This window comes from Pseudoduganella sp. HUAS MS19 (assembly GCF_053615455.1).
Map to the genome: position 1 here is coordinate 559,113 of NZ_CM132133.1, position 56,226 is coordinate 615,338.

General features: G+C 67.1%; 49 protein-coding genes and 1 pseudogene (2 of these 50 running past the window's edge). 34 read left to right on the plus strand and 16 right to left on the minus strand.

What is annotated here, in order from left to right; genetic code table 11:
- The 4 genes in view from ACWBU6_RS02640 to ACWBU6_RS02655 are tightly spaced (at most 4 nt apart) and all read right to left on the minus strand, a layout consistent with a single transcriptional unit that may run on beyond the window.
- Window positions 1-712, minus strand: the 5' portion of a protein-coding gene (locus ACWBU6_RS02640; protein ID WP_452647328.1) for a glycosyltransferase. 575 nt of this gene lie to the left of the window's left edge; 712 of the gene's 1,287 nt are visible here — the first part of the coding sequence; it begins with the start codon at window positions 710-712; the stop codon falls past the left edge of the window.
- Entirely contained in the window at window positions 706-1,587 is an 882-nt protein-coding gene (locus ACWBU6_RS02645) for a hydrolase 1, exosortase A system-associated (protein ID WP_452647329.1), read from the minus strand. Before ACWBU6_RS02645 ends, ACWBU6_RS02640 begins: the two co-directional genes overlap by 7 nt.
- The gene (locus ACWBU6_RS02650) at window positions 1,580-2,422 is read right to left on the minus strand and encodes a hydrolase 2, exosortase A system-associated (RefSeq protein WP_452647330.1); all 843 of its coding nucleotides are present in this window, start codon (window positions 2,420-2,422) and stop codon (window positions 1,580-1,582) included. Before ACWBU6_RS02650 ends, ACWBU6_RS02645 begins: the two co-directional genes overlap by 8 nt.
- 4 nt (window positions 2,423-2,426) lie before the next feature.
- Window positions 2,427-2,675, minus strand: coding sequence for an acyl carrier protein (locus ACWBU6_RS02655; protein ID WP_452647331.1), 249 nt, complete (start codon window positions 2,673-2,675; stop codon window positions 2,427-2,429).
- 205 nt (window positions 2,676-2,880) lie between these two features.
- On the opposite strand from ACWBU6_RS02655, the pseudogene ACWBU6_RS02660 reads away from it, so the two are divergent.
- From ACWBU6_RS02660 to pepA, 12 genes and pseudogenes are all read left to right on the plus strand, one after another.
- Window positions 2,881-3,429, plus strand: a pseudogene (locus ACWBU6_RS02660) (DegT/DnrJ/EryC1/StrS family aminotransferase); the annotation flags it as partial.
- 569 nt (window positions 3,430-3,998) lie between these two features.
- The gene (locus ACWBU6_RS02665) at window positions 3,999-6,152 is read left to right on the plus strand and encodes a GNAT family N-acetyltransferase (protein ID WP_452647332.1); all 2,154 of its coding nucleotides are present in this window, start codon (window positions 3,999-4,001) and stop codon (window positions 6,150-6,152) included.
- Window positions 6,153-6,200: 48 nt separating this feature from the next.
- Window positions 6,201-7,784 carry an acyl-CoA ligase (AMP-forming), exosortase A system-associated gene (locus ACWBU6_RS02670; protein WP_452647333.1) on the plus strand — a complete coding sequence of 528 codons (1,584 nt, stop codon included), beginning with the start codon at window positions 6,201-6,203 and terminating at the stop codon, window positions 7,782-7,784.
- The gene (locus tag ACWBU6_RS02675; protein WP_452647334.1) at window positions 7,781-9,025 is read left to right on the plus strand and encodes a pyridoxal-dependent decarboxylase, exosortase A system-associated; all 1,245 of its coding nucleotides are present in this window, start codon (window positions 7,781-7,783) and stop codon (window positions 9,023-9,025) included. Before ACWBU6_RS02670 ends, ACWBU6_RS02675 begins: the two co-directional genes overlap by 4 nt.
- A gap of 15 nt (window positions 9,026-9,040) precedes the next feature.
- On the plus strand, window positions 9,041-10,876 hold the full coding sequence (locus tag ACWBU6_RS02680; protein WP_452647335.1) for an asparagine synthetase B family protein: 1,836 nt from the start codon (window positions 9,041-9,043) through the stop codon (window positions 10,874-10,876).
- A 23-nt stretch (window positions 10,877-10,899) separates the two neighbouring features.
- On the plus strand, window positions 10,900-13,656 hold the full coding sequence (gene prsT / locus ACWBU6_RS02685; protein WP_452647336.1) for an XrtA/PEP-CTERM system TPR-repeat protein PrsT: 2,757 nt from the start codon (window positions 10,900-10,902) through the stop codon (window positions 13,654-13,656).
- A 338-nt stretch (window positions 13,657-13,994) separates the two neighbouring features.
- Window positions 13,995-14,756, plus strand: a complete 762-nt coding sequence (locus ACWBU6_RS02690) for an N-acyl amino acid synthase FeeM domain-containing protein (protein WP_452647337.1) — start codon at window positions 13,995-13,997, stop codon at window positions 14,754-14,756.
- Between the two features lie 74 nt (window positions 14,757-14,830).
- Window positions 14,831-17,620: an XrtA/PEP-CTERM system TPR-repeat protein PrsT gene (gene prsT / locus ACWBU6_RS02695; protein ID WP_452647338.1), complete on the plus strand. Its 2,790-nt coding sequence runs from the start codon at window positions 14,831-14,833 to the stop codon at window positions 17,618-17,620.
- Window positions 17,621-17,625: 5 nt separating this feature from the next.
- The gene (locus ACWBU6_RS02700) at window positions 17,626-18,498 is read left to right on the plus strand and encodes a ThiF family adenylyltransferase (RefSeq protein WP_452647339.1); all 873 of its coding nucleotides are present in this window, start codon (window positions 17,626-17,628) and stop codon (window positions 18,496-18,498) included.
- Entirely contained in the window at window positions 18,495-19,550 is a 1,056-nt protein-coding gene (locus ACWBU6_RS02705) for a molybdopterin biosynthesis protein MoeY (protein WP_452647340.1), read from the plus strand. The genes ACWBU6_RS02700 and ACWBU6_RS02705 overlap by 4 nt, the downstream gene beginning before the upstream one ends.
- A 14-nt stretch (window positions 19,551-19,564) precedes the next feature.
- The gene (locus ACWBU6_RS02710) at window positions 19,565-20,773 is read left to right on the plus strand and encodes a glycosyltransferase (protein ID WP_452647341.1); all 1,209 of its coding nucleotides are present in this window, start codon (window positions 19,565-19,567) and stop codon (window positions 20,771-20,773) included.
- A gap of 160 nt (window positions 20,774-20,933) precedes the next feature.
- On the plus strand, window positions 20,934-21,827 hold the full coding sequence (gene pepA, locus ACWBU6_RS02715; RefSeq protein ID WP_452647342.1) for a flocculation-associated PEP-CTERM protein PepA: 894 nt from the start codon (window positions 20,934-20,936) through the stop codon (window positions 21,825-21,827).
- A 50-nt stretch (window positions 21,828-21,877) separates the two neighbouring features.
- On the opposite strand, the gene ACWBU6_RS02720 is transcribed toward pepA, so the two are convergent.
- The 9 genes from ACWBU6_RS02720 to ACWBU6_RS02760 all read right to left on the minus strand — a co-directional run bounded on the left by ACWBU6_RS02720 (window position 21,878) and on the right by ACWBU6_RS02760 (window position 29,768).
- Window positions 21,878-22,675 carry an SDR family NAD(P)-dependent oxidoreductase gene (locus ACWBU6_RS02720; RefSeq protein WP_452647343.1) on the minus strand — a complete coding sequence of 266 codons (798 nt, stop codon included), beginning with the start codon at window positions 22,673-22,675 and terminating at the stop codon, window positions 21,878-21,880.
- Entirely contained in the window at window positions 22,662-24,287 is a 1,626-nt protein-coding gene (locus ACWBU6_RS02725) for a GMC oxidoreductase (RefSeq protein WP_452647344.1), read from the minus strand. Before ACWBU6_RS02725 ends, ACWBU6_RS02720 begins: the two co-directional genes overlap by 14 nt.
- A gap of 12 nt (window positions 24,288-24,299) precedes the next feature.
- Window positions 24,300-25,148, minus strand: coding sequence for a lytic transglycosylase domain-containing protein (locus ACWBU6_RS02730; protein WP_452647345.1), 849 nt, complete (start codon window positions 25,146-25,148; stop codon window positions 24,300-24,302).
- 62 nt (window positions 25,149-25,210) lie between these two features.
- Window positions 25,211-26,308: a nucleotidyltransferase domain-containing protein gene (locus tag ACWBU6_RS02735; protein WP_452647346.1), complete on the minus strand. Its 1,098-nt coding sequence runs from the start codon at window positions 26,306-26,308 to the stop codon at window positions 25,211-25,213.
- Window positions 26,298-27,212, minus strand: a complete 915-nt coding sequence (locus ACWBU6_RS02740; RefSeq protein WP_452647347.1) for an HprK-related kinase A — start codon at window positions 27,210-27,212, stop codon at window positions 26,298-26,300. The genes ACWBU6_RS02735 and ACWBU6_RS02740 overlap by 11 nt, the downstream gene beginning before the upstream one ends.
- Window positions 27,206-27,439: an HPr-rel-A system PqqD family peptide chaperone gene (locus ACWBU6_RS02745; protein WP_452647348.1), complete on the minus strand. Its 234-nt coding sequence runs from the start codon at window positions 27,437-27,439 to the stop codon at window positions 27,206-27,208. The genes ACWBU6_RS02740 and ACWBU6_RS02745 overlap by 7 nt, the downstream gene beginning before the upstream one ends.
- Window positions 27,439-28,089: a hypothetical protein gene (locus ACWBU6_RS02750; protein WP_452647349.1), complete on the minus strand. Its 651-nt coding sequence runs from the start codon at window positions 28,087-28,089 to the stop codon at window positions 27,439-27,441. The genes ACWBU6_RS02745 and ACWBU6_RS02750 overlap by 1 nt, the downstream gene beginning before the upstream one ends.
- Window positions 28,090-28,308: 219 nt before the next feature.
- Window positions 28,309-28,932: an XrtA/PEP-CTERM system exopolysaccharide export protein gene (locus ACWBU6_RS02755; RefSeq protein ID WP_452649517.1), complete on the minus strand. Its 624-nt coding sequence runs from the start codon at window positions 28,930-28,932 to the stop codon at window positions 28,309-28,311.
- 62 nt (window positions 28,933-28,994) lie between these two features.
- Complete coding sequence (locus ACWBU6_RS02760) at window positions 28,995-29,768, minus strand: S1 family peptidase (protein WP_452647350.1); 774 nt, start codon at window positions 29,766-29,768, stop codon at window positions 28,995-28,997.
- A gap of 189 nt (window positions 29,769-29,957) precedes the next feature.
- Between ACWBU6_RS02760 and ACWBU6_RS02765 the strand changes: the two genes are divergently transcribed.
- Genes ACWBU6_RS02765 through ACWBU6_RS02840 form a run of 16 tightly spaced genes read left to right on the plus strand, consistent with a single transcriptional unit; the run spans window position 29,958 to window position 50,114 of the window.
- A complete protein-coding gene (locus ACWBU6_RS02765) occupies window positions 29,958-31,484 on the plus strand; it encodes an XrtA system polysaccharide chain length determinant (protein WP_452647351.1) in 1,527 nt (508 codons plus the stop codon).
- A 27-nt stretch (window positions 31,485-31,511) separates the two neighbouring features.
- Window positions 31,512-32,468: an XrtA-associated tyrosine autokinase gene (locus ACWBU6_RS02770; protein WP_452647352.1), complete on the plus strand. Its 957-nt coding sequence runs from the start codon at window positions 31,512-31,514 to the stop codon at window positions 32,466-32,468.
- On the plus strand, window positions 32,461-34,017 hold the full coding sequence (locus ACWBU6_RS02775) for a TIGR03016 family PEP-CTERM system-associated outer membrane protein (RefSeq protein WP_452647353.1): 1,557 nt from the start codon (window positions 32,461-32,463) through the stop codon (window positions 34,015-34,017). Before ACWBU6_RS02770 ends, ACWBU6_RS02775 begins: the two co-directional genes overlap by 8 nt.
- Before the next feature lie 15 nt (window positions 34,018-34,032).
- Complete coding sequence (locus ACWBU6_RS02780; RefSeq protein WP_452647354.1) at window positions 34,033-35,067, plus strand: XrtA/PEP-CTERM system-associated ATPase; 1,035 nt, start codon at window positions 34,033-34,035, stop codon at window positions 35,065-35,067.
- Entirely contained in the window at window positions 35,064-36,194 is a 1,131-nt protein-coding gene (gene wecB / locus ACWBU6_RS02785) for a non-hydrolyzing UDP-N-acetylglucosamine 2-epimerase (RefSeq protein WP_452647355.1), read from the plus strand. Before ACWBU6_RS02780 ends, wecB begins: the two co-directional genes overlap by 4 nt.
- A 2-nt stretch (window positions 36,195-36,196) precedes the next feature.
- Window positions 36,197-37,042, plus strand: coding sequence for an XrtA system polysaccharide deacetylase (locus tag ACWBU6_RS02790; RefSeq protein ID WP_452647356.1), 846 nt, complete (start codon window positions 36,197-36,199; stop codon window positions 37,040-37,042).
- The gene (locus tag ACWBU6_RS02795) at window positions 37,039-38,262 is read left to right on the plus strand and encodes a FemAB family XrtA/PEP-CTERM system-associated protein (protein WP_452647357.1); all 1,224 of its coding nucleotides are present in this window, start codon (window positions 37,039-37,041) and stop codon (window positions 38,260-38,262) included. The genes ACWBU6_RS02790 and ACWBU6_RS02795 overlap by 4 nt, the downstream gene beginning before the upstream one ends.
- 3 nt (window positions 38,263-38,265) lie before the next feature.
- Window positions 38,266-39,510 carry a TIGR03087 family PEP-CTERM/XrtA system glycosyltransferase gene (locus tag ACWBU6_RS02800; protein ID WP_452647358.1) on the plus strand — a complete coding sequence of 415 codons (1,245 nt, stop codon included), beginning with the start codon at window positions 38,266-38,268 and terminating at the stop codon, window positions 39,508-39,510.
- The gene (xrtA, locus tag ACWBU6_RS02805; RefSeq protein WP_452647359.1) at window positions 39,507-41,060 is read left to right on the plus strand and encodes an exosortase A; all 1,554 of its coding nucleotides are present in this window, start codon (window positions 39,507-39,509) and stop codon (window positions 41,058-41,060) included. The genes ACWBU6_RS02800 and xrtA overlap by 4 nt, the downstream gene beginning before the upstream one ends.
- An 8-nt stretch (window positions 41,061-41,068) precedes the next feature.
- On the plus strand, window positions 41,069-42,238 hold the full coding sequence (locus ACWBU6_RS02810; protein WP_452647360.1) for a TIGR03088 family PEP-CTERM/XrtA system glycosyltransferase: 1,170 nt from the start codon (window positions 41,069-41,071) through the stop codon (window positions 42,236-42,238).
- Window positions 42,226-44,121 (plus strand): XrtA/PEP-CTERM system amidotransferase, encoded by a 1,896-nt coding sequence (locus ACWBU6_RS02815; protein WP_452647361.1) that lies wholly within the window; start codon window positions 42,226-42,228, stop codon window positions 44,119-44,121. Before ACWBU6_RS02810 ends, ACWBU6_RS02815 begins: the two co-directional genes overlap by 13 nt.
- A 2-nt stretch (window positions 44,122-44,123) precedes the next feature.
- On the plus strand, window positions 44,124-45,338 hold the full coding sequence (locus tag ACWBU6_RS02820) for a TIGR04063 family PEP-CTERM/XrtA system glycosyltransferase (RefSeq protein WP_452649518.1): 1,215 nt from the start codon (window positions 44,124-44,126) through the stop codon (window positions 45,336-45,338).
- Window positions 45,335-46,480, plus strand: coding sequence for a glycosyltransferase family 4 protein (locus ACWBU6_RS02825; protein WP_452647362.1), 1,146 nt, complete (start codon window positions 45,335-45,337; stop codon window positions 46,478-46,480). The genes ACWBU6_RS02820 and ACWBU6_RS02825 overlap by 4 nt, the downstream gene beginning before the upstream one ends.
- Window positions 46,477-47,847, plus strand: coding sequence for a phenylacetate--CoA ligase family protein (locus ACWBU6_RS02830; RefSeq protein ID WP_452647363.1), 1,371 nt, complete (start codon window positions 46,477-46,479; stop codon window positions 47,845-47,847). Before ACWBU6_RS02825 ends, ACWBU6_RS02830 begins: the two co-directional genes overlap by 4 nt.
- A gap of 13 nt (window positions 47,848-47,860) precedes the next feature.
- Entirely contained in the window at window positions 47,861-49,153 is a 1,293-nt protein-coding gene (locus ACWBU6_RS02835; RefSeq protein ID WP_452647364.1) for a putative O-glycosylation ligase, exosortase A system-associated, read from the plus strand.
- Window positions 49,143-50,114 (plus strand): polysaccharide deacetylase family protein, encoded by a 972-nt coding sequence (locus ACWBU6_RS02840; RefSeq protein ID WP_452647365.1) that lies wholly within the window; start codon window positions 49,143-49,145, stop codon window positions 50,112-50,114. The genes ACWBU6_RS02835 and ACWBU6_RS02840 overlap by 11 nt, the downstream gene beginning before the upstream one ends.
- On the opposite strand, the gene ACWBU6_RS02845 is transcribed toward ACWBU6_RS02840, so the two are convergent.
- Entirely contained in the window at window positions 50,111-50,428 is a 318-nt protein-coding gene (locus ACWBU6_RS02845) for a hypothetical protein (RefSeq protein ID WP_452647366.1), read from the minus strand. The two genes, ACWBU6_RS02840 and ACWBU6_RS02845, sit on opposite strands and share 4 nt — an antisense overlap.
- Window positions 50,429-50,490: 62 nt before the next feature.
- On the opposite strand from ACWBU6_RS02845, the gene ACWBU6_RS02850 reads away from it, so the two are divergent.
- Both ACWBU6_RS02850 and ACWBU6_RS02855 read left to right on the plus strand, forming a co-directional pair.
- The gene (locus ACWBU6_RS02850) at window positions 50,491-50,748 is read left to right on the plus strand and encodes a MoaD/ThiS family protein (RefSeq protein WP_452647367.1); all 258 of its coding nucleotides are present in this window, start codon (window positions 50,491-50,493) and stop codon (window positions 50,746-50,748) included.
- Window position 50,749: 1 nt separating this feature from the next.
- On the plus strand, window positions 50,750-51,838 hold the full coding sequence (locus ACWBU6_RS02855) for a WD40/YVTN/BNR-like repeat-containing protein (RefSeq protein WP_452647368.1): 1,089 nt from the start codon (window positions 50,750-50,752) through the stop codon (window positions 51,836-51,838).
- Here the strand turns inward: ACWBU6_RS02855 and ACWBU6_RS02860 are convergent.
- Window positions 51,831-52,442, minus strand: a complete 612-nt coding sequence (locus tag ACWBU6_RS02860) for a TetR/AcrR family transcriptional regulator (RefSeq protein WP_452647369.1) — start codon at window positions 52,440-52,442, stop codon at window positions 51,831-51,833. The two genes, ACWBU6_RS02855 and ACWBU6_RS02860, sit on opposite strands and share 8 nt — an antisense overlap.
- A 125-nt stretch (window positions 52,443-52,567) precedes the next feature.
- Between ACWBU6_RS02860 and ACWBU6_RS02865 the strand changes: the two genes are divergently transcribed.
- From ACWBU6_RS02865 to ACWBU6_RS02880, 4 genes are all read left to right on the plus strand, one after another.
- Entirely contained in the window at window positions 52,568-53,617 is a 1,050-nt protein-coding gene (locus ACWBU6_RS02865) for an MBL fold metallo-hydrolase (protein ID WP_452649519.1), read from the plus strand.
- Window positions 53,618-53,749: 132 nt separating this feature from the next.
- Window positions 53,750-54,859: a TonB family protein gene (locus ACWBU6_RS02870; protein WP_452647370.1), complete on the plus strand. Its 1,110-nt coding sequence runs from the start codon at window positions 53,750-53,752 to the stop codon at window positions 54,857-54,859.
- A gap of 82 nt (window positions 54,860-54,941) precedes the next feature.
- A complete protein-coding gene (locus tag ACWBU6_RS02875; RefSeq protein ID WP_452647371.1) occupies window positions 54,942-55,796 on the plus strand; it encodes a TonB family protein in 855 nt (284 codons plus the stop codon).
- A gap of 6 nt (window positions 55,797-55,802) precedes the next feature.
- The gene (locus tag ACWBU6_RS02880) at window positions 55,803-55,958 is read left to right on the plus strand and encodes a hypothetical protein (RefSeq protein WP_452647372.1); all 156 of its coding nucleotides are present in this window, start codon (window positions 55,803-55,805) and stop codon (window positions 55,956-55,958) included.
- Here ACWBU6_RS02880 and ACWBU6_RS02885 read toward each other — a convergent pair whose 3' ends face one another.
- Window positions 55,959-56,226, minus strand: partial view of a hypothetical protein gene (locus tag ACWBU6_RS02885; RefSeq protein WP_452647373.1) — the 3' portion only. The gene runs 53 nt beyond the window's last position; the window shows 268 of its 321 coding nt (coding positions 54-321); its start codon lies off the right edge, out of view; the stop codon is at window positions 55,959-55,961.

Consider the following 56,226-nt stretch of genomic DNA (forward strand, 5'->3'; position numbering starts at 1 on the left):
GGTAGATGATGCCGCTGTGCACCAGTGTAAACGGGCGCGCGGCCGGCACCGGCGCCGCCAGCGCGCCGGCGCTGCGGAAGTTTTCCTCGTCATAGCCGTTTTCCAGCACCGTAAAGCGCTGGCGCGGCAGGTGCGGGTAGCGCGTGGTATAGGTGACGATGGCGCTGGGCGTGGTGCACACCACCAGGGCCGCATTGTGCACCGCCTTGCGCTCGATCCAGCGCTGGATCGCGCGCACTTTCGGGTCGCGCGGATAAAACTCGTCGGTCATAGGGTCGCGGAAGTCGACCACCCAGGGCAAGCCGCTCAGCTTGTGCAGCAGGTAGCCGATCAGGGTCGCGCTGGCAATCGGGTAAGTGCTCCAGATCACTTGCGGGCGGTACTTGCGCACCAGCGACAGGCCGGCCGGCACCGCGCCCAGGCACCAGCTGACAAAGCGGTCGGGCCAGGCGGTGAATCCGAAATAGCGGCCGCGCCACGCCAGGTGGCGTCCGGCATCGAGGGCAAAGGCGCGCCTGACCACGGCTTGCGGCGCGATTTCCGCCATCTGGTCCGGGCCCTGGTTGGCATAGGCGCGCGGGTGGGCCGACAGCACCAGCGGTTGCCAGCCCAGCGCCGGCAGGTATTGCGCGAACTTCAGCGCGCGCTGGATGCCGCTGCTGCCGCGCAGCGGCGGGAAGTGGAAGGCCACCATCAGGACGCGCTTCACCATGCCGCCACCCATGCGCCGGTCCAGTCGGCAACCTGGTCGCGCCAGGCGCGGCGCGAGAAGGTATGGTCGGCGCCGTCCAGCGTATGCTGCTGGACGGACGGTTTGGCCAGCAGGCGTTGCCAGCCTGGCGAAGCCTTGCACATGTCGAGGAACTCCTGCGCCGTCAGGTCGGCGCTGCTGAAGATGAACAGGACCCGGCCGCGGAACGCTTGCATGCCGTCCAGCAGGCGGGCATGCAGGTCGGGCGTCAGCGGCGGCGCGCTGCCGTCGCGCGGCAAGGCCGGCGCCGCCGGGGCGATGGCAGGGGCGGGCTGGCGCCGTGCCGCGCCCACCAGGCCGAGCAGGGAGCGCAGCGATGCGCCCAGCGCGAACTGGCCGCGCGCCAGCTTGCGCCACAGGGCCGGGTCGCGCAGGCGCGCCCAGTAGTAATGCTTGAGCGTGCTGCGCGCCAGGCCGGCCGCGCTGCGCGCCCAGGGGTTGAGCAGCACCAGGCCGGTCACGCGCGGGTCGCGCTGGCCATAGAACAGGGCGGCGGCGGCGGCATCGCACAAGCCCCACAGCACCACTTCCTGCAGGCCGGGCACGGCGGCCTGGAACGCGTCGATGGCGCTGCGGATGTCGGCGGCCACGTCTTCAAAGGTGCGGGCGGCGCCGCTGCTGTCGCCCAGGCCGCGGTAATCGAAGCGCAGCGCCGGGATGCCGCGCGCCGCCAGCTGGCGCGCCAGCAGGGCAAACTGGCGGTGGCTGCCGGCACGGTATTGCGGGCCGCCGACAATCACCAGCACGCCGCGCCGCGCCGCCGTGGCGGCCGGACTGAGGATGCCGACCAGGGTCTCGCCCTCGCAGGCGAAAGCCAGCGCGCGCTCGTCAAGCATGGCAAGCCTCCTGCAGCATGGCGCAGGTGGCGGCCAGCAGGGCCGGCGCTTCGGCGATTTCCTGGGTCGCCCAGAAGGGCGGCCCGGCCACGGACTGGGCGCGGCCATCGACGCCGGCCGCCTGCCAGCCTTGCAGCACGCGCTGCGCCACCGGCGACAGCGGGCGGCCTGCGGCCGGCGCCACTTCCAGCCAGTTGACGGGGCAGGGCGGCGCCAGGCGGGCCGCGTCGAGCTGGTCGAGCGCCCCGGCCATGGCCGGGGCCACGGTGTAGCCGGCCACTTCCAGCGCAGTGCCGCCGGCCAGCGTGGCGCGCAGCGCGTCGGTGCCGCCCTCGCCGTTGCCCTCGCCCAGCATCTGCGCCGCCACGCGCAGGCGCAGGAACTGGGTCAGGTGGCTGGTGCCCTGCAGCACCGGCTGCCACAGCAGCAGTTGCGACGGCGCGCGGCCGGCGGGGCGGGCTGCATAGTCGAGCGCCAGCAGCGCGCCCAGGCGCAAGCCCCACAGACCGGGCGCCTGCGGCAGCTGCGCGCCCACGGCCGCCTGCAGCCAGTCCAGGCCGAGCGCGACGTCGGCGCGCCAGCTGTCCCAGCTGGCGTCGGCAAAGTCGCCGGCGCTGTCGCCGCAGCCATGCAGATCGAGCTGCAGCACGGCCCAGCCCGCGGCGGCCAGGGCGCGCGCCTGCAGCGCGGCCATGCGGCGCGCCTTGTTCATTTCCTCGGCCCACGGATGCAGGTAGAGCCAGGCGCCGCGGCACGGCGCCGCCGGCGCATGGTACAGCGCAAAGCGCGCTGCCGCGCCATGCGCCAGGAACAAGGCTTGGGGCGCCGTGGCCATGGCCTTACGCGGTCAGCTTGTGCTGCACGAAGGCGGCCAGGCTGCCCAGGGTGGCAAAGGTGGTGGCGCTGATCTCGTCGTCGTCGATGCTGAAGCCGAACTGCTCTTCCAGCGCGCCGATCAGTTGCACGACTGCCATGGAATCGAGTTCCGGCAGGCTGCCCAGCAGGGCCGAGTGTTGCTCCAGCGCCTGGCCGGCAGGGCCCAGTGCCAGGACGTCGATCAGGATGGCTTTTACTTCTTCCAAATACATGTGATGCTCCAGGATTGCGGTCAGTGCGCAGTATACCTGCCCCCGGGAGCGCCGCTGTGCCATTCCGGGCAAAAAATAAATTATTGCCGATTTCGCATGTTTATTGTTGTTTTTGGAATAAAATAACACGCCAATACTATTCTTTGCTGAGGAAGAAGGCCGAGTGGTAAGCTTAGCTGATTCAACTAGCCCGGTGGGCACCCCGATGCTGGAGTTCTTGCGTTTCGATCCGTCTGCCTGCCATTTCCCGCCGCCGGCCGTGCCGGTGCTGCCCGGCTTGCGCCTGGGCGACTTGCGCCTGCTGGCCGGTCCGGCCTGGCCTGCGCATGGCCAGCACTTCGTGCGCGGGCGCTACGCGCTGGCGGCCGCCTATGCGGCGGCCGGGGTCGGCGCGCGCGGCGCCTTGCTGGCGCCGGCCTACCATTGCCGCACCATGCTCGACCCGGCGCTGGCGCTGGGCGGCGCCGTGCGCTTTTATCCCCTGGCGGGCGACCTCAGTCCTGCGCTGGACGCGCTGGCGGCGCGCCTGGCCGAAGGGGGCGTGGCGGCGCTGCTGCTGACCCATTATTTCGGCCTGCCGCAGGCCCCCGCCACGGTGGCGGCGGTGCACGCGCTGTGCCGCCGCCACGGCGTGGCCCTGGTCGAAGACTGCGCCCACGCCTGGCCCGTGGCGCTGCAGCGCGCCCCGCTCTGCCAGCCGGGCAGCGGCCACTATGTGGTGGCCAGCCCTTCGAAATTCTTTGGCTGCGCCGACGGCGGCCTGCTGTGGGGCGCGGCGCCGCAAGCGCTGGCGCCGCGCGGCTGGCTGCAGGAGGCGCGCGGCTGGCGCGATGCCTGGCGGCGCGGGCGCCCGGCGCGCGTCCCGGCGCCGCCTGCCGCCCAGGCGCCCTGCGGCGTCGACGTGCGCAGCAGCGAAGGCGCGCCTTCGCGCCAGTACCAGGCGGCCCTGGCCGCCAGCAGCGGCCTGGCCGGCTCGCGCTGGATCATGCGGCATAGCCGGCCCGAACGGCTGGCCCACCGGCGCCGCCAGCACTACGCCACCTGGGCGGCCCAGGTGGCCGGCCTGGCGCAGGCGCAGCCGCTGTGGCCCGGCCTGCCGGACGGCTGCGCGCCCTATATGTTCCCGCTGCTGCTGGCCGACGACAGCCGGTTCGCGGCCCTGAAACATGCCGGCCTGCCGATCTGGCGCTGGGATGAACTGGCCAGCAGCGACTGCGCGGTGGCCCGGCGTTATCGCCTGTGCCTGCTGCACCTGCCGTGCCACCAGGGCCTGGAAGCGGACCAGCTCGAGTGGATGGGGCGCCAGCTGCGGCGGGTGCTCGCATGAAGCGCTGGCAAGCGGCGCCGCTGCGCGGCGGCCTGGGCAGCCATGCCGCGCGCTGGGATGCACTGAACCAGCGCGTGGGCGGCAACCATCCCTTGCTTGACAGCGGCTTTGTCGATGCCCTGCTGCAGCATTTCGGCCGCGGCGACGAACAACTGTTCTGGCTCGAGCAGCAAGGCCAGGTGCAAGGCATGTGCATCTTGCGCCCGCACAGCCGCATGCGCTGGGCCAGTTTCCTGCCGCCGCAGCTGCAGCTGGGCCCGACCCTGGTGGCCGAGCGCGGCCAGCTCGACGGGCTGTGCCGCAGCTTGCCGGCCGGCGCCGTGCAGCTCGACCTGCTGTGCAACGACCCGCTGGTGGGCGGCGTGAACGCCGTCAGCCGGCCCTTCCAGCTGCACAGCAACCACGCCCTGACCATGCAGGTGACCTTGCAGGGCAGCTTCGACGCTTACTGGTCGTCGCGCTCGCGCGGCCTGCAATCGAATATGCGGCGCTACCAGAAGCGGGTGGTGAGCGACGGCCTGGCGCCGCGCTACACCGAGGTCAGCGCGCCGGCCGCCGTGCTGGAGGCGGTGGCGCGCTATGCCGCGCTGGAAGGGGCCAGCTGGAAAGGGCGCGAAGGCACGGCCATCAGCCACGGCGGCCAGCTGCCTTTCTACCAGAGCGTGCTGGCCGGGGCGGCGCAGCAAGGGCGCGGCCTGGTGTACGAATTGTGGTTCGGCGAGCGCCTGGTCGCTTCGCGCCTGGTGCTGGCGCGCGGCGCCATGCTGGTCATGATGAAGACCGCTTACGATGCCGAATTTGCGCGCTATGCGCCGGGCCGGCTGCTGCTGCACGAGCTGCTGCGGCGCGCCTTCACCCAGTTTGCCGGCCAGGTGATCGAGTTCTACACCGATGCCGACCAGAACCTGCTGGAATGGGGCACCGCCCAGCGCTGGATCCAGCACGACACCCTGTACCGCTACAGCGCGGTGGAAGCGCTGGCCAAGCTGCGCCAGGTGATGGGCGGCCAGCAGCGCCAGCGCCAGGCCCTGGCCAACGGCCGCTACACGGTCGACGCCATCGGCAGCGTCGAAGCCTTGCCGGACGATGTGCGCGCCTGCATCGAGCAAGCCGGGCAGGGCAGCAGCGACGCCGGTTGCGACTGGTACCGCAACCTGATCGAAACCGTCATGGACTGCGACGACGTGGTGCGTTTCTACGTGCTGCGGCGCGATGGCCAGGTGCAGGCCGTGCTGCCGCTGCATGCGGTGCAGCACAGCGGTGGCTGGCAGCTGCACGCGCTGAGCAATTTCTACACCTCCCTGTACCAGCCGGCCTTCCACCCCTGCCTGAAGGCGGCCGACCTGCTGGTGCTGCTGGCTGCCGTGCAGCGCGACTTCCCAGGCGCCAGCCACCTGACCATGAGCCCGATGGACCCCGCCAGCCATGCCTACCAGGTGCTGCTCGATGCGCTGCGCAGGCTGGGCTGGCTGCCGTTCGAGTATTTCTCCTTCGGCAACTGGTTCCTGACCACCGACAGCAACTGGCCGGCCTACCTGGCGGCCCGGCCCGGCGCCGTGCGCAGCACCCTGAAGCGCATGGGCCGCAAATTCGCGCAGGCCGGCGGCAGGCTGGAAATCGTCACCGGCGGCGCCCAGCTGCCGGACGCCATCGCCGCCTACGAGGCGGTGTACGCCCATAGCTGGAAAGTGCCGGAACCGTATCCGGCCTTCCTGCCCGGCCTGATGCGCCTGTGCGCGGCCCAGGGCAGCCTGCGCCTGGGCCTGGCCTGGCTCGACGGCAAGGCTGTCGCCGCCCAGTTCTGGATTGTGCGTAATGGCAAGGCCATGATCTACAAGCTGGCCTATGATGAGTCAGCCAAGCCGTATGCGCCGGGCACCCTGCTGAGCGCGCACCTGATGCAGCATGTGATGGACGTCGAGCGGGTGCAGGAAGTCGATTACCTGCAGGGCGACGATCCTTACAAGCAACTCTGGATGAGCGAGCGGCGCGAACGCTGGGGTATTGTTGCGTACCAGCCACGCACCCTGGCCGGCCTGGCCGGTGCCTTGCATGAAACCATCGGCCGCGCCACGCGCCGCCTGCGCCAGCGCGAACGCGCGCCGGCGCCGGGGCAGGCCGGCTGGCGGCGCGCGTTGCCGGAGCAATGAGTTGCACATACAATTGTCATTTGATCCAGATTTCAGGAGGGCCGCCGCATGAGCGACCTGGTACACGAGTTCATTTTCGACAGCGCAACACGCAGCCCCCAGGCTGAGGCGCTGGTGTATGGCGCGCGCCGCCTCGACTACGCCGCCCTGGCCGGCCTGGTGCGCAGCACGCGCGACGCCTTGCTGGCGCAAGGGCTGGGCCTGGGCGAGCGGGTGGCGGTCTACATGGAAAAGAATGTCGAGAACGTGGCTGCCATGTTTGGCGCCGCGGCTGCCGGCGGCGCCTTCGTGCCCGTCAACCCGCTGCTGAAACCGGAGCAGGTGGCCTATATCCTGGCCGACTGCAATGTGCGCGTGCTGGTGACGTCGGTCGACCGCCTGCGCCTGCTGGGCGATGCGCTGGCCCATTGCCGCGACCTCAAGCTGGTGCTCGCGGTCGGCGCCGGCGCCCCGGCCGCGTTGCCGGGGGTGGACGTGCTGGGTTGGGACGCCGCCCTGGCCGGCAGCCAGGCTGCCCCGGCGCCGCACCGGGTGATCGACGGCGACTTGGCTGCCATCCTGTACACCTCGGGCAGCACCGGCAAGCCGAAGGGCGTGGTGCTGTCGCACCGCAACCTGGTGGCCGGCGCCAGGAGCGTCGCCAGCTACCTGGAGAACACCGCGGCCGACCGCCTGCTGGCAGTGTTGCCGCTGAGCTTTGACTATGGCCTGAGCCAGCTCACCACCGCCTTCCACGCCGGCGCCACGGCCGTGCTGATCAACCACCTGCTGCCGCGCGACGTGCTGAACGCCGTGGTGGCGGAAAAGATTACCGGCCTGGCTGCCGTGCCGCCGCTGTGGATCCAGCTGGCGCCGCTGCCCTGGCCGGCCGACTGCAGCTTGCGCTACCTGACCAATTCGGGCGGCGCCATGCAGCGCCCGACGCTCGCGGCGCTGCGCGCCGCGCTGCCCAAGGCGCGGCCCTTCCTGATGTACGGCCTGACCGAAGCCTTCCGCTCGACCTACCTGCCGCCGGAAGAACTGGAGCGCCGGCCCGATTCGATGGGCAAGGCGATCCCGAATGCGGAAGTGGCCGTGCTGCGTCCGGACGGTTCCGAATGCGCGCCGGGCGAGCCGGGCGAGCTGGTGCACCGCGGCGCCCTGGTTTCGCTCGGCTACTGGAACGACCCGGCCAAGACGGCCGAACGCTTCAAGCCGATCGCGCCGCGCCATTACGGCTTGCCGCTCACCGAGCTGGCGGTATGGTCGGGCGACACGGTGCGCAAGGACGAGGACGGTTTCCTCTACTTCATCAGCCGCAACGATGAAATGATCAAGACTTCCGGCTACCGCGTCTCGCCCACCGAAGTCGAGGAAGTGGTGTATGCGCGCGAGCAGGTGGCCGAAGCGGCCGCGCTGGGCGTGCGGCACCCGGCGCTGGGCCAGGCCATCGTGGTGGTGGCCTGGCCGCGCGAAGGCGTGGCGCTGACCGCTGCCGACCTGCTGGCCGCGCTCAAGCCGCACCTGCCGGCCTATATGCTGCCGCAGAAGGTGGTGATTGCCGAGGCCAGCCTGCCGCGCAACCCGAACGGCAAGATCGACCGCAAGCTGCTGTCGGCCCAGTACGAGAACGTCTTTGGAGAAGGCGCATGAGCATGGAGGCACCGCGCCGTCCGCAGCACGCGCCGCTGCTGCAGTTTGCCGTCGAAGACGACTGCCTGCTGATTGGCGGCATCCCGCTGCCGCGCCTGGCCGCCCGCGTCGGCCAGACCCCGTTCTATGCCTACTCGCGCGCCGCCATGACGCAGCGCGTGGCCGAACTGCGTACCGCGCTGCCGGCCGACGTGCACCTGCACTACGCCATGAAGGCCAACCCGATGCCGGCCGTGGTGCAGCATATGGCCACCCTGGTGGACGGCATCGACGTCGCTTCCGGCGGCGAACTGCGGGTAGCGCTCGATACCGTGATGGACCCGGCCAGGATCAGTTTTGCCGGCCCCGGCAAGGGCGAGGCCGAGCTGTCCTGCGCGATTGCCGCCGGCATCGTGCTGAACCTGGAGTCGGAAGGCGAGCTGGAGCGTGCTGCCGCTGCCGGCCGGCGCCTGGGCCTCGTGCCGAAAGTGAATGTGCGGGTCAACCCGGACTTCGAGCTGAAGTCGTCCGGCATGAAGATGGGCGGCGGCCCCAAGCAGTTCGGCGTCGATGCCGAGCGGGTGCCGGCCATGCTGGCGCGGATCGGCGAACTGGGCCTGGATTTTCATGGCTTCCACATCTTCAGCGGCTCGCAGAACCTGAAGGCTGCCGCGCTGCAGGAAGCCCACGAAAAGACCTTCGCGCTGGCGCTGCGCCTGGCCGAAGCGGCGCCGCGCGCGCCGCGCATCCTGAATATCGGCGGCGGCTTCGGCATTCCCTATTTCCCGGGCGAAGCGCGGCTGGACCTGGCCGCGGTCGGGGCCAACCTGGCGCGCATCCTGGATGAAGTGCGGCCGCGCCTGCAGGGCGCCGACGTGGTGATCGAACTGGGCCGCTACCTGGTGGGCGAGGCCGGCGCCTATGTGTGCCGCGTGGTGGAGCGCAAGGAATCGCGCGGCCAGGTGTTCCTGGTGACCGATGGCGGCCTGCACCACCACCTGTCGGCCTCCGGCAATTTCGGCCAGGTGATCCGCAAGAATTATCCGGTGCTGGTCGGCACCAGGGTGGCCGGCGGCCCGCGCGAGCTGGCCTCGGTGGTCGGCCCGCTGTGCACCCCGCTCGACCTGCTGGCCGACCAGATGGAACTGGGCCGGGCGCAGGCCGGCGACCTGGTGGTGGTCTTGCAATCGGGCGCCTATGGCGCCACGGCCAGTCCGGCGGCTTTCCTCAGCCACCCGGCCGCGGTCGAAGTCTTCGTGTAAGCGGAAGGGAAGCGTATGAGCGGGATCTGTGGATGGATTGGGCTGGCCGCCGCGCCGGAATTGCTGGAGCAGATGGCAGCGCCGCTGTCGCGCTTCGACCAGGGCGTGCTGCAGGCCCGCTCCGGCCAGCGCAGCGGCGTGGCGGTGGCGGCGCAGGCCGGCAGCGCCGACGTCTGCCAGCGCGATGGCTTGCTGGTCGCCCTGTGGGGCCAGCCGCGCCTGGTCGACCCGGCGCTGGCAGCGCAGGCTGCCAGCCAGGGCGTGGCCGCCACCGTAGCCACGCTGTGGCCGCAAGGCGCGCAGCGCACCTGCGCGCAGCTTCATGGCTGCTTCACCCTGGCCATCCTCGATGAGCGCAGCGGCGAAGCCCTGCTGGCCACCGACCGCATGGGCATCCAGCCGCTGCACTGGCAGTTGGCCGGCGAAACCCTGGTGTTTGCCAGTTCGGCCGATGCCCTGGTGCGCCATCCGCGCACGCCCGGCGTGCTGGACCACCAGGGCCTGTACAACTACGTCTACTTCCATATGGTGCCGTCGCCCGGCACCGTGTACCAGGGCCAGCAGCGCCTGCTGCCCGGGCGCTACCTGCACTACCGCCAAGGCCGCGTCGAAGAGCACAGCTACTGGCGCATGCAGTTCGAGGAAGACGGCAAGCGCTCGTTCGGCGAGCTGAAGGAACAATTCCTGTCGGTGCTGCGCCGCAGCGTCCAGGAAGCGGCGGGCGGGCGCAAGGTCGGCGCTTTTTTGTCCGGCGGCACCGACAGTTCCACCATCGCCGGCATGCTGACCGAGGTCGGCGGCGTGGCGGCCGACACCTATTCGATCGGCTTCGAAGCCCAGGGCTACGATGAAATGGAATACGCGCGCATCGCCTCGCGCCATTTCGGCACCCGCCACCACGAATACTATGTGACGCCGGACGACGTGGCCAATGCCATCCCGCAAGTGGCGGCCGTGTTCGACCAGCCCTTCGGCAATGCCTCGGCGGTGCCGGCCTTCTATTGCGCGCGCATGGCCAAAGCCGACGGCGTCGAGCGCATGTTCGGCGGCGACGGCGGCGACGAGCTGTTCGGCGGCAACGAGCGCTACGCCAAGCAGCATGTGTTCGAGCTGTACGAGCGGGTGCCGCGCCTGGTGCGCAAGGCCCTGCTGGAACCGGCCGTGTTCAATTTCCCCGGCGGCGAGCGGGTTCGCCTGCTGCGCAAGGCGCGCAGCTATATCGAGCAAGCCTCGCTCGGCATGCCGGCGCGGCTGGAAACCTACAACCTGCTGGGCCGCTACGGCCCGCAGCAAGTGTTCACCGACGACTTCCTGGCGGCGGCCGACATCGGCAACCCGATCGCCACGCTGGAGCGCAACTACGGCCGCAGCGAAGCGCGTTCCCTGATCAACCGCATGCTGGCGCTGGACCTGCAAGTCACCCTGGCCGACAACGACTTGCCGAAAGTGATGAAAGCCTGCGAACTGGCCGGGGTGGAAGTGGCCTTCCCCTTCCTGCACGACGCGGTGGTGGCGTTTTCGGCCGGCCTGACCCCGCAGCAGAAGCTGAATGGCACCCAGCTGCGCTGGTTCTTCAAGGAAGCATTGCGCGGCTTCTTGCCCGATGCCATCATCACCAAACAGAAGCACGGGTTCGGCTTGCCGTTCGGCGTCTGGCTGCAGCAGCACCAGGCCTTGCAGCAGCTGGCGGCGGACAGCCTGAGCGACCTCAAGGCACGCAAGGTGGTGCGCGGCGAATTCATCGAGCAACTGGTCGGTACCCATCTGAAAGAACATGCCGGCTACCACGGCACCATGGTCTGGGTGCTGATGATGCTGGAGCAGTGGTTCCGCGCCCACCGCAACGTATGACAACGACATCAGCAAAGGACAACATGGCACATCGCGTAACCCGGCTGGCCGTCGCCGCCACCCTGGCCGCCAGCGCATTGCTGGCCGGCTGCAAATCGGATACTCCGGAAAGCCTGCTGGCCGATGCCAAGCAGCTGCAGCAAAAGGGCGACCGCAAGGGCGCCCAGATCCAGCTCAAGAACGCGCTGGCCAAGGACCCCAACAACGGCGAGGCGCGCTACCAGCTGGGCAAGCTGTCGCTGCAGATGGGCGACCCGGTTTCGGCGGAAAAGGAAGCGCGCCGCGCCCTCGAACTGAAATACCAGCCGCAACAGAGCGAACTATTGCTGGCCGAGGCACTGCTGCGCCTGGGCGACTTGCAGAAGATGCTCGACGAAACCGAAAAATTCCAGCACAGCCCGGCCCTGCTGGCCTTGCGCGGCGAGGCCCTGATCGGCCTGCGCAAGCTGGACGAGGCGAAACAGCAATTCCAGTCGGCCCTGGCGGCCGAGCCCAACAGCGCCGACGCGCTGACCGGCATGGCGCGCCTGGCGGCCATCGGCAACGACCTGGAGGGCGCGCGCGCGCTGACCGAGCAGGCGATCGCCAAGGATGGCGGCAATATCAATGCGCTGACCTTCAAGGGCGAGTTGCTGCGCGCCCAGGCCAAGCCGGAAGAGGCGCGGGCGGCCTTTGCCGAGGTGCTCAAGCTGGACCCGACCAACAGCAGCGCCAACCTGGAGCAGGCTTACCTGGACATCGTGGCCGGCAAACTCGATTCGGCCCAGGCCGCCATCAACGCGGCCAAGAAGACGGCGCCGCGCAGCCTGACCACGCTGTACACCCAAGCCTTGCTCGACTACTCGCGCGGCAATTACACGGCGGCGCGCGACAATCTGCAAGCGATCGCCAAGGGCGCGCCCAACCACCCGCCCAGCGTATTGCTGTCGGGCGCGGTGGATTTCCAGCTCGGCTCGCTGAAGCAGGCCGAAGCCAAGCTGCGCACCTACCTCGGCGTGCAGGCGGACAATGCGTTTGCCCGCAAAATGCTGGCGGCCACGCTGTTGCGCAGCAATAACCCGGCCGAGGCGCTGAAGGCGCTGGAACCGGCCCTGCAGGACAAGGTCAGCGACAGCAGCCTGCTGGAACTGGCGGCCCAGGGCAATATGATGCTGCGCCAGCCGGTCAAGGCGGCCGCCCTGCTCGAGCAAGCCATCGCGCTGAACCCGAAACGCACCGGCAGCTACATCGCCCTGGGCGGCGCCCGCCTGATGCTGGGCGAGCGCGACAAAGGCTTGGCCATGCTGAACAAGGCGCTGGAACTGGAACCGGACTCGCTGCCGGCCGCCACGGCGCTGGCGCGCAGCCAGCTTGCCCTGGGCCAATACGAGCAGGCGCTGGCCGTGCTGGCCAAGCAGGAAGCCAAGCATGGCAAGGAGCCCGAGCTGCACGTGCTGCGCGGCCATGTGCTGCTGGCCCGGCAGGACAAGGCTGGCGCCCGCGCCGCCTTCAGCAAGGCGGTGGAGCTGGCGCCGGCCAGCTATGGCACGGTGGCCAACCTGGCCCAGCTCGAAATGATGGAGCAAAAGCCCGAGGCGGCGCGCCAGCATATGCTGAAACTGCTGGAAAAGGATCAGGACAATATCGCTGCCATGACGGCGCTGGCACAGATGGCCGAGCGGGCCAGGAAGCGCGACGAAGCGGCGCAGTGGCTGGAAAAGGCCGCCAATGCCGACCCCGCAGCCCTGGCGCCGGCTGTGCGCCTGGGCGGCTACTACCTGCAGACGCGCCAGCCGGCCAAGGCAGTCGCGCAATTGCGCAAGGTGCAGGTGGCGCATCCTGCGGCGCCGGTGGTGCTGGAGCTCCTGGGCCGGGCCCAGCAGATGTCCGGCGACCTGGCGGGCGCCTATGAAACCTATAGCAAGCTGGCCGGGGCGGCACCCAAGGCGGCGGAAGCCCAGCTCTACCTGGCCAGCGTGCAAGTGCAAAAGAAAGATTTGCCGGCGGCCCAGGCCAGCGTGAAAAAGGCGCTGGGGCTGGACCCGGCTTCGGTGCAGGCCCATCTGATGGAGGCCGACCTGGCTGTGATGCAGGGCAAGCCGGACGAGGCGCTGGCGGTCGCGCGCAAGCTGCAAAAATCCCAGGCCAAGCTGCCGGCCGGCTTCCTGCTTGAGGGCGACTTGCAGATGCAGGCCGGCAAGCCGGTGCAAGCCGTGGCGCCTTACCAGCAAGCCTTCACGCTGGCGGCGCGGCCGGAGCTGATGCTCAAGCTGGCCGGCGCGCTGCGCGCTGCCAACCGTGCCGCCGAGGCCGATGCCCAGGTGGCCGCCTGGCGCAAGGCCCATCCGGACGAACCCATGGGCCTGATGTATGCAGCCGAACAGAATATTGCGGCCAAACAGTACAAGGCTGCCATCGGCCAGCTGGAAACCGTGCTGGCCAAGCTGCCGGACAATGCGCTGGCGCTCAACAACCTGGCCTGGTCTTACCAGCAGGTCAAGGACAAGCGCGCCCTCGCTACCGCCGAGAAAGCCCAGCAGTTGGCCGGCGACAACCCGACCATCATGGATACCCTGGGCTGGATCCTGGCCGAACAGAACCAGCTCGAGCGCGCCTTGCCGATCCTGCAGAAGGCCAGCGAGCTGGCGCCCAAGGCGGCCGACATCCGCGGCCACTATGCGGCCGCGCTGTGGAAGAAGGGCGACAAGGCCGGCGCCCGCAAGCAATTGCAGGCAGCCATGAGCGACGCGCGCTTCGCCCAGACCGACGAAGCACGTAACTTGCAAAAGCAATTTGAATAAGTAGCAACTTCTGCGCAGTCCAGCCCGCATGCGCGCCGCCGCCTGCGGGCTTCCTCCCTCTACGTCTATTGTGCAGTTGAAAACAATAGAGTCTTTTTCACAACATTTACTTCATGGGTATTGTGTGGCGGGCGCTGCCATGCCAACATGTAGAAAGTTAGTAATTTTTACATAACTCACTTGCAACCCGCTACATTTTCGTTCTGGCATCAATCGTGCGCGCCCCCGCAAGTGTAATCAACTATATTTTGCCGTTGAGCCCGGCGTCCGCGCCGCTCGCCGGGCTCATTGGCAATGGCTGGCCGTAAGGCTTGCGGGTGCCAAAGGAGGATAGAGCCATGAATGGAACCGCTGACCCAGTGCTGGAAGCCGAGCCGGTCCGGCAGGCTCGAGCCGACTCCCATGCGCGCGCCACGCTCGAGGACTTGCTTCCGGAAAATATGGAAGACCTGGTCACCGACGAAAAATCTTTTGGTATTCGCATGATCGATACGGTCGAAGGCCGCAGCAAGGCCAGCCTGCTAATCAACAAAATGTACTCCTGGCGCGGCTATGCCGGGACCCATAAGCTGAGCGACGATCCGAACCGGATCACGCTGACGGCCAGCGACAAGGGCGAGGTGGTGGGCACGCTGACCCTGGGGCTGGATTCGCCGATCGGCATCATGGCCGATGAAATTTTCAAGGAAGAGGTCGATTCGGTGCGCATGATCCCGGGCGCCCGCGTCTGCGAAATCACCAAGCTGGCCTTCGACAATGGCGGCAGCAAGTCGCAGATGGCGTCGCTGTTCCACCTGTCGGTGATTTATGCGCGCGACCTGCACCACTGCACCCATATCTTCATCGAAATCAACCCGCGCCACCGCCGCTTTTACGAAGCCATGCTTGGCTTCAAACGGATGGGCGAACTGAAGACCAACCCGCGCGTCGACGCCCCGGCCTACCTGCTGGTGGTGGAGCTGGCCTACGTCAGCGAACAGATTGAAAAATTTGGCGGCCAGGGCGCGGAGGTGGCCATGTCGGCGCGCTCGTTCTATCCGCTGTTCTACTCGCCGCGCGAAGAACGGGGTATTGTCCAGCGCCTGAAGAACATCCAATAGTCTATTGAGATTTGATAGTCGATTGACAATTATTGTGGTATTGTCAATATCCTGACCACCAAGCAGGGGTTTCCATGCCACGTCGCGAGAACCGGGGGGCGCAGCGCGCCCTCGCCATCTTCGGCAGCCTGATGCTGGCTGCCGGCCTGTCCGGCTGCCTCAAGTCCGAAAGCAGCGCCACGCTGATGGCGCAAGCCCGGCAGTACCTGCAGCAGGGCGATAGCAAGGCGGCCCTGATCCAGCTCAAGAATGCAGCCGACCAGAGCCCGCAGGATGGCGAAATCCGCCTGCTGCTGGCGCGGGTCTACAACGATAACAATGAGCCGGCCCTGGCCGAAAAGGAAGTGCGCAAGGCGCTCAGCCTGCAGATCGAACGGGCCCGCGCCATGCCGCAGCTGGTGCGCGCGCTGCTGGCGCAGGACAAGGCGCAGCAGGCGCTGGAGGAAAGCGAGGCCGATGCCGCCCAGGCCGGCCCGGCCCTGCTGGCGGCACGCGGCGATGCCTGGCTGGCCCTGGGCGACACGGCCAAGGCCAGGGACGCTTATGCGCAAGCGCTGGCCGGCGAACCGGGCCAGGCCAACGCCCTGCTGGGCCAGGCGCGCCTGGCGCAGCAGGCTGGCGATAGCGCTGCCGCCCTGGCGCTGGCCGCACAAGCCTTGCAGGCCCACCCGCAAGACCTCAACGTGCTGCGCTACCAGGCCGCGCTGCTGCGCCGCCTGGGCAAGAACGAGGCGGCGCTGGCGGCCCTGGGCCAGGCGCTGGGCGTGCAGCCCGACCACCTGGCCGCCCGGGTCGAGCGCACCGACCTTGCAATCGCCCTCAAGCAATTCGATGCGGCCAAGGCCGACATCGGCGAATTGAACAAGCTGCGGCCGGACACCCTGCATGCGCTCTACCTGCAAGCCTTGCTCGACCATCACCAGGGCAAGCTGACTGAAGCGCAAGGCAACCTGCTCAAGCTGCTGAAGGCGGCGCCCGGCCATATGCCGACCGTGCTGCTGGCCGGGGCCAACGAACTCAAGCTGGGCAATGCCACGGCGGCGCAAGGCTACCTCAACGCCTACCTGGAGAAATTCCCGGACGACCTGTTCGCGCGCAAGCTGCTGGCGCAGTCGCTGCTGGGCACCAACCAGGCGGCCGAAGCAGCGGCGGCGCTGGCGCCGCTGTTGCGCAGCGGCGCCAAGGATCCGCAATTGCTGGTGCTGGCCGGCGAATCGAACTTGCGCAAGAAAGATTACGGGTCGGCCCAGCAGTACTTCGAACAGGCGGCGCAGGCGCTGCCCAATGAAGCCACCTTGCAACTGTCGATCGGCCTGTCCCTGCTGGGCCAGCAGCAGTATGCCCGGGCCGTCGAGCAGCTGCAGCGGGCTACCGAGCTCGACCCCAAATCGGCGCAGGCGGCGCTCTACCTGATCCACACGGAAATCAGCCTGCGCCGCTACGACCAGGCGCTGGCAGCGGTCAAGGCTTACCAGGCCAGCCAGCAGGACAGCGCGGTGGTGCGCAACCTGGAAGGCGGCATTTACCTGGCGCAGAAAAACGCGCCGGCCGCCCGTGCCGCCTTCGAACAAGCGCTGGCGCTGCAGCCGAACCACCTGGCCGCCAACATGAACCTGGCCCAGCTCGACCTGCAGGACAAGCAGCCGGGCGCCGCCCGCAAGCGCTTCGAGACCGTGCTGCAGCACGACAAGCACAACGTCGGCGCCATGACGGCCCTGGCCGATCTCGCGCTCCAGCAAGGCCGGCAGCAGGAAGCCATCGGCTGGCTGGAGCAGGCGGTGGCGGAAAAACCCAAGGCCAGCGAGCTTGGCGTGCGCCTGGCCCATGCCTACCTGCAGGCCCGGCAGCATGCCAAGGCCACCACGCTGGCGCGCAAGCTGCAGCTGGCAGATCCGGCCAGCCCCTACCTGGCTGAATTGCTGGGCCAGGTGCAACTGGCCAACAGCGATGCCAGCGGCGCCCTGGAAAGCTTCGGCAAGATGGTGCAGCTGGAGCCCCGATCGGCGCGTGCCTGGTTCGGCATGGCGACCGCCCACCTGATGCTGAAAAACGCCACGGCCGCCAGCAGCGACCTGAAGAAGGTGCTGGCGCTCGAGCCGAAGCACCGCCCGGCGCGCCTGGCGCTGGCCGAAATCGCGCAGCAGCAAAACCGTCCGGCCGAGGTGCTGGCCATCGCGCGCCAGATGCAAAAGGAAGACGGGCAGCAGCCGGCCGGCTACGTGCTCGAGGGCGACCTGCTGGCGCGCCAGCAGAAATACCGCGAAGCGGCAGCCCTGTATGAAAAGGCCTACGGCTATGAGCAGGACGGCCGCATCCTGCTGGCCCTGCACCGCACCCTGCTGGCGGCCGGCCTGCCGCGCGACGCCGACCAGCGCCTGGCGCAGCACCGCAAGGAGCAGCCGGGCGACCTGGCCGCTGCCATGTATGCCGCCGAGCTGGCCCTGTCGCGCCAGCAGTACGGCGCCGCCGCGGCCGACCTGGAACTGGTGCTGAAGGCGGCGCCCGACAGCCCGGTGGCCCTGAACAACCTGGCCTGGGCTTACAGCCAGCTGAAAGACCCGCGCGCCTTGACCACGGCCGAAAAGGCGCTGCAGGCGGCGCCGGACAGCCCGGCCGTGCTCGATACCACCGGCTGGCTGCTGGTGGGCAAGGGCGACGCCGGGCGCGCGCTGCCGCTGCTCAAGCGTGCCAGTGCGCTGCAGCCGGCCAATGCCACCCTGCGCTACCACCTGGCCGTCGCGCTCAGCCAGTCGGGCGACAAGAAGTCGGCCCGGCTGGAACTGGAAAAGCTGGTGGCGGCTGGCACCCCGTTCCCGCACCTGGACGATGCGATCGCCCTGCTCAAGGGCCTGAAGGGCAGCTGAGCGCGATGAGCGACCCCTTCATCTACCAGCAAGCGTTCGCCCGCAATATCGGCTGGGTCACCGAAGCCGAACAGGCCAGCCTGCGCGGCAAGCGGGTGGCCATTGCCGGTGCCGGCGGGGTGGGCGGGGTGCACCTGATGACCCTGGTGCGCCTGGGGATCGGTTCCTTCCACATTGCCGACTTCGACAAATTCGACCTGCCCAACTTCAACCGCCAGGTGGGCGCCATGCAGTCGACGCGCGGCTTGCCCAAAATTGAAGTGATGGCGCGCATGGCGCGCGACGTCAATCCCGAACTCGAGATCAGGACCTTCCCCGATGGCATCAACGCCGGCAACCTCGAGGCCTTTTTCGACGGCGTCGACATCTACATCGACAGCCTCGACTTCTTCGCTTTCGACATCCGCCAGCAGACCTTTGCCCTGTGCGCCGCGCGCGGCATCCCGGCCACCACGGTGGCGCCGCTGGGCATGGGAGCGGCGCTGCTGAACTTCCTGCCGGGGCGCATGACGTTTGAAGAATATTTCGGCTGGGGCGACCTGCCGGAAGGCGAGAAGGCGATCCGCTTCGTGGTCGGGCTGGCGCCGGCCGGCCTGCACCGGCCCTACCTGGTGCTGCCGTCGGCCGTCAACTTCGCCGAACGGCGCGGCCCTTCCACCATCATGGCCTGCCAGCTGTGCGCCGGCATTGCCGCCACCGAAGCGCTGAAGATCCTGCTCGGGCGCGGCAGCGTGCGTGCGGCGCCGCACGGCATGCAGTTCGACGCCTACCGCAACAAGCTGGTGCGCACCTGGCGTCCCGGCGGCAACAACAACCCGATCCAGCGCCTGGCGATCCTGATCGGCCAGCGCGCCTTTGCGAAAATGGCCCAACCATGAACACCATCGAACAGATCCTCGACCTGGCGCGCTGGGCGCCCAGCGGCGACAACACCCAGGTGTGGCGCTTCGAAATCCTGGCGCCGGACCAGGTGGCCGTGCATTGCTACGACACGCGCGACCATGTGGTGTACGACCTGGACGGCCATCCCAGCCAGGTGGCCGTCGGCGCCATGCTGGAAACCATGGCCATTGCCGCCAGCGCCCACGGCCTGCGCGCCGACGCCGTGCGCCGCAGCGGCAGCCCGGACACCCATCCCGTGTTCGACGTGCGCTTCACGCCGGATGCGGCCATTGCGCCCAGCGCGCTGCTGCCGGTGATCACCACGCGCAGCGTGCAGCGCCGCCCGCTGAGCACGCGGCCGCTGACGGCGCAGGAAAAGCAGGCGCTGGAAGCGGCGGTCGGCCCGGCGCACCGGGTGCAGTGGATCGAAGGCTTCGCCGGGCGCTGGGCGGCGGCGCGGCTGATGTTCAGGAACGCCAAGCTGCGCCTGACCATGCCGGAAGCGTATGAAGTACATCGCAGCATCATCGACTGGGGCAAGACGCATAGCCCGGACAAGGTGCCGGACCAGGCCCTCGGCGTCGACAACGGCACCCTGGCGCTGATGAAGTGGGCCATGGCCAGCTGGCAGCGGGTCAATACCATGAATACCCTGATGGGCACCTGGGCGCCGCGCCTGCAGATGGACCTGCTGCCCGGCATGGCTTGCGCCGCCCACTTCGTGATCCGCGCCCAGCGCGCGCCGGCCGGCATCGACGACTACGTGGCCGCCGGCCGCGCCACCCAGCGCTTCTGGCTGACGCTGACGGCCCTTGGCCTGCACATGCAGCCGGAAATGACGCCGCTGATTTTCGGCCGCTATGTGCGCAACGCGGTGCGCTTCAGCCGCCTCGCGCCGTTGCAGGAGGCGGCGCGCAAGCTGTATGCCCAGCTCACCGCGCTGATCGGCGCCGCGCCGGAGACGGCTGTGTTCATGGGCCGCCTGGGCGCCGGCAAGGCGCCCACGGCACGCTCGCTGCGCAAGCCTCTGGCCGAACTGATGAAGTAGGCCGGCTTCCCAAGATGGCCCGCAAGAAAATCCTGTTCGTCGCCGAAGCCGTGACCCTGGCCCACGTCGGCCGCCCGCTGGCGTTGTCCGCCGCCCTCGACCGCGCGCAATACGAGGTGCACTTTGCCTGCGCCGAGCGCTACGAATTCTGCTTCGAAGGCGCGGACCTGGTGCGCTGGCCGATCCACAGCATCGCCAACCAGCAATTCCTGCAAGCGCTGGCGGACGGCAAGCCGGTGTACGACGCGGCCACGCTGGCCGCCTACGTGGAGCAGGACCTGCAGCTGCTGCGCCAGGTGCAGCCCGACGTCGTGGTGGGCGACTTCCGCCTGTCGCTGTCGGTCAGCGCGCGCCTGGCCGGCGTGCCCTATGTCTCGCTGATCAATGCCTACTGGAGTCCGTTTGTCAGCCAGCAGTACATCGTGCCCAGCCTGCCGCTCACGCGTTGCCTGCCCATCGCCCTGGCCAACGTGCTGTTCAACCTGGCGCGTCCGCTGGCGTTTGCCCTGCACACCATCCCCCTCAACCAGGTGCGGCGCCGGCATGGCCTGCCTGCCCTGGGCTGGGACCTGAACCGGGTGTACACCGATGCCGACTACACCTTGTATGCCGACGTGCCCGACCTGTTCCCGCCGCATGACCTGCCGTCCAACCATGCCTTCATCGGCCCCGTGCTGTGGTCGCCGCCGCTGCCGGTGCCGCCCTGGTGGGACCAGCTGCCGGCCGATCGCCCGCTGGTGTACGTGACCGTGGGCAGCTCGGGCCACGGCGCCTTGCTGCCGGCCGTGCTGCGCGCGCTGGCCGGCCTGCCGCTGACGGTGCTGGCCGCCACCGTCGGCATGGTCAAGCTCGATGCCGTGCCGGACAATGCCCGCGTGGCCGACTTCCTGCCTGGCGAGGAAGCGGCGCGCCGCGCCGCCCTGGTGATCTGCAATGGTGGCAGCCCGACCAGCCACCAGGCATTAGCGGCCGGGGTGCCGGTGGTCGGCATTGCCGGCAACCTTGACCAGTTCCTCAATATGGCGGGCATCGTCACGGCCGGCGCCGGCGCGCTGCTGCGTGCCGACCGCTTCGATGAGCAAGCCTTGCGGCAGGCGGTGCAAGACTTGCTGGGGACGCCGACCGCGACGGCGGCGGCGCGCCGCGTGCAGTCCATATTCAACAGCTATCAAGCGTCAGAATCTTTTAGCAAGTTACTGTCGAAAATCCTTACAACGCCATAAGTTAATATCAATATGGTACTAACGGAAAGGTTGCAAAGTATTGATTTCTAAGGAAATGGAAAGGTTGGCACAACTATTGCTCATAGGAGTGTGTGCCCGCTGCAAGGCCGGATAGCAGCAAAAGGTCCAGACAGCCCTTTTTAACCCAGGAGTCATAACAATGAAGATTTTCCGCAAACTGCTCCCGCTCGCTACGGCAGCCACCATGCTGTTCGCTGCCGGTGTTGCACAGGCAGACGTGATCACCCCATTCACCATCAAGGATGGCACCAATGTCCTGGCGACCAACGTCAATTCGCTGGACTGGGCCGAAACCGGCAGCGGCCTGGCCAAAGGCATCGGCCCGTTCGGTGCGCCGCTGGCGGTCGGCTCGACCTTCGAGTTCCTGTACCAGGCCACCCTGGTGGGCAAGGCCGGCGGCACCAACAGCCCATCCCTGGGCGGCCGCTTGGACGGCGAAGCGAACGGCTCGGCTGACGGCATGTTCGAGATCACCATCGCCGCCCGCATGACCGAAGTGGTGTCCAGCGTGGTGCCGGGCCCAGGCGGCACGGCCACTGCCAACTTCAACCTGGCACCGGGCCAGAACCAGGTGGCGATCTACTTCGATACCAACCAGAACGCCAACACCGCGACTGGCGAAGGCTTCGACGACGGCATCATGATCGCCCTGCTGACCATCGATTCCAACTCGTCCGTGTTCCAGCTCTTGGCACCGAACAATGGCCAGGGTTCGGCGCGCCTGCACGCCGGCATGCTGGCGCCGGGAGACTTCATCAATCCCGACTACCTGGAAGGCGTCTCCAGCCTGCTGTTCGGCATCGACTTCCAGTCGAGCCTGAACTACCCGGCTGACACCTCGACCACCACCGGCTTCCACCGCAATGGTTCGAGCAACAACGGCGACCCCTTCGCTACCGATGAAGTGACTGGCCGCGACATCCTGTTCAAGGTTGACGGCTCCAACCGCTTCACCCGCGTGCCGGAACCAGGCACCATGCTGCTGATGGGCGTTGGCCTGCTGGGCCTGGCGCGCCTGCGCCGCCGCGCCTAAGCCGCGGCCTTGAAGGAATGGGGACGTCCCCTCAGGGGACGTCCCTTTTTTTATGACTGCGGCGGCTTGAACATCTTGGCCACTTCCCGGATCACCATGCTGTGCGGGAACAGGCCGGCGAAGAAGCGCTGCTTGTAAGTGCCCTTGATCGAGGCCACCACCGGGTCGCCCTTGGCCAGGCCGGCCAGCGAAGCCTTGACCACGTCGGCCGTGCTGCCGCGCGTGGCCAGGGCGCTGGCATAGGCGCCGGCCTTGGCGTCGAATTCGGTGTCGGTCGGGCCCGGCACCAGGGTTTGCACCAGGATGCCGCGCTCCTTCCACTCCCCATGCAGGGCTTGGCTGAAGCTTTGCACAAAGGCTTTCGAGGCCGCATAGACCGCCATATAGGGCACCGGCTGGTAGCTGGCTTGCGACGAGACATTGATCACCGCACTGCTCGGATGCGCGGCCAGGTCGGGCAGGAAGTGGTAGCACATTTCCACCATGGCGCTGTTGTTGACCTCGATCATGTCGCGGTAGTCCTTGAGCTCCCAGTGCTCGAGGCGGTTCCAGCGGCCCATGCCGGCGATATTGCACAGCAGGCGGATGCGGATGCCCACCGCGTCGAGCCGTTCCTTGACATGGGCCACCGCGCCTGGCTTGGCGAGGTCGACGCGCACCACCTCGGCCTGACCGCCCTGTTCCTGCACTACCCGTTGCGCCAATTCCTGCAGGCGTTCTGCGCGGCGCCCGACCAACACCACATGGACGCCATTGCGCGCCAGTTGGCGCGCGAATTCGGCGCCGATGCCGCCCGAGGCGCCGGTCACCAGCGCCCAGTGGCCGCGCAAGTCTTCAAGCTTGATCATCGTAGATTCCTTTTCCCGTCAGGTGGCGCGCCACGCGCAAGGCATTGGCCGCGATGGTCAGGCTGGGATTGGTCCCGCCGCTGGACGGGAAGAAGGAGCCGTCCACCACGTACAGGTTGGACAGGCCGTGGGCGCGATTGTTGGCATCGAGCACGCTGCTGCGCGGGTCGCTGCCGAAGCGGCAGGTGCCGCAGACGTGGGCGATGCGCTGGTTGTTGTCGGCCTGTTTCACCAGGTCGAAGGCGTAGGGCTTAAGCGCATCCTGCATCAGGCGGCGCATGGCCGCGATGCGCGCCGCATCGTGCGGGCGTACCCGGTAGTCGAGCGCCAGGCGCGCATCGGCGCTGGCCGGCGTGACGCGGTTGTCGGCATACGGCAAGTCTTCCAGCGTGCTGGCCAGCACCAGGCGCTCGTGCACGAACTGCCTGAGGATGGGTTTCATGACCGGTTGCGCCAGCTTGAACAAGGGCGCCAGCCAGGGCAGGGCGCCTTGCCGGATATCGTCTGCCATCGAAGCGGCCAGCACCGGCACCGGCGGCAGGCGGCCGAACGATTGCACCGAGCCCAGCTTCATGCCGTCGCGCTGGTAGAAATCGTTGAAGCCGAATTCCTTTTGCCGGTTGTCGAAACCGGCCGGCGTCTGCGGCTTGATCAGGTACAGGTCGATGTGGTGGCGCATCAGGTTGCGCCCCACCAGGCCGGAATCGTTGGCCAGGCCGTGCGGCCAGTGCGCGGAAGCCGATTGCAGCAGCAGGCGCGGCGTTTCCAGCGCGCCGGCGGCCAGGAAGACCTGCTTGCCGCGCAAGATCAGGCGCTGGCCGCGCTGCTCGCACACCACGCCGGTGACCGCCTGGCGCGTGGCTTCCAGCTGCACCACTTCGCATTCATCCATCAGCGTTGCGCCATGCCGCGCCAGGGCCGGTTGCAGGCAGACGCGGCTGGCGTCGTTCTTGCACTGGCGGTCGCACAGGTAGCCCTGGCAGGCGCCGCAGCCTTCGACAAATTCACAGGCCAGCGGCAAGCGGTAAGGATGCAATGCGCGCCGGCGGAAGAACTCAAACAGTTCGCCGGAAGCGGGCGTCAGCGGCGGCGGCGCGCGGAAATGCGCAGCCCAGCCGCCAGTGCGGTCGGCGCGCAGCGGGTCCGGCGTGCCGCGCACGCGGAACAGTTGTTCCGCTTCTTCGTAATGCGGCAGCAGCTGGTCGTAGCCGATCGGCCAGGCTTGCGGCAAGTCGGCATCGGCCGCCTGCGGATGTTGCGCGCGCGGCGCGAAATCCGCAGGGAAAAAACGTTCCAGCACCATGCCGTACAGCGCGCTCGAGCCGCCGGTGCCGCAGCCGATGAAGGGCACGAAATGCTGGGTGCGCGGGCCGGCGTTGGTGCGGATGGTGTCGCTGTAGCGGCCGGCGCGCTGCAAGGTGGCGCGGTGCTGCGGGCCCGGCGCTGCCGCGCTGGCGAAATGCGTTTCGGCGTAGCTGTTGGTCAGCGCGCCGGGCTGCAAATGGGACTTGCCTCTTTCCAGGAACAGCACGCGCTGCCCGGCCTTCGCCAGGGCGTAGCCAAGTGGCGCGCCGCCCATGCCGGTGCCGATGATGATCGCGTCCCATTCCATCGGGCAAGCATATCATCGGCGTGCGCGAATTGCCATCGGCTGCGCGCAGCGGCCCGGCGCCGCTGCCGCATAGGGATGGCTGGATTTGCCGTACAGCTTGCCGATCCGCCGCACATAGGCGCGCGTTTCATCGTAGGGCGGCACGCCGCCATGCTGGTCGACCGCCTGTTCGCCGGCGTTGTAGGCCGCGGTCGCCAGCCTGACGTCGCCGCTATAGCGCGCCAGCAGCCAGCGCAGGTAAGCCAGGCCGCCGCGCAGGTTCTGCTCCGGATTGAAAGCATCGAGCACGCAAAAGCGCGACGCCGTGGCGGGAATCAGCTGCATCAGCCCGCGCGCATCGCGGGGCGAGACGGCGGTGCGCCGGAAACCGGACTCGACTGCAATGACGGCCAGCGCCAGGGCTGGCTCGATGTCATATTCGGGCGCCAGCCGGTCGACCAGGGCCAGTAACTGCGGCGTGGCAGCGTGGTAGTCGGGGACGGGAAATGCGAGGTCGAGTTCGAGCGCGGGATCGGGCGCCATGCAGGCCGGCAGGGCGCTGGCCGGTGCGGCGGGCAGCAGCGCCTGCATGCGCGCGCCGGCCGGGTGGCCTTGTTCGGCTGCCAGCGTGAACAGGCGCCATGCCACGCCATCGTCGCGCGGCACGCCGCGCCCATTGGCATACATCCAGCCCAGGGCGTATTGCGCATCGGGCGCGCCGAGCCGGGCGGCGCGGCAGTACAGCGCGGCTGCCTGGCCGGGGTCGCGCGCCACGCCTTCGCCGTGCTCCAGGCGCTGGGCTTGTTCAAACAGGGTGGCGGCATTCTGCGCGCAGGCTGCGTGGGCCAGCAGGCTGGCCGCCACGATGGCAAGGAGTCGCATGCATGCTCCGTGCAAACGGATACCCGGCAATTGTAGCGGGACAGTGCTGGCAGGTGCTGCCGTTATGCGGCCGCGCCCGGCGAGTTTTTGGGGGTCAAAAATGCCTTGTGGAACAGGTGGCGCGCCAGGCGCAGCGGCGGCATGCGCAGCCAGTTGCCGCGCACATACAGCAGGAAGTCGGCCAGGGCGGCGCCGGCGCCGCGGCAGCTTGGATGGTGCGGCAGCAGTGCGCGCGTAAACAGCGCATCCATCACGGCCAGCAGCGCCGGCGGCGGGCCGTCGGGCGCCAGGGCGGCCAGCGTGGCCGGCGGCACCCGGGTGCCAAGCAGCATGGCGCTGTAGCGCAGGCCGTAGAACAGGAAGCGCTGCAACTGGTGCTGGCGCGCGCGCGCCGGCAGCGCTTCCCAGAAGCCTGCTTCGTGCTCGCTGAAATGGGTGAGCAGGCAGTGCAGGTCCCACAGGTCGCGCAAGCCCTTGTCGAATTGGCCGTCCGCAAACAGGTGGGTGGCGCTGTGCAGCACCATGTCGAGCGGCGCCAGGACAGCGGCGCCCGGCGCGCCGGCCAGCGGCCGCGCGGCGGCGCGCAGCAGCTGCGCGTCGGGGCGCTGGGCCGCCGTGCGCGGCAGGATGGTGTGGTGCACGTCGATGGCAGTCTGGCGCAGCACATGCATCATGGGCGGCAGCTCGTGCATCCATTCGCGGTAATAGCGCTGGTCATAGTGGTCGTGGTGGGTGCCGACCCAGCCGTGGCGCATCAGGGCCGCTTCCACTTGCGGCAGGCTTTCTTCCGGCACCAGGATGTCGATGTCGGAAAACAGGCGGCCGGCGGCAGGCGGCAGGCCGGCAGCGGCATAGGCGCCGCCTTTCAGCAGCAGCAGCGGCAGGCCGAGGCCGGCCAGCGCCTTGCCGATCAGGCGGATTTCCCAGTAAGTGGCCTGGCGGTGGCGGCGCGCCATCACCGCCGCCCACGACAGCTGCTCGCGCGCTTGCGGCAAGGCTTGCGCCAGCACGCCGTGCTGCGCCAGCCAGTCGTGCAGGGTGGCGCTGAGGTTGGCATGGGCCGCCTGGCGCAGCAGCAAGTCCCAGCCGGCCGGCGTCAGCGCGGCAAGCCCCTGCGGCGCGCGCAGGGCGCGCAGCAGCAACGGCACGTCAGCTTTCATGGAGGCGGGCAAAGGTGTCCAGGGCTTCATCCAGCGCACTATAGCGGAAGCGGAAGCCGGCTGCCTGTTCGATCAGGCGGCCCAGGGCAGCAAAGCCGGCCGCGCCCAGCACGCTGTAGTTGAAGCTGTTGCCCGCCAGTTCCATGAAGGTGGCGGCGCGCGCCAGCGGTTCCAGCGTGGTGGCCGCGCCGGCGCTATAGTGCGGGAACACGATCCAGGCCGGCTGCGCGCAGTCGGCCGCGCGCGCCACCGCAGCGCCCGGCGCCCGCATATGGGCCACCGTGCCCTTGCTGGTGTCGTGCACCGGCGTGCTCAGCACCGCATCGGGCACATAGGCGCGGATGATGCCGATCGAGGCGTTTTTCAGGCTGATGGGGCGCGGGTTGGGCACCAGCAGGCCGCTATCGAGTTCCAGCAGGGTCAGTTCGTCGGACAGCAGGCGCCAGCCGCCCTTGCCGCACAAGGCGGCGGTCAAGGTGCTCTTGCCCGAACCGGGCGGGGCCGGCAGGATCACGGCGCGGCCATGGCGCTCCAGCACGGCCGCATGCACGATCAGGTAGCGGTGGGCGCGGCTTGACACGCACCAGTTCAAGCCCCATTCGAACATGGGGAAGGCATGCTGCAGGGGCATCGGCTGGAACATCTCGTAGCCGTCGCAATGCAGGCGCACCTGCGGGCGCAGCCAGCGGCGCACCGAGCGCGGGCGCCGCAGCTGCAGGTGGAAGTCGGCAAAATCGCTGTCCTGCAGCAGCGGATAGTCGCCGTACAGCTGGCCGATGCCGGCCGCCACGCTGGGCATGTCGGCCTGCAGCCGCACGCTGAAGCGGCCGGTGCGCAGGCGCAGGCCGTCGCCGGCCAGGCGCGCCTGCAGCGCGCCAGGCGCCAGCGAGGCCACCGTCAGCATGGTTCCACCAGGTAGAGTTTGCGCAAACCGGCCAAGGCCAGCTGGAGCTCGCGGTCGGCCCAGTCGTCGGGCCCGAGGGCGCCATCGCGCAAGGCTTGCAGCAGGTCGAGGGTGGCCTGGTCCAGCAGGTGGGTGGCGCCCGACACTTCGTTGTACAGTACGACCTGGCCGTCCCAGCTACGGTGCAGCAGGGACTGGCCCGGCACCAGTTGCCACTGCACCGGCATCAACCCATCGTACCGGACAGGTAGTCGACCACTTGCTTGGCATCCCACTTCACGCCGGCAGTCGGGCTGAAGGAACCGGTATCGCGCAGTTCATTCCAGATATTCTGCAGCATCGGCACCGTCTGGAAGCCGGACAGGCCGGCCAGCACGTTCAGGTAGCAGGCCACCAGGTGGGCCCCCAGCTTGTGCGTGTCGAAGTCGGGCCCGTTGCCCATGATGTAGTCCAGCGTGCACTTGTCCGCACCGTAGGTGTTGCTCATTTCCAGCGTGCAGCTGAACACGCTGCGGAACTTATCGGTCGGCAGGGCGCCTGCCGGCCACACCTTGTCCGGCAGCGGTGCCGGCGTAGGGTTCTTGCCGCCGCCCTTGCCATTACCATTGCCGCTGCCGTTGCTGCCGCCGCCTTCCGCCGGCTCGGTGTTTTTCCACGCGCCCGGCGACTTGCCGGCGCAGGCGCCCGGATCGTTGGGGCGTGCGCTGACCAGCCCGGACTGGAAGCCCGAAGGGCCGGCGCAGACCACCGCTGCCATGCCTGGCTGGCTGTGCAGGGTCAGCAGAACGCCGGAGGCGGCGGCACCGGCGCGGGTAAAGCGGCGGCGCGCAGCGCCTTTGGCGCTCAGTTGCTGGTCTGGCTGTTGTTCGTTGGCCACGTCGTCGTCCTTGCGAATTGAGAAAGGCAGCTCGGCTGCCCGCTTTCCTTAGTTTTAAAGCAAGTACCGTTCCAGATACGAGTTTCACTATGGAACAGCTGGAAAATCAGGCGCTTAGCTGCGCCAGGGGCGCCGCTAGGGCGCCCCGGACGCCTATGATATCTTGAACTGTAAGAATTCTCGACACCTACAGGAAACTATCGAATTGGTACTTCCAGTTTAGAAGAAGCTTTCCGGAATCACCAGGATATCGCCCGGGCGCATCGGCACATTGGCCGAAATATCGCCGTCCTTGATCAGGTCGTTTAGGCGCACGGTGAATTGCTGCTGCTTGCCTTCGACGGTGCGGATGATGCTGGCCTTGTTGCCGGCAGCGAACTCGGTGACGCCGCCCACGGCGATCATCACATCCAGGATCGACATGTCGCGGCGGTAGGGCAGCGATTGCGGCTTGGCGGCCTGGCCGATGACACGGATCTGTTCGCCATAGGTGCCGACGAAGCCGGTCACGATGACGGTGACCACCGGCTGCTGGATGAACTTGGCCAGCGCTTTCTCGATATCGCGCGCCAGTTCGGTCGAGGTCTTGCCGCTGGCCGGCAAGTCTTCCACCAGCGGCGTGGTGATCTTGCCGTCCGGACGCACCGGCACCACTTGCGACACTTCCGGATTGCGCCAGACAATGATGCTCAGGTTGTCGCCCGGGCCGATCAGGTAATCGGTTTGCGGCACGGCGCCGGCGTCGGCCGGCGCCGTGCTGTGGGACGTGGCGCAGCCGCCCAGGCCCAGTGCGCCGAACACGACGGCGCTCGCGGCGAGCACGCGGGCCAGCTTGGTTTGCATATTCACATTATTCTCCTTGTTTGCATTTTAGCATTGCCTGTTATACCACGAGTCTTGCCATTTTACCTCGGCGCGCCGCCCTGTTGCAGCAGCTCATGCACGTGGCGCACCGGGATGGCGTAGCTGATGCCGCTGGGGGCGGTGATCGCGCTTTCCTTCATGCCCTTGACCAGGGTCATATTGATGACGGCCACCACGGCGCCGGTTTCGGGATCATACACGGGGCTGCCGCTATTGCTGGGGTAGGCTGTACCGTCGAGCTGGTAAATCGTGAACGGCGCGCCACGCTGCAGCTGCAGCACGGCGCGCGGATTGAGGCCGCGCGAAGTCGGGGTCGGCAGGATGGCCGGGGTTTGCGCCGCCAGCAGGGCGCGGTGGGTGACCGGGTTCAGGCCCAGCAGGATGCCGAGCGGGTAGCCGGTAAATGCCAGGTCGCTGCCTTCGTCCAGCATGTCGCTGCTGCCCAGGGCCAGCGCCGGCAGCGGCGCGCCCTTCAGGCGCAGGTGCACCAGGTCGTGTGCGCGGTCGATGCCCAGCACGCTCGCTTCGCGGAACTGCAGCTGGTCGCCCTTGCCGGTGACGATGCCCAGGGTTTCCATCTTTTCCGAGTCGAGCGCGGTCACCGCATGGGCATTCGTGATCACCGACAGCCCATCGCCCACCACAAAGCCGGTGGCATGGAATACGATGGCGGGACTGCGGCTGCGGTTGAACGTGCCAATCCCGACCACGCTGGGCTTGACCGCGGCAATGGTGCGCGGCAGCGGCGCGGCCGCGGCCGGCGCGCCGGCCCAGCCCAGGCAGGCCGCCAGGAATAGTGAAATCAGCTTGAGCATGCCGCCTCCAGAGTGGTGAATTGCCTAGTGGAAATGTTAAATTCTTTTCGTCAGCAGAGCGCAACAGGCATAAATTAATAGTAACAGGCAGCGCGTTCTGCTGTATGATAGAGATTAGATGTTATTTAGGCAATATTAGATGTGGGCATTGCGACAGTTTGCCTGCCTAACAAGGGATGAGTGATCGAGATGGCAGAGATTTTGGCATTGCTGTTGACCTTTCTGAAGGCAATCGGGAAATACCGCTGGTATGCAGTCGCCATCGCCTGGCTGGTGGCGCTGGTCGGCTGGGCCGTGGTGTACCGCCTGCCCAATGATTACCAGGCCTCGGCCCGGGTCTACGTCGATACCCAGAGCATCCTGAAGCCGCTGATGTCGGGCATGACCACCACGCCCAACGTCGAGCAGCAAGTGATGTTCATGCGCCGTACCCTGATCAGCCGCCCCAACGTCGAGCGCGTGCTGCGCATGGTGGACCTGGACATCAAGGCCAAGGACAGCAAGCAGCAGGAACGCCAGGTCGATGAGCTGATGAGCGCGATCAAGGTGATCGGTACCGAGCGCGACGACATTTACACCATTTCCTATAACAATGAGAATCCCAAGCTGGGCAAGGAAGTGGTGCAAGCCCTGCTGACCATCTTCGTCGAGGGCTCCTTCGGCGGCAAGAAGCAGGATTCGGAAAAGGCGGTGCAGTTCATCGACGACCAGATCAAGATGTACGAGGAGCGCCTGGCGGCCGGCGAGAATGCGCTGAAGGAATTCAAGATCCGCCACATGGGCCTGCTGCCGCGCCAGGGCACCGATTACTCGAGCAACCTGGGCGACCTGGCGGAAAAGCTGAACCAGGCGCGCCTGGAATTGCTGGAAGCCGAACAGGCGCGCAATGCCATCAAGCGCCAGATTGCCGGCGAAGACATGGCGCCGGCCGCCGATGCCACCAATATCGCCAACCCGGAAATCGACGGCCGCATCGCGACCCTGGAAAAGCAGCTCGACAGCCTGCGCATGCAGTACACCGAAGAGCACCCGGACATCATTTCGGCCAAGCGCCTGATTGCCAACCTGCAGCAGCGCAAGAAGGACGAGGCGAAGAAGGCGGCCAGGAACGGCGACCCGGGGATGGGCTACAGCCCGATGCTGCAGCAGATGAACGTGGCGCTGTCGGCCGAGGAAGCGCGCGTGGCGTCGCTCAAGGCGCGCGTCGGCGAATACGCGTCGCGCATGGAGCGCATGCGCTCGCAGAGCACGGCGGCGCCGGAAGTGGAAGCGCAGCTGGCACAGCTCAACCGCGACTATTCGATCAACAAGGAGAACTATGAAAAGCTGGTGCAGCGCCGCGAAGCGGCCAAGCTGTCCGGCGACCTCAGCTCGGCGACCGACATGATGAGCTTCCGCGTGATCGACCCGCCGATCGTGCCGCAGACCCCGGTCGGCCCCAACCGCGCCCGCTTTTATTCGCTGGTGTTTGTCGCGGCCCTGCTGGCCGGCCTGGGCGGCGCTTTCCTGATGAGCCAAGTGCGTCCTACCTTCCTCAGCCAGCACAGCCTGCGCGAAGTGACCGGCGTGCCGATCCTCGGCACCATTGGCATGAACTGGACCGAGCAGCAGCGCTCGTCGCGCCGGCGCCGGCTGTATGCCTTCGGCCTGGCCGTGGCTTCGCTGCTGACCGCTTTCGGCGGTGTCATGACCGTTACCTTGCTGCGCGCCGCTTGAGCTGCGCAACACCCAGGGAGTCTTCACGTGAGCATTATTGAAAAAGCCGCCAACCGCCTCGGGCAAGCGCGTCCCGCCGACGCCGCCGCCGAGGCCACCATCCCTGCGCCACCGGCCGCGGCTCCGGTAGCTGAAGCAGTGCACGCGGCCCCGGCCGCTGCTGCGCCGGCTGCTGTCCCGCCGCCGGCCGCCCCCGTGGCCGCGCCCGTGGTGCCGACCCTGGCCACCCTGCAGCCGCAAGGCGAGCACGGCCGCCGCACCACCCATACCGTGGAACTGGACCTGATGCGCATGCACGAGTCCGGCCTGGTGACGGCCGCCGGCGGCCGCACCTCGCTGGTGGAAGACTTCCGCATCATCAAGCGCCCGCTGATCAAGCGCGCCTTTGCCGCCCGCAAGCCGGGCGAGAACCCGGGCAACCTGATCATGATCACCAGCTCGCTGCCCGGCGAAGGCAAGACTTTCTGCGCCATCAACCTGGCCATGAGCATTGCCATGGAACTGGACCACACCGTGCTGCTGGTCGACGCCGACGTGGCGCGCCCGTCGGTGCTGCGCACCCTGGGCTTGCCGGCCCAGCGCGGCCTGATGGATATCCTGCTGGACGATAGCGTCGACATGGCCGATGTCATGCTGCGCACCAATGTCAACACCTTGTCGATCTTGCCGGCCGGCACCAGCTCGCCGCGCGCGACCGAGCTGCTGGCCTCGCACATGATGAAAAACCTGGTGAACGAGATCGCGAACCGCTACCCGGACCGTATCGTGATCTTCGATTCGCCGCCGCTGCTGCTGACTTCCGAATCGCATGTGCTGGCCTCCAACATGGGCCAGATCGTGATGGTGGTGGAGTCGGAACGCACCACCCAGCACGCGGTCAAGGAGTCGTTGCGCCAGCTGGAAGGCTTGAGCAACGTCAACCTGATCTACAACAAGTCGCGTGAATTCCCGGGCACCGAAACCTATGACTATCACTATGGCTAAGCGCAGCCGCCTGGCCCTGCTGCCGCTGGCAGCGGGCCTGGCGGCAGCCTTCCCGGTGCACGCCGCATGGGATTTCACGCCCACCGCTGCCGCGCGCGCCACCTATTCCGACAATGTCACGCTGCAGGCCGGCGACCGCGCCCACAGCGGCTTCGTGCTGCAGCTCACGCCCGGCTTCCACTTGCTCAACCGTTCACAGCGCTTCGACTTCAGTATCGATTACGCGCTGAACCTGTACGAATACTCGGGCGGGCGGCGCAGCGGCGCCCAGCGCCACAGCCAGGACTTGAACAGCCGGCTCAAGGCGCGCCTGGTCGAGGATCTGCTGTACCTGGATGCGCAGGCCGGCATCCGCCAGCAAGCCACCTCGGCTTTCGGTCCCTTGCAGGCCGACAACGACTACGCGCGCAGCAACCGCAATGAAGTGCGCAGCTACCGCGTCAGCCCCTATCTGGTGCACCGTTTTGGCGCCTTTGCCAATGGCGAGCTGCGCTACGCCCACGATGCGGTGAGCACCGATCACACCGGCATGCGCAACAGCGAGGGCAATACCATCAGCGGCCGCCTGAGCAGCGGGCCGACCTTCCGCCGCTTCGGCTGGGATGCCAGCCTGATGCGCGCGGTCATCGACGAGGAACTGCCGGTCGCCGGCGGCGGCCACCGGGAGCAGACCACCAGTTCCAAGGCGGCCAACCTCAACTTGCGCTATGCCGCCTCGCCGCAGCTCAATCTCGGCCTGTTTGGCGGCTACGACGACTACGATTACAGCGGCCTGGGCGGCGCCCAGTCCGGCGCCGCCTACGGCGCCAATGTGCAGTGGACCCCGACGGCGCGCACCTCGCTGCAGGCATCGGCCGGGCACCGCTTCTATGGCCCCAGCTACAGCCTGGCGCTGCAGCACCGCAGCCGCGGCACCGTCTGGAATATCGTCTACAGCGATGCGGTGAGCAGCACCCGCAGCCAGTTCCTGCTGCCGCAGGCGATCAGCACGGCCGCCATGCTGGACAACTTGTTCCGCGCCCAGATTCCCGACCCGCTGATGCGCGCCGCCGCCGTCCAGGCCTATATCCAGGCGGCCGGCCTGCCGCCGTCGCTGGCGACCAGCGTCAACTTCCTCAGCAACCGCTATTCGCTGCAGAAGCAGTTGAACGCGTCGGTGGCCTGGCAGCTGGCGCGCACCACCAGCACCTTCAGCGTGTTCAAGAACCGGCGCGAAATGCTGTCCAGCCAGCAGGTCGACAGCGCCCTGCTGGGCAGCTCGCTGCTGTCGCTGAACGACAATACCGAGCAGGTGGGCGCCATGGCCAGCCTCAGCTACCGGCCCGGGGCGCAGACCGTGGCCTCCCTGATTGCCAACGCCATGAATGTCAAATCGCTGAGCGATGCGCGCAGCAGCAACCACCGCGACCTGCGGTTCAACCTGTCGCGCCATTACAGCTCGCGCACCACCGGCGCCGTGGAATTGCGCCGCGTGCGCGGCTCCTCCGGCGTGGGCGGCGCGCGGTACACGGAAAACGCCGTCTCCGCCACGCTGTCAACCAAATTTTAAGCAGCAAGGTTCGCCATGTATGAAAGCTATTACGGGCTAAGCGACAAGCCCTTCCGCCTGCGGCCCGACCCGCATTTCTTCTTCGGTAGCAAAGGCCACAAGCGGGCCATGGCTTACCTGGAGTACGGCCTGTCGCAGGGCGAGGGATTCATCGTGATCACCGGTGAAGTCGGCGCCGGCAAGACCACCCTGGTGCGCAACCTGTTCAACCACATCGAGTCGGACAAGATCGTCACCTGCCACCTGGTCAACACCCACCTCGATTCCAACGATGTGCTGCGCGGCGTGGTGGGCGGTTTCGGCCTGCCGTGCGAGGACACGGCCAGCAAGACCACCCTGCTGGGCCGCCTGGAACTGTTCCTGCGCCAGTGTGAGCAGGATGGCAAGCGCGCGCTGCTGGTGGTTGACGAAGCGCAGAACCTGACGCCGAAAGTGGTGGAAGAATTGCGCATGCTGTCCAATTTCCAGACCGATGAAAAATCGCTGCTGCAGACTTTCCTGCTGGGCCAGCCGGAATTCCGCGCCACCCTGCACAGCCCCGGCATGTCGCAGTTGCGCCAGCGCGTCATTGCGACCTATCACCTGGGGCCGATGGATGGCAGCGAAAGCAATGCCTATATCGAGCACCGCATGCGCACCGTCGGCTGGAGCGGCAACCCGCACCTGACGCCGGCCGCCTACGCTGCCGTGTTCCAGTACACCGGCGGCATCCCGCGCAAGACCAACCACTTGATGGACCGCTTGCTGCTGATGGGCTTCCTGGAAGAGATGCAGGAGTTCACCGAGGCCGACGTCGAGACGGTGGTGCGCGACATCCAGCAAGAGTTCCAAGCCCCGCCGGCCGTTGCGGCAAGCGATGACGCTGCCGCCAGCAATGGTGCCGCTGCGCACCAGCTGGAAGCGGGAATACTGATCGGCAGCCAGTACCCGGCCGTGCTGGACGAGCGCATGATGCGCGTCGAAAAATCGCTGGCCTCAGTGCTGTCGATCCTGAAGAAGATCGTGCGCTCGCCATCGTCTTACAACATCCACCAGGACAGCAACGAATGAGTGCCTTCCGTATCCTGTGCGTCGTCGGCGCCCGGCCGAATTTCATGAAGATGGCGCCCATCATGGCAGCCTTCGCCCAACTCAAGCCGCAAGTCGAAGCGCTGCTGGTGCACACCGGCCAGCACTATGACGTGGCCATGAACCAGCAGTATTTCGATGCGCTGGGCATTCCCAGCCCGGACATCAACCTGGAGGTCGGGTCCGGCAGCCACGCCCAGCAGACAGCCGAAGTGATGAAGCGCTTCGAGCCGGCCATGGACGAAGTGCAGCCGGCTGCCGTGCTGGTGGTGGGCGACGTCAACTCCACCATCGCCTGCGCCCTGGTGGCGGCCAAGAAGGGCGTGCCGGTGATCCACGTGGAAGCGGGCCTGCGCAGCTTCGACCGCGCCATGCCGGAAGAAATCAACCGCGTGCTGACCGACCAGTTGTCCGACCTGCTGTTCACCACCGAGGAAAGCGGCGCCGACAACCTGGCGAAAGAGGGCATCGGCGGCGGGCGCGTGCACTTCGTCGGCAATGTAATGATCGATACCCTGCGCGCCAACCTGGCGCGCGCCATCCCGGCGCCGCAGATTGCCGCCGATGCCGGACGCGCGGACTTCAAGGCCGTCAAGGGCGAGTACGCCGTGCTGACCCTGCACCGCCCGTCGAACGTGGACGACAAGGCGGTGCTGCAAGGCTTGCTGGAAACCGCCGCGACGATTTCCGAACGCACGCCGGTGATCTTCCCGGTGCATCCGCGCACCCGTGCCACCATCGAGAAGTTCGGCCTGAGCCACCTGCTGGACCGCCCGCAAGTGCTGCTGCTGCCGCCCATGGGCTACCTCGAGATGCTGGGCCTGATGCAGGACGCGCGCGTGGTGCTGACCGATTCCGGCGGCATCCAGGAAGAGACGACCGCGCTGGGCACGCCGTGCATCACGCTGCGCCACAACACCGAGCGCCCGATCACGGTCGACGAGGGCACCAACACCATCGCCGGCAACGACCCGGCGCACATCCTGGCTGCGTACGAGGCGCAACTGGCCGGCGCCGGCAAGGCCGGCCGCATCCCGCACTTTTGGGACGGCCGCGCCGCCGAGCGCATTGCCGCCATCGTGCTGGACTGGCTGAAGGCGCGGGGCTGACCATGGGCGCGGCCGTACGCAATGCGATGACCATCGACGTGGAAGACTACTTCCAGGTGTCGGCGTTCGCGCCGCATATCAGCCGCGACAGCTGGCCGCAGCGCGAGTGCCGGGTCGAAGCCAACATCGACCGCGTGCTGGGCATCCTGGACGACGGCGGCGCCAAGGGCACCTTCTTCACGCTGGGCTGGATTGCCGAACGCTATCCGGACATGGTGCGCCGCATCGTGGCCGGCGGCCACGAGCTGGCCAGCCACGGCTATGGCCACCTGCGCGCTTCGGACCAGTCGCGCGCGCAGTTCATGGACGATATCGCCAGCAGCAAGAAGATCCTGGAAGACATTGGCGGCCAGCCGGTGCTGGGTTACCGCGCCCCGAGCTTCTCGATCGGCCCGGGCAACCTGTGGGCGCTGGACGCATTGCAGGAGGCCGGCTACCGCTACAGCTCCTCGATTTATCCGATCGCGCACGACCATTACGGCATGCCGGACGCGCCGCGCTTCGCCTTCCGCCCGAACGGCGAGCAAGGCTTGCTGGAGGTGCCGATTACCACGGTGCGCATCGGCCAGCGCAACCTGCCGGCCGGCGGCGGCGGCTATTTCCGCCTGCTGCCCTATGCCCTGTCGCGCGGCATGATGCGCCGCGTGAACCGGCAGGACGGCCAGCCTGCCATCTTCTATTGCCATCCATGGGAGCTCGACCCCGGCCAGCCGCGCCCGGCTGGCCTGGGCCTGAAGACGCGCTTCCGCCATTACGTCAACCTGCACCGCATGGAGTCGCGCATCAGGGCCCTGACGCGCGATTTCGCGTGGGATCGCATGGACCGCATTTTCCTGGGGCAGCAATGACCTCGATCATCGAAGCAGCGGCCGAGCGCCGCGCGGCAAGAGCCAAGGCGGAAGCGGAAGCGGCGACAGCGCTGGCGGTCGCTGCCGGAAAACCGGTCAATCCGGGCCACACCCCAGGGCCGGACCCGGTCGGAGACGGGGGCGTTGCGGGGTCGGCCCCCGGGGCCGGCCCCGGTTTGCCGGCGCTAGTGCAGTTGCTTGGCAGCGGCGCCGACGAACGCGCGCGCTGGGACGCCTTTGTCCAGTCCTGTCCCGAAGCGACCTTCTTCCACCGCGCCGGCTGGCAAACCGTCGTCGAGCAATGCTACGGCAAGCAGACCTGGTTCTTCTATGTGGAGGAGGGCGGCGTGATCACCGGCGTGCTGCCGCTGGCGCGCATGAAAAGCCGCATGTTCGGCCACTACCTGGCGTCGCTGCCGTTCTGCGTCTACGGCGGCGTGGCTGCCACCACCGATACCGCGCGCAGCCTGCTGGACAAGGCCGCCGAGGAACTGGCCGCCGCGCTTGGCGTGGGCCACCTCGAGTACCGCAACTACGCACCGGCCCATCCCGCCGATGCGAAATGGCAGGGCAAGGACCTGTACTACACCTTCCGCAAGGCGATCAGCGGCAACGACGAAGAGAACATGAACGCCATCCCGCGCAAGCAGCGCGCGATGGTGCGCAAGGGCATCAAGCTCAACCTGCAGGGCGAGGTGGACGACAACGTCGAGCGCATGTTCGCCGCCTATGCCCACAGCGTGCACCGCCTCGGCACCCCGGTATTCCCGAAGAAGTACTTCGCCCTGCTCAAGGAAACCTTCCGGGACGATTGTGAAGTGCGCGTCATCACGCAGGACGGCAAGCTGGTGGCCGGCGTCCTGAGCTTCTTCTTCCGCGACGAAGTGCTGCCGTATTACGGCGGCGGCATGGACCTCGCGCGCGAGGTGGGCGGCAACGACTTCATGTACTGGAACCTGATGCAGGCCGCGGCCGCCAGGGGCTGCCGCATGTTCGACTTCGGCCGCAGCAAGAAGGGCACCGGCGCCTTCGACTTCAAGAAGAACTGGGGCTTCACGGCGCAGCCGCTGCCTTACGAATACCAGCTGTTCGCGGCCGGCGCGCTGCCGGACGTGAACCCGCTGAACCCGAAATACCAGCTCTTCATCAAGCTGTGGAAGGCGATGCCGCTGCCGCTGGCCAATGCGCTCGGTCCTTTCATCGTCAAACACCTGGGGTAAATCGTGGAAGACCTGCTGCTGCTGGTGCATCGCATGCCCTATCCGCCGAACAAGGGCGACAAGATCCGCTCCTGGCATCTGCTCAGGCATCTGGCGCAACGCTATCGCGTGCACCTGGCCACCTTCGTCGACGATCCCGACGACTGGCAGCATGTGCCGGTGCTGCAGGAGATCTGCGCCTCATCGCATTTCCTGCCGCTGGCGCCGCGCGCGGCGCGGGTGCGCAGCCTGGGCGCTCTGCTGCGCAACCGCTCGCTCTCCTATGACTACTACCGCGATGCCGGCATGCGGCGCTGGGTAGACAACACCATGCGCCAGCACGGCATCGGCCGCATCGTGGTGTTTTCGTCGCCCATGGCGCAATATGCGGAAGCCTGGCCGCAGGCGCGCCGCATTGTCGACTTTTGCGACGTCGACTCCGACAAGTGGCGCCAGTACGCCGAGCGCAAGCCCTGGCCTGCCAGTGCACTGTTCGGCTACGAAGCGAATCGCCTGCTGCGTTATGAGCGCGAAATTGCCGCAGCATCCCACGCGTCGCTATTCGTTTCGGCGCCGGAAGCGGAGCTGTTCCGCAAACTGGCGCCGGAAAGCGCAGCGCGCACCGGCTGGATCAGCAACGGTGTCGACACTGCCTATTTTGCCCCGGGCGGCTTCGCCGATCCCTATGCGGCCGGCGACCGGGCGCTGGTGTTCTGCGGTGCCATGGATTACTGGCCGAACGTCGATGCCGTGCAGTGGTTCGCGTCGGAAGTGCTGCCGCCGCTGCGTGCACGCAACCCGGCAGTGCGCTTCGTGATTGTCGGCGCCCGCCCGTCGGCTGAAGTACAGGCGCTGGCGTCGCAGCCGGGCGTCACGGTGACGGGCACCGTGCCCGATGTACGGCCGTATGTGGCGCATGCCGCGCTGTCGGTGGCGCCGCTGCGCGTGGCGCGCGGCATCCAGAACAAGGTTCTGGAAGCGATGGCGATGGCCAGGGCCGTGCTGGTCACGCCCCAGGCCCTGGAAGGAATCGAAGCAGGCATCGGGCGCGAGCTGTTGCTGGCAGAGGGCGCGCAGCAATGGCTGGCTGCTGCCTGCGATGCGCTGGCCGGCCCGCCAGCCGCGCTGGAAACGATAGGCGCGGCAGCGCGCGCGCGCGTGGTGGCGGACTACAGCTGGGACGCCCGGCTGGCCCCGCTGGACCGCATGATCGAAACCCCTGCTGCGCAGGATGCTGGCGCAGCCCAAGCCCTATGGACCCCGGCATGAACACCCTACCTTCCACCGGACCGGCGGCGGCGCCCGGCGCGGCCAAACCGCAAGGCCTGCTGGCCGGCGCGCGCAATGCGCTGCTGGTGGCGCTGGTCATGCTGCTGCCGCTGCTGGTGTTCCACGAGACGGCATTGAGCGTGGCCGAAATCTGGGAGCGCTCGGAAACCTTTGCGCATGGCTTCCTGATCCTGCCGATCAGCCTGTGGCTGGTATGGCGCGAGCGCGCAGCGCTGCAGCAGCTGCCGCTGCAGCCGTGCTGGCCGGCCTTGCTGCTGCTGGCCGCTTGCGGCGCGGCCTGGCTGCTGGCCGACCTGGCCGAAGTGGGCATCGTGCGCCAGTATGCGCTGGCAGCCATGCTGCCGCTGACGGTGCTGGCGGTGCTGGGCCGGCGCATTGCCGGCGCGCTGCTGTTCCCGCTGGCCTTCATCCTGTTCGCGGTGCCGGTGGGCGAAAGCCTGGTGCCGCCGCTGATCGACCTGACCGCCAACTTCACCGTCGATGCGCTGCGCCTGACCGGCATTCCGGTCCTGCGCGACGGCAACAACTTCTCCATCCCCAGCGGCAACTGGTCGGTGGTGGATGCCTGCAGCGGCCTGCGTTACCTGATCTCTTCGGTCACCCTCGGCTGCCTGTTCGCCTACCTGAGCTACCGTACGGCGTGGCGCCGCGCCGCCTTTGTGCTGGCATCGATCCTGGTGCCGATTGCGGCCAACGGCGTGCGCGCCTACCTGATCGTGATGATGGGCCACCTGAGCGGCATGACCGTGGCGGTCGGCGTCGACCACCTGATCTACGGCTGGCTGTTCTTCGGCATCGTGATGCTGCTGCTGTTCTGGATCGGCAGCTTCTGGCGCGAAGACGGCCAGGCCGCTGCCAGCGCCCAGCCGGCCGGCCAGCCGGCGGCCGCCCTTGCCGTGCGGCCGCTGCTGGGCGGGGCCGCCGCCGTGCTGGCCGTGCTGCTGGCCTGGCCGGCGCTGGCCTCGCGCGCCGGGCAGAGCGCGCCGGTCGCGCCGGCAGTCACGCTGGCGCTGGCCTCGCCGACGCCGGCCGCGGCGGAATTCACCGCCTGGCAGCCCGATTACGCGCCCGCCAGCGGCACGCTGCGCCAGTTCTTCAGCGGCACGCCGCCGGTCGGCCTGACGCTGCTGTTCTACCGCGATGCCCCGGGCAGCGCCAAGCTGGTCAGCTCGACCAACCGCATCGGCCAGCAAAAGGCCGCCTACCGTGAAAACAGTGCCGACCTGCGCGACGAGAGTTTCGGCGGCCGCCACATGGCCGTGCGCGAAGCCATGCTCGGCCACGAAGGGCGGCGCCTGCTGGTGTGGCAGTGGTACTGGGTCAACGGCAGCATGACCAGCAGTAACTATGTCGGCAAACTATTACAGATCAAGGGGAAACTCCTGTCCGGCAACGGCGATGGCGCTGCCGTGATGGTGTTTGCCGCCTACGACGACGACCCGGCCGTGGCGCGTGCCGCCATGCGTGCCTTCCTGGATCGCAACCTCGCGCCGCTGGACCAGGCCCTGGCCGGCGCGCGCCGGCCGTGAGCTCTGCCATGCATGACATACCCCTCATCGTCCACCTGACGTATGCGCTCGATTTCGGCGGCATGGAAAACCTCATGGTCGAACGCATCAACCGCATGCCGGCCGAGCGCTACCGCCACGCCATCGTCTGCCTGACGCGCGTCAACCCGGACTTCGTCAAACGCATCAGCAAGCCGGGCGTTGCCATCCACACGCTGGGCAAGCAGCCCGGCCTGTCGCCCGCCACCCATGGCGTACTGTGGCGCCTGTTGCGCGCGCTGCAGCCGGCCGTGCTGCACACGTATAACTTCTCGGCCATCGAATACGCGCCCACGGCGCTGCTGGCCGGGGTGCCGGTGCGCGTCAACGGCGCCCACGGCCGCGACCACACCGATCCGGACGGCACCAACCGCAAGCACAATTTCCTGCGCCGCCTGATGCTGCCGTTCTACGATGTGTGCTATGCCAATTCGGCGGCCATGGAGCAGTGGAACCGCGACGTGATCGGTGTGCCGCCCGCCAAGAGCCGCATGCTGGCCAACGGCATCGACGCCGAGCGCTTCCGCATGCGCGGCGAAGGCGAGGCGCGCCCCTTCTTCAACGATGGCGAGATCGTGATCGGCGCAGTCGGCCGCGTGCAGGACGTCAAAGACCACGCCACCCTGATGGATGCCTTCCTGCTGCTGCGCGAATTGCTGCCGCAGCAGCGCGAGCGCCTGCGCCTGGCGGTTGTCGGCGATGGCCCGCTGCTGCAAAAATTGCGCGAGAAGGCCGCCGCCGCCGGCATAAGCGGCGCCGTATGGCTGCCCGGCGCACGCAACGACGTGCCGGACATCCTGCGCAGTTTCGATGTGTTCGTGATGTCCTCCATCGCCGAGGGCACGCCCGGCTCGGCGCTGGAAGCGATGGCCAGCGGCCTGCCGGTAGTGGGCACGCGCGTCGGCGGCATCCCGGAAGTCATCGAAAACGGCATCACCGGCCAGCTGGTGCCGCCCTCGAATGCGGCGGCCATGGCCACCGCCTTGAAACACTATGTGGAGGCGCCGGCGCTTGCGCGCCGCCACGGCCAGGCAGGGCGGGAGCGGGTGCTGCGCAAGTACAGCATGCCGGCCATGGTGGCCGGCTACCAGGACATGTACGACAGCTTGTGCGAACGCAAGCTCAAAATAAGAAGGCCAGTAACATCATGTGCGGAATAACAGGGATCATGGATGCGCGCGGCGCGCGCGCGGTGGACGAGGCGCTGCTGCGCCGCATGAACGACACCCAGCACCATCGCGGGCCCGACGAAGGCGATGTCTACATCGAACCGGGGGTGGGCTTCGGCCACCGCCGCCTGTCGGTGATCGATATCGCCATGGGCCAGCAGCCGCTTGGCAACGAGGACGGCAGCGTGATGGTCTGCTACAACGGCGAGATCTACAACTACCGCGAACTGACCGCGGAGCTCAAGGCGCTCGGCCACACCTTCAAGACCAGGAGCGACACGGAAGTGATCGTGCACGCCTGGGAAGAATGGGGCGAGGATTGCGTGCACCGCTTCCGCGGCATGTTCGCCATCGGCCTGTGGGACCGCAACAAGCAGGTGATGTTCCTGGCGCGCGACCGCCTGGGCGTCAAGCCGCTGTACTACGCCATGACGCCGGACGGCTGGTTCGCCTTCAGCTCGGAACTGAAAGCGCTGCGCATGCATCCTTCGCTGCCGCGCGAGATCGACCCGCAGGCGGTGGAAGACTACTTCGCCTACGGCTATGTGCCGGAGCCGAAGACCATCTACAAGGGCGCGCTCAAGCTGTCGCCCGGCTTCCGCCTGACCCAGAAAGTCGGCGCGCCGCTGGCCACGCCGGAGCAGTTCTGGGATGTGCCGTTCAAGCTGCACGAGAAGATGACCGAGAGCGACGCCCAGGGCGAGCTGGTGGAGCGCCTGCGCGAAGCGGTCAGGATCCGCCTGGTGGCGGAAGTGCCGCTGGGCGCCTTCCTGTCGGGCGGGGTCGATTCTTCCGCCGTGGTGGCGATGATGGCCGGGCTGGACGAAGGCGCGGTGCATACCTGCTCGATCGCCTTCAAGGACAAGGCGTTCGACGAATCGGAGTACGCGCAGCAGGTGGCGCAGCTGTACAAGACCGACCACTTCGTGGAAACCGTCGACACCGACGACTACGGCCTGCTCGACACCCTGGCCCACCTTTACGACGAGCCGTATGCCGACAGCTCGGCCATCCCGACCTACCGGGTATGCCAGCTGGCGCGCCAGCGCGTCACGGTGGCGCTGTCGGGCGACGGCGGCGACGAGAACCTGGCCGGCTACCGCCGCTACCGCTATGCGATGGCCGAGCAGAGCGTGCGCGGGCGCATCCCGCAAGCGCTGCGCAAACCGGTATTCGGTACCCTGGGCCGCGTCTATCCCAAGGCCGACTGGGCGCCGCGCGTGTTCCGCGCCAAGACCACCTTCGAAGCGCTGTCGCGCGACCTGGTGGAAGGCTATTTCCACGGCGTCTCGATCATGTCGGACGCGATGCGCGCGCGGCTGTTCTCGCCCAAATTCCGCGCCGGCCTGCAGGGCTACGGCGCGATCGACGTGATGCGCGCGCACGCAGCGAAGTCGCCGACCGACGACCCGCTGTCGATGATCCAGTACCTGGACATGAAAACCTACCTGCCGGGCGACATCCTGACCAAGGTCGACCGCGCCTCGATGGCGCATGCGCTGGAAGTGCGGGTGCCGCTGCTGGACCACAAGCTGGTCGAATGGATCTCCGGCCTGCCGCCGGAGATGAAGCTGAAGGGCAGCGAGGGCAAGTACATCTTCAAGAAGTCGATGGAAAAGTACCTGCCGCACGATATCCTTTACCGCCGCAAGCAGGGCTTTGCCGTGCCGCTGGCGGCCTGGTTCCGCGGCCCGCTGCGCCAGCGCGTGCAGCAGGCCTTGCTGGGGCCGACCCTGGCCGATACCGGCATGTTCAACCAGGACTTCCTGCGCGAACTGGTGGAGCAGCACCTGTCCGGCCGGCGCGATTACAGCGCGCCGATCTGGTCGCTGCTGATGTTTGAAGCCTTCCTGAAAAAAGAGATGCAGGCATGAGTATCCGTATCCTGCACGTGCTGGACCATTCGATCCCGCTGCACAGCGGCTATACCTTCCGCACGCGCTCCATCCTGCAGGCCCAGCGTGCGCGCGGCTGGCAGACCTTCCATATCACCAGCCCGAAACAGGGCGCATCCGGCGCGGCGCGCGAAACGGTCGACGGACTGGAGTTCTACCGCACGCCGCCGGCCGGCGGGCCGCTGGCGCAGCTGCCGGTGCTGAACCAGGTGGCGGTGATCAATGCGCTGGCGGCGCGCCTGCTGGAAGTGGCGAAGGAAGTGAAACCGGACGTGCTGCACGCCCATTCGCCGGCCCTGAACGCCGTGGCCGCGCTGCGTGTGGGCCGCAAGCTGGGCATCCCTGTGGTGTACGAAATCCGCGCCTTCTGGGAAGACGCCGCGGTCGATCACGGCACCAGCAAGGAATGGGGCCTGCGCTACCGGCTCACGCGCGCCATGGAAACCTGGGCGCTGCAGCGCGTCGACGCCGCCACCACCATTTGCGAAGGCTTGCGCAGCGAGATCATCGGGCGCGGCATCCCGGCCGGGAAGATCGAAGTGATCCCGAACGCGGTCGACATCGGCGACTTCTCCGTGGGCGGCGCGCGCGATGAAGCGCTGGCGCAGCAACTGGGCCTCGAGGGCAAAACCGTGCTGGGCTTCATCGGCTCGTTCTATGCCTATGAAGGGCTGGACATCCTGCTCAATGCGCTGCCGGCCATGCTGGCGCAGCGTGCCGAGATCCGCGTGCTGCTGGTCGGCGGCGGACCGCAGGATGCGGCGCTGCGCGCGCAGGCCAGGGCGCTTGGCATTGAGGACAAGGTGGTGTTTACCGGCCGCGTGCCGCACAGCGAAGTGCAGCGCTACTACAACCTGGTCGACGTGCTGTGCTACCCGCGCCACAAGATGCGCCTGACCGACCTGGTCACGCCACTGAAGCCGCTGGAAGCGATGGCCCAGGGCCGCCTGATGGTGGCTTCCGACGTGGGCGGCCACAAGGAGCTGATCGACGACGGCCGCACCGGCGTGCTGTTTGCCGCCGGCGACGCCGCAGCGTTGTCGAAACAGGTGCTGGCGCTGCTGCAGGCGCCGCAGAAATGGCAGGAGTTCCGCCAGTCGGGCCGCCGCTTTGTCGAAGAAGAGCGTAACTGGACCGCCAGCGTGGCGCGCTACCGCAATGTGTACGGCAGCATCACGGAGAAGGCACTGGCATGAACGCGCCGCAGCAAGCCTTCGCCGCCGCAGCGCGCGCCGTGGACGCGCCGCAGGTGCAGCGCATTGCCCTGGTGGGCCCGCTGCCGCCGCCCTCCGGCGGCATGGCCAACCAGGCCTTGCAGCTGGCAGGCCTGCTGCGCGACGCCGGCATCACGGTCGACTTCGTGCAGACCAATGCACCGTACCGCCCGGCCTGGGCCGGCAAGCTGCGCGGCGTGCGCGCGCTGTTCCGCATGCTGCCGTATGCGGCGAGCCTGTGGCGGGCCGCGGGCCGCGTGCAGGTATTCCATGTGATGGCCAATTCGGGCTGGTCCTGGCACCTGTTTGCCGCGCCGGCGATCTGGATCGCGCACCTGCGCGGCACGCCGGTGGTGGTCAACTACCGGGGCGGCGAAGCCGCCAATTTCCTCAGGCAGGCCGCCGCGTGGATGCGCCCCAGCCTGCGCCGCTGCGCTGCGCTGGCCGTGCCTTCAGGCTTCCTGGCCCATGTCTTCGGCCAGCACGGCATCGACTCCGTCATCGTGCCCAATATCGTCAATCTGGAGCGCTTTGCCGCCGACGCGGCGCCGCGCGCCCGCGGCGCCCTGCGCCTGCTGGTGGCGCGCAACCTGGAAGATATCTACGACAATGCCAGCGCCCTGCGTGCTTTCGCGATTGTCCGGCAAACCCACCCCGAAGCCCAGCTCACGGTGGCCGGCTCCGGCCCGCTGCGCGAAGAGCTGGAGCACCTGGCGCAGGGGCTGGGCGTGGCGCATGCGGTGCACTTCACCGGCCGCGTGGACACCGCCGACATGCCAGCCCTGTACCGCAACGCCGACATCATGCTGAACCCCAGCCTGGTCGACAATATGCCCAATTCCGTGCTGGAAGCGCTGGCCAGCGGCGCCCTGGTGGTCAGTACCAATGTCGGCGGCGTGCCCTACGTGGTGGAGGACGGCAAGACCGCGCTGCTGGTGCCGCCGGCCAATCCGGCAGCGATGGCGCAAGCCGTGCTGCGCCTGGCCGAGCAGCCGGCGCTGGCCGAGGCGCTGCGCAGCGCCGGGCGCGCCAGCGTGGCGCAATACGCCTGGTCCAGCGTCAAACCGCGCCTGCTCGAAGTGTACCGCCAGGCCCTGGCAAGCAAAGGAGGGTGCCACCCATGATGTATACCGCCCTGGTTTCCGGCGTCCTGTTCCCGCTGCATGAAAAGCTCAAGAAGCACAGCAGCGTGGCCGTGCGCCGCCATATGGAGCAGACCCAGTACTGGCCTGCCGCCAGGCTGCAGGCGCTGCAGCTGGAACGCCTGCGTGCCCTGCTGCTGCGCGCCCAGCAGCACGTCCCCTATTACCGCGAGGCGTTTGCCCGCATCGGCTTCGACGCCGCACGCGACTTCAAGGGCGTGCCCGACCTGGTGCGCCTGCCGTTGCTGGACAAGGCGGCCATCCGCGCGAATATCGAAGCGCTGAAAGCCGACGATGCCCGGAACCTGGTGCGCTACAACACCGGCGGCTCGACCGGGACGCCGCTGACTTTCTTCGTCGGACGCCACCGCGTCAGCCACGACGTGGCGGCCAAATGGCGCGCTACGCGCTGGTGGAATGTCGATATAGGCGACCGTGAGATCGTGATCTGGGGCTCATCGATCGAGTTGAGCGCGCAGGACCGCGTGCGCATGGTGCGCGACACCCTGATGCGCACCGAACTGATGTCGGCCTTTGCCACCACCGAAGCCGGGCTGGATGGCCACGTACAGCGCATCCGCCAGCGCAAGCCGAAGATGCTGTTCGGCTACCCGACCGTGCTGGCGCGCATCGCAGCGCATGCCGAAGACAAGGGTATCCGCCTCGACAAGCTGGGCATCCGCGTCGCCTTTGTCACATCCGAATGCCTGTACCAGTCGCAGCGCGAACAGATCGAGCGCGTGTTCGGCTGTCCGGTGGCCAATGGCTACGGGGGCCGCGACTCGGGCTTCATTGCCCACCAGTGCCCGGCCGGCAAGCTGCACATCACGAGCGAAGACATCGTGATCGAAGTGCTGGACCCGGAAGGCCGGCAGCTGCCGGCGGGCGAGTCGGGCGAAATCGTGGTGACCCATTTGCAGTCGGGCGATTTTCCCTTCATCCGCTACCGCACCGGCGACGTCGGCGCGTTGGATACCGAACCATGCAGCTGCGGGCGCACCCTGCCGGTGCTGAAGGAGATCCACGGCCGCACCACCGACTTCCTGATCAACCAGGACGGCACCCTGATCCACAGCGCCGCGCTGGCCTATATCATGCGCGACCTGCCGGCGGTGCGCGCCTTCAAGGTGATCCAGGAGACCCTGGACTGGACGCGCGTGCAGATCGTGTACGATGGCCGGTTCGACGACCAGGCGCGGCAAACCGTCGAAGCGGGCTTCCATGCACGCATGGGCAAGCAGGTGAAGATCGAGGTGGAACTGGTGCCGGAAATCCTGCCGGAGAAAAGCGGCAAATACCGCTATTGCGTGACCAAGCTGGAGACCCCATGGAACGCCTTGACGAAGTAAGCCGGGAGGCGCCATGCGCGACATAATCATCACCCTGATTGTTTTCGGATCGCTGCCGTTCATCTTCAAGCGCCCGTTCAACGGCGCCCTGCTGTGGATCTGGATCAGCGTGATGAACCCGCACACCCAGAGCTGGGGCTTTGCGCAGAGCATGCCGTTTGCGGCCATCATCGCGGGGACGACGATGCTGGCCATGATGGCCAAGCCGAAGGAGGTGGCGCTGCCGAACACGGGATTGACCTGGCTGCTGCTGGCCTTTACAGCCTGGATGTGCCTGTCGACGCTGTTTGCGATCGGTCCCGAAGACCCGTGGCCGGCGCTGGTCAAGGTGCTGAAGATCATGGGCATGACGGTGGTGGTGTCCATGCTGGTGCGCACCCGCAAGGACATCGAAATGACGGTCTGGGCGATCGTGATTTCGCTCGGCTTTTACGGCGTCAAGGGCGGCTTGTTTACCATCCGCAGCGCCGGCGCCTACCGCGTATGGGGCCCGATGGGTACCTTCATCGAAGGCAATAACGAGATCGCGCTGGCGCTGATCATGGTCGTGCCGCTGATGATGTTCCTGGTGCCGCTGATCGCCAACCGCTGGGGCAAGCGGGCGATGTGGATGGCGGCAGGCCTGTGTGCGCTCGCTTCCCTGGGCTCCTATTCGCGCGGCGCAGCCCTGGCGCTGGCCGCCATGCTGGCCTTCCTGTGGCTCAAGAGCCATGAAAAAATGAAACTGGGCGTGCTGCTGCTGGTGCTGGCGCCGCTGGCGCTGATATTCATGCCGGAGCAATGGCATGCCCGCATCGATACCATCAATACCTATGAGCAGGATGGTTCGGCGATGGGGCGCATCAACGCCTGGCGGATGGCCATCAACCTGGCGGCCGACCACCCCCTGTTCGGAGGCGGCTTCCAGATCTACAACAAGTTCATATTCCAGCTCTATGCTCCCGTGCCGGACGACATACACGCTGCGCACAGCATTTACTTCCAGGTGCTCGGCGAACATGGCTACGTCGGCCTGCTGCTGTTCCTGCTGATGTACCTGGTGGTGTGGCGCAACGGGGCGTGGGTGATCAGGCAGGCCGACAAGATTCCGGAACTGGAATGGGCGACGCGCCTGGTGCGCATGCTGCAGGTCAGCCTGGTCGGCTTCATGGTCGGCGGAGCCTTCCTCAGCCTGGCCTATTTCGACGTGCCTTACTACATCATGGTGCTCATGATGGCGACCCGCCTGGCGGTCGAGCGGATGCTGAAGGAACGCGCCGCCAATCCGCCTGTGCGGCAGCTGGAGGAGGCGCAAGGTGTGGCTTAAGCAGCAGCTTGAGCAAGGCGCGCTGTCGCTGCTGTCGGGCGGCGGGCGGCGGGCCCCGGCGATCCTGATCTACCATCGCGTATTGCCGGTGGCGGATCCGCTATTTCCCGGCGAGGTGCATCGCGAGCAGTTCAGCCGCCAGCTTGGCTGGCTCAAATCGCGCTTCAATGTGCTGCCTCTGCTGGAGGCGGTGCGCCTGGCGGAACAGGGGCGCCTGCCGCCGCGCAGCGCCTGCATCACCTTCGATGACGGCTACGCGGACAACGCGGAAGTCGCGCTGCCGGTGCTGCAGCAGCATGGCTTGCACGCCACCTTTTTCATCGCCACCGGTTTCCTCGATGGCGGCCGCATGTGGAACGATACCGTGATCGAGTCGGTGCGCCGCGCGCCGGGCGAGCAATTCGATGCGAGCGCGCTCGGCCTCGGACGGCACGCCATCGATAGCTGGGATGCGCGCCGCAACACGATCGGCGCCCTGATCGGCCAGCTCAAATACCTGCCGCTGGAACAGCGGCTGCAGGAGGTCGGCAAGCTGGCCAGCCTGGCCCGCGCGGAGTTGCCACGCGACCTGATGATGAGCAGCGAGCAGTTGCGCCAGCTGCACGCGGCCGGCATGGGCATCGGCGGCCACACTGTCAATCATCCCATCCTGGCGCGCTTGCCGGCGGCAGAAGCGCGGCAGGAAATCGCCCAGGGCAGGGCAGCGCTGGAGGCGACGCTTGAGGCCCCGGTGCGGGTGTTTGCCTACCCGAACGGCAAGCCGGGCCAGGATTACCTGCCCGAGCACGTCGCCATGGTGCGCGAGCTGGGCTTTGAGGCAGCCGTGTCGACCGCGTGGGGCGCCAGCCGCGGCGACACGGACTGGTACCAGCTGCCGCGCTTCACGCCCTGGGACCAGGGCATCGGCAAGTTCGGCTTGCGCCTGGCGCGCAATATGCTCCAGCCGGCCGAGCGCGTTTAAGCGCCGTCGCTGCCGCCCTTGCGCAGGCGCGCCAGCAGGGTGGCAGTCTGGTCATTGAGCGGCAGGCCGTGGCGCCGCAACAGCTGCACGTGCAGGACCAGGTTCTCCAGCACCAGCTTGGCCGCCACCGCCAGCAAGGTCAGGCGGCGGTCTTCTTCGCTGAAGCTTTCCATGGCGTCGGCCATTTCGCACAAATGGTTGGCGACCAGCTCGCGCAATTCCTGCTCATCGAAGGGCAGGTCGGCAAAATCGATCGGGTCCTCCTGCTCAACCTCGTGCATCAGCAGTTCGAGTTCCTGCGGGGTGATGCCCATGTGTGGCTCCGGTTATGCACACGGAATAATTGTAGGCCAAAGCGCGCTAGAATAGCTTTCCCATGGCCCAGATCATCTTCACCCAGCAGTTGGCGCGCTTCCTGCCAGTTCCGACCTTGGCGACGCAGGCGGCCACTTTACGCGCCGCGCTGGACGGGGCCTTTGCTGCAAACCCGCGCCTGGGGGCCTACGTCCTGGACGAACAGGGCCGCCTGCGTGCCAACGTCGTGGTATTCATCGATGGCAGGCGCAGTGAACTCGATGAGCCGCTGCGCAGTGATTCCAAGATCTACGTGCTGCAAGCCTTATCCGGAGGATGACATGGCAGACCGCGCTTACCTAGCAAGCCGCAAGGGCTTGTTCGAACTGGCTTACCGCAATGGCGAATGGCGGCTGGAGGGCGACAAGTCCTTCTTCGGCGACCCGGTGTCGATGGTGCTGCATGACGCACGCGACGGCGCCACCTATGCCTGCCTTAACCTGGGCCACTTCGGCGCCAAGCTGCACCGGCGCGATGCCGGCAGTGCCGAGTGGAAGGAAATCGCGGTGCCGGCCTATCCACCCAAGCCGCAGGACAGCAGCGACAAGCTTGACTGGACACTCAAGCAGATCTGGTCGCTGGAAACGGGCGGGCAGGACCAGCCCGGCGTGCTGTGGGCCGGCACCCTGCCGGGTGGCCTGTTCCGTTCCGACGACCGCGGCGAAAGCTGGCAACTGGTGGAATCGCTGTGGAACGTCCCTGAGCGCGCGCAATGGTTTGGCGGCGGTTACGACGTGCCTGGCATCCACAGCATCTGCGTCGACCCGCGCGACAGCAACTCGGTCCTGGTCGGCGTGTCCTGCGGCGGCGCCTGGCTGACGCGCGATGGCGGCGCCAGCTGGCAGCTGCGCACCAAGGGCATGGCGGCGCGCTACATGCCGCCTGAGATGCAGGATGCCGGCGCGGTGCAGGACCCGCACCGCATCGTGCGCTGTGCCGCCGAGCCGGATGTGCTGTGGTGCCAGCACCATAACGGCATCTGGCACTCGCGCAATAACGGTGACAGCTGGGAAGAGATCACGGCGCCGCTGTCGAGCTTTGGTTTCGCGGTGGCGGTGCATCCGCGCGATGGCAACACAGCCTGGTTCGCGCCGGCCGTGGCCGACCAGCAGCGCGTGCCGGTGGAAGCGGCGCTGGCGCTCAACCGCACCGCCGATGGCGGCGCCAGCTTCAGCACCCTGCGCGGCGGGCTGCCGCAGGAGCATTGCTACGACTTGGTGTACCGCCACGGGCTGGCGGTGGCCGACGACGGCAAGACCTTGCTGATGGCATCGACCACCGGCGGTGCCTGGCTGTCCACCAACGGTGGCGAACACTGGCAAACCATTTCCACCACGCTGCCGCCGGTGTACGCGGTGCGCTTCAATTGACGCCGTAGTAGGACAGGAACATCTCGACGGTGGCGGTGATGACCGCCTCCTGTTCCTGCGGTGTCAGCGGCTTCTTGCCCATCGCCACCTGGGGCCATAGCGCAAACGATTTCAGCTGTCCCTGCAGCATGTGCGACATGAAGGCCGGGTCGCCCGCCTTCAGCACCTTGTCTTCCTGTGCCGCACGCAGGAAGCTGGCCACGCCTTCTTCCTTCTTGCCCAGCCTGGTCATCATGTCGCCGGCGCGCTGCGGCGCATGGATCGCTTCCGCGATGGCGACGCGCACCAGGTCGAGGAAGTAAGCGTCGCGCAGCATGGCCATTTTCTGCCGCATCAGTTCCAGCAACTGCGGTTTGAGCGGCTGGCCTTGCCGGTAAGCGATGGCGTTCAGGGCGGCACTGCAATCCCACAGCTCCTGCAGGATCTGCTCGAACAGCTCGTCCTTGCTGGCGAAGTGGTTGTACACCGTGCGTTTGGAAACATTTGCCGCGGCGGCGATGCGGTCCATGCTGGTGGCTTCAAAGCCCCGCGCGCGGAATTCTGCGATGGCGGCCGTGATGATGGCGGCACGCTTGCGGTCTGTGAGTTTGTCGGGTTGGTTCATAAAAAATATTTTACACCGGGTAGTTTACTTTTCCCAAAGGCGAAACTACACTGTGTAGTGTAATTCATTTGCCGCTTTGGCGACCGGACATGAAACCAACCTTGCTGATTGGAGCGCTTTTCATCATGACTTGCCTGACCTATAAGGCCGCCGATTCCCGTCCTGCGTATCAGAACGACGCGCCGCGCCAGCAGCCGGGTTTGCTCAAGACCCTGAAGATTTTCTGGGACTTCACCTTCCACAAGCCGGCCCACACCGTGCCCGGCCATGCATTGCCGGTGCAAGCGCTCACTCGCGAGCAATTGCTGGCGGCGCCGGACAATACCCTGTTCCGCCTGGGGCATTCGACAATCCTGCTGAAGCTCAATGGCGAATTCTGGCTGACCGATCCGGTGTTCTCCAGGCGCGCCTCGCCCGTGCAGTGGGCCGGCCCGGCGCGTTTCCACGCGCCACCGCTCAGCATTGCCGAGCTGCCGGCGATCAAGGGCGTGATCCTGTCGCACAACCACTACGACCACCTCGATTACGCCGCCATCCGCGAACTGGAAGCCAAGACCGAATTGTTCCTGGCACCGTTGGGCGTGGGCGACACCCTGCTCTCCTGGGGCGTGCCGGCAGAGAAAGTGCGCCAGCTTGGATGGTGGGAATCGGTGTCGGCCGGCAGCCTGCAGCTGACGGCCACCCCGGCCCAGCACTTCTCCGGCCGCACCCTGTGGGACAGCAACAAGACGCTGTGGGCCTCGTGGGTGATCGACAGCGGCGGCCTGAAAGTGTTCTTCAGTGGCGACACCGGCTACTTCAAGGGGTTCAAGGAAATCGGCGAACGCTTCGGCCCATTCGACCTGACCCTGATGGAGACCGGCGCCTATGACCCGCAATGGCCGGACATCCATATGCAGCCGAAGGAAACGATGCAGGCCCATATCGACCTGCGCGGCAAGGTGATGCTGCCGATCCACAACGGCACCTTCGACCTGGCCATGCATCGCTGGGACGACCCGTTCGAACAGATCACCGCCCTGGCTGCCGCCCGCGGCCAGACCCTGGCAACGCCGATGATCGGCGCCCCTTTGTCCATCGCTGCCCCGCAGCCGACCGGCGCCTGGTGGCGCCCTTCTGAAGGAAAAGACCATGCACCCGTACCAGCAATTCCTGGCGATGTGGCGGCGTACTAGTGGCCCGCCGCCAGTGCCCCGGACGCCAACTGTTCCCCCTGCAGGCGCCACGGCGCAAGGCAAAGTTTGTTGATTGAAAGCATTGATACCGTATGGTAAAGTCGGCTGTTAATAATTTGCTAAAAGCCGATAATGAAACTGAAGGGGTTGGTGGGAGTACTGCTGGGCTTGGCGGCATTGACCGCGCGCGCAGACCAGGAACAGCGGTTGGCGGACGGTGCTGCCGAGCCAGCCGTGCAGCGGGCCAGCGGCGCAGCCGGCCAGAACGCCATTGCGCCGATAACTGTTATGCAGCCGCCGGCGCCGCCCGGCAAGCGTACTCCTGCCGTGGTGGACTTTAGGTCCTGCAGCAAGCCTGTCTGGCCAAGGCAAGCCTTGCGCGAGGAGCAGACTGGCACGGCTACACTGCGTTTCCTGATCGGCGCGGACGGTTTTGTGGAGAACTCGCAGCTTGAACTCACCAGTGGCTATCCGCTGCTGGATTTTGCTGCCCTGGAAGGAATTGAGCGCTGCCGCTTCAAGGCGGCCACGGTCAATGGTGTGCCGCAAGCGGGATGGCAGCGGATGCAGTATGTGTGGACGCTGGAAGGCGATCCGAAAGATGACGGACCCGCCCTAGCCAAATGGCAGCAGGCTATCGAGCTGGGCGATGCCGATGCGCGCTACCGGATGGCGCTGCACCAGTTAAAGGGCGGCAATACCCTGATTGCCAGGAATGCTGCGGCGGCGCTGGCGACGCTTGCCGCCCTGGCCGACGCCGGCATGGCACAAGCGCAGGAACTGCTGGGTATCGCCTATTTGGGGCATGGCGTTCCGCGCGACGCGGCCCAGGCGGCCAAATGGTTGCGCAAGGCTGCCGAGCAGAATGCGACAGCTGCGCAGTTTTCGCTGGCCCGCCTGCTGCAGGCGGGCGACGGCGTACAGCGTAATGAACGCGAGGCGATCGCATGGTATGAAAAGGCCGGGCGAGGCGGCCTCCCGCAAGCTGACCTCGCCATATCGGAAATGATGTTGAATTCCACTGAACAAGCCGCGGTGGCGCGTGCCGTCGAGTTGCTGCGAAAACAAAGCCACCCGCGCGCGCAGTACCTGCTGGCCGAATGCTATGAAAATGGCCGCGGCGTGCCGCAAGACACGGCGCGGGCCAGGGAGCTGTACCAATTGGCAGCCAGAGGCGGGCAAGCCAAGGCGCGCCTGGCGCTGCAGCGACTGGGCGAACCCATGCCGCAGAAAGGCGCGTGACCGGGCCAATATTGAGCATGCCCAAGGCAGGCAGAGTCGTGTTACAGTGAGTTAATGTTAACTTCCTGCTAAGTGACTGCCAATGCCCTTGCTGAAAATCCTGCCCGTCCTGTTGGCAAGTCTGGCGGCCCTGCCAGCCCAGGCAGACAGCGTCGGACCTATCGACCGGAGTGCCGCGAAGCAGATTACCGCTGACCTGAAGACTTGCGCCAAGCCGGCATGGCCGAAGGAGGCGCTGGGTAAGGAGCACGCCGGCACGGTCACGTTGGCCTTCCTGGTCGGCCTGGAGGGCAAGGTGCTGGAATCGCGCGTTGCAAAGTCGAGCGGACACGTCCAGCTGGACCTGGCCGCGCAGGACGGCCTGGCCAAGTGCCAGTTCACGCCGCCGGAAAGCGTGGGCCGCACGGAACCGACCTGGACCACGATGCAATATGTCTGGGCCATCGAGGCGAAAAAGACGCCGGCACCATTGCAAGCCGACTTGGAAAAGGATCAGGCGCTGGCAACGCAAGGCGATGCCGATGCCATGTACCGCCTGAGCGTGGCCTATGCGAGCCGCCTCGGCACCGAACGCAATGTCGACGAATCCATGCGCTGGCTGCGCAAGTCTGCCGAGCTGGGTCATCCCATCGCCCAGGAGACTTTGGGCTACATGTTGATTCGGGGTAAGAACACGCCAATGAATGCCGAGGAAGGCTGGGCCTGGACGGAAAAAGCGGCTGCCCAAGGCCGCCACCAAGCCCAAATAGCGGTGGCCATGTCGCTGCTGAGCGGGCAGGGCAGGGCCCCCAACCCGGCGCGCGGGCGAGTCCTGCTGGAGAAGTTTATTGCGGAGGGAAACACCAAGGCCTTGGGGCTGCTGGGGGTGTGGCTGCTGGGCGCAGGCGGCGCGCCGCAGCAGGGCTTGAAGCTGCTCGAGGAGGGGGCCGGGAAATAAGACCCTATGGCGCAGTTCGTTCTCGGCGAGGCGCTGGAAAAGGGAGAACTGCTGCCGCAGGATAATGCCCGCGCGCAGGAGCTCTACAAGCGGTCGGCGGCAGGCGGCTACCCGCCGGCAGCGCGCGCCTTGGCCCGCCTGCAGCTGCCGGCAAAAAATTGATCAGACCGCGATACTGATCAGCTTGCCGATCGCCTGGCCCAGGGTATTGATCGACGGCGGCGCCGGCAGTATGCCCGATGGGATGCGTTCTTCGATGGCATTGTCGAGGCGCGGTGCGGCGAGCGCCGGTGTGGCGGCGGCTTCGGCGCGCCGGCTTGCGAGCTGAGCACGGGAAAGGTCCTGGCTGTCGCGCTCAAGCGTTGCGCGGCTTTGGTCGAGGCGATCTTCATCTTGCGCGACCCGGTCGCGATCTTGCTGCACCTTGCGT

What these genes read in the sequence shown, in the direction of transcription:
- ACWBU6_RS02680 (WP_452647335.1), top strand. Translation starts at nt 9,041, where the DNA reads ATGAGCGGGATCTGTGGATGGATTGGGCTGGCCGCCGCGCCGGAATTG.
- ACWBU6_RS02845 (WP_452647366.1), bottom strand. Translation starts at nt 50,428, where the DNA reads ATGGGCATCACCCCGCAGGAACTCGAACTGCTGATGCACGAGGTTGAG.
- ACWBU6_RS02720 (WP_452647343.1), bottom strand. Translation starts at nt 22,675, where the DNA reads ATGATCAAGCTTGAAGACTTGCGCGGCCACTGGGCGCTGGTGACCGGC.
- ACWBU6_RS02710 (WP_452647341.1), top strand. Translation starts at nt 19,565, where the DNA reads ATGGCCCGCAAGAAAATCCTGTTCGTCGCCGAAGCCGTGACCCTGGCC.
- ACWBU6_RS02690 (WP_452647337.1), top strand. Translation starts at nt 13,995, where the DNA reads ATGAATGGAACCGCTGACCCAGTGCTGGAAGCCGAGCCGGTCCGGCAG.
- ACWBU6_RS02830 (WP_452647363.1), top strand. Translation starts at nt 46,477, where the DNA reads ATGATGTATACCGCCCTGGTTTCCGGCGTCCTGTTCCCGCTGCATGAA.
- ACWBU6_RS02740 (WP_452647347.1), bottom strand. Translation starts at nt 27,212, where the DNA reads ATGCTGACGGTGGCCTCGCTGGCGCCTGGCGCGCTGCAGGCGCGCCTG.
- ACWBU6_RS02825 (WP_452647362.1), top strand. Translation starts at nt 45,335, where the DNA reads ATGAACGCGCCGCAGCAAGCCTTCGCCGCCGCAGCGCGCGCCGTGGAC.
- ACWBU6_RS02850 (WP_452647367.1), top strand. Translation starts at nt 50,491, where the DNA reads ATGGCCCAGATCATCTTCACCCAGCAGTTGGCGCGCTTCCTGCCAGTT.
- ACWBU6_RS02755 (WP_452649517.1), bottom strand. Translation starts at nt 28,932, where the DNA reads ATGCAAACCAAGCTGGCCCGCGTGCTCGCCGCGAGCGCCGTCGTGTTC.
- ACWBU6_RS02725 (WP_452647344.1), bottom strand. Translation starts at nt 24,287, where the DNA reads ATGGAATGGGACGCGATCATCATCGGCACCGGCATGGGCGGCGCGCCA.
- ACWBU6_RS02835 (WP_452647364.1), top strand. Translation starts at nt 47,861, where the DNA reads ATGCGCGACATAATCATCACCCTGATTGTTTTCGGATCGCTGCCGTTC.
- pepA (WP_452647342.1), top strand. Translation starts at nt 20,934, where the DNA reads ATGAAGATTTTCCGCAAACTGCTCCCGCTCGCTACGGCAGCCACCATG.
- ACWBU6_RS02815 (WP_452647361.1), top strand. Translation starts at nt 42,226, where the DNA reads ATGTGCGGAATAACAGGGATCATGGATGCGCGCGGCGCGCGCGCGGTG.
- ACWBU6_RS02795 (WP_452647357.1), top strand. Translation starts at nt 37,039, where the DNA reads ATGACCTCGATCATCGAAGCAGCGGCCGAGCGCCGCGCGGCAAGAGCC.
- ACWBU6_RS02775 (WP_452647353.1), top strand. Translation starts at nt 32,461, where the DNA reads ATGGCTAAGCGCAGCCGCCTGGCCCTGCTGCCGCTGGCAGCGGGCCTG.
- ACWBU6_RS02860 (WP_452647369.1), bottom strand. Translation starts at nt 52,442, where the DNA reads ATGAACCAACCCGACAAACTCACAGACCGCAAGCGTGCCGCCATCATC.
- ACWBU6_RS02745 (WP_452647348.1), bottom strand. Translation starts at nt 27,439, where the DNA reads ATGCCGGTGCAGTGGCAACTGGTGCCGGGCCAGTCCCTGCTGCACCGT.
- ACWBU6_RS02675 (WP_452647334.1), top strand. Translation starts at nt 7,781, where the DNA reads ATGAGCATGGAGGCACCGCGCCGTCCGCAGCACGCGCCGCTGCTGCAG.
- ACWBU6_RS02735 (WP_452647346.1), bottom strand. Translation starts at nt 26,308, where the DNA reads ATGAAAGCTGACGTGCCGTTGCTGCTGCGCGCCCTGCGCGCGCCGCAG.
- ACWBU6_RS02760 (WP_452647350.1), bottom strand. Translation starts at nt 29,768, where the DNA reads ATGCTCAAGCTGATTTCACTATTCCTGGCGGCCTGCCTGGGCTGGGCC.
- ACWBU6_RS02875 (WP_452647371.1), top strand. Translation starts at nt 54,942, where the DNA reads ATGCCCTTGCTGAAAATCCTGCCCGTCCTGTTGGCAAGTCTGGCGGCC.
- ACWBU6_RS02730 (WP_452647345.1), bottom strand. Translation starts at nt 25,148, where the DNA reads ATGCGACTCCTTGCCATCGTGGCGGCCAGCCTGCTGGCCCACGCAGCC.
- ACWBU6_RS02870 (WP_452647370.1), top strand. Translation starts at nt 53,750, where the DNA reads ATGAAACTGAAGGGGTTGGTGGGAGTACTGCTGGGCTTGGCGGCATTG.
- ACWBU6_RS02705 (WP_452647340.1), top strand. Translation starts at nt 18,495, where the DNA reads ATGAACACCATCGAACAGATCCTCGACCTGGCGCGCTGGGCGCCCAGC.
- ACWBU6_RS02665 (WP_452647332.1), top strand. Translation starts at nt 3,999, where the DNA reads ATGAAGCGCTGGCAAGCGGCGCCGCTGCGCGGCGGCCTGGGCAGCCAT.
- ACWBU6_RS02765 (WP_452647351.1), top strand. Translation starts at nt 29,958, where the DNA reads ATGGCAGAGATTTTGGCATTGCTGTTGACCTTTCTGAAGGCAATCGGG.
- ACWBU6_RS02855 (WP_452647368.1), top strand. Translation starts at nt 50,750, where the DNA reads ATGGCAGACCGCGCTTACCTAGCAAGCCGCAAGGGCTTGTTCGAACTG.
- ACWBU6_RS02650 (WP_452647330.1), bottom strand. Translation starts at nt 2,422, where the DNA reads ATGGCCACGGCGCCCCAAGCCTTGTTCCTGGCGCATGGCGCGGCAGCG.
- ACWBU6_RS02780 (WP_452647354.1), top strand. Translation starts at nt 34,033, where the DNA reads ATGTATGAAAGCTATTACGGGCTAAGCGACAAGCCCTTCCGCCTGCGG.
- ACWBU6_RS02880 (WP_452647372.1), top strand. Translation starts at nt 55,803, where the DNA reads ATGGCGCAGTTCGTTCTCGGCGAGGCGCTGGAAAAGGGAGAACTGCTG.
- ACWBU6_RS02810 (WP_452647360.1), top strand. Translation starts at nt 41,069, where the DNA reads ATGCATGACATACCCCTCATCGTCCACCTGACGTATGCGCTCGATTTC.
- ACWBU6_RS02790 (WP_452647356.1), top strand. Translation starts at nt 36,197, where the DNA reads ATGGGCGCGGCCGTACGCAATGCGATGACCATCGACGTGGAAGACTAC.
- prsT (WP_452647338.1), top strand. Translation starts at nt 14,831, where the DNA reads ATGCCACGTCGCGAGAACCGGGGGGCGCAGCGCGCCCTCGCCATCTTC.
- prsT (WP_452647336.1), top strand. Translation starts at nt 10,900, where the DNA reads ATGGCACATCGCGTAACCCGGCTGGCCGTCGCCGCCACCCTGGCCGCC.
- ACWBU6_RS02700 (WP_452647339.1), top strand. Translation starts at nt 17,626, where the DNA reads ATGAGCGACCCCTTCATCTACCAGCAAGCGTTCGCCCGCAATATCGGC.
- ACWBU6_RS02645 (WP_452647329.1), bottom strand. Translation starts at nt 1,587, where the DNA reads ATGCTTGACGAGCGCGCGCTGGCTTTCGCCTGCGAGGGCGAGACCCTG.
- wecB (WP_452647355.1), top strand. Translation starts at nt 35,064, where the DNA reads ATGAGTGCCTTCCGTATCCTGTGCGTCGTCGGCGCCCGGCCGAATTTC.
- ACWBU6_RS02865 (WP_452649519.1), top strand. Translation starts at nt 52,568, where the DNA reads ATGACTTGCCTGACCTATAAGGCCGCCGATTCCCGTCCTGCGTATCAG.
- xrtA (WP_452647359.1), top strand. Translation starts at nt 39,507, where the DNA reads ATGAACACCCTACCTTCCACCGGACCGGCGGCGGCGCCCGGCGCGGCC.
- ACWBU6_RS02655 (WP_452647331.1), bottom strand. Translation starts at nt 2,675, where the DNA reads ATGTATTTGGAAGAAGTAAAAGCCATCCTGATCGACGTCCTGGCACTG.
- ACWBU6_RS02670 (WP_452647333.1), top strand. Translation starts at nt 6,201, where the DNA reads ATGAGCGACCTGGTACACGAGTTCATTTTCGACAGCGCAACACGCAGC.